The sequence below is a fragment of the Rhodobacter calidifons genome (genome assembly GCF_011174775.1).
In the GTDB taxonomy this organism is placed as follows: Bacteria; Pseudomonadota; Alphaproteobacteria; order Rhodobacterales; family Rhodobacteraceae; genus Tabrizicola; species Tabrizicola calidifons.
Genome location: NZ_JAANHS010000001.1, coordinates 1 through 54,781, shown reverse-complemented (window position 1 = coordinate 54,781; position 54,781 = coordinate 1). Strand labels below are relative to the sequence as shown.

The window sequence follows — 54,781 nt, the reverse complement described above, 5'->3', positions numbered from 1 at the left end:
TTTGCTGCGCCTCTGGGCAGGGAAACGGGTCGGGCAGTCGCCAGGGGTTGGATTCCGTCGCAAATGATGCAGGGGTCCCGGGACCTGTTCCCCGGGAGTGCGTTCGTGGACCTGCAACTGATCAAGACCTTCCTCGAAGTCTCGGCGACCGGATCCTTCGGCGCCGCCGCCGGTCGGCTGTTCGTGACCCAATCCGCCGTCTCGCTGCGGATCCACCGGCTGGAGGACCAGCTGGGCCGCCCGCTGTTCGAACGGACCAAGGCGGGGGTCGTGCTGACGGCGGCCGGGCGCGAGTTCCGCGGCTTTGCCACCATGATCCTGCGCAACTGGGAACAGGCGCGGCAACGGGTCAGCGCGCTGGACGAGCGCGCGCGGACGCTGGTCATCGGGGCGGAAAGCACGCTCTGGCCGCGTTTCGGCTGTCGCTGGATCGACCGCCTGCGCGAATCGCATCCCGAGCTGGAGATCCGCGCGGTGCTGGCCGAGCCCGACGGCCTGGTGCAGATGGCGCTTTCAGGCGAAGTGCAGGCGATGCTGACCCACGGGCCGCTGGACCGGCCGGGCCTGCATTCCGAACGCCTGATCGAAGAGCAGCTGGTCATGGTCTGCCCCTGGGCCGAAGCCACGGTGGAAAGCGTCGCCTCGGCCTATGTGCTGGTGGACTGGGGGCCGGAGTTCCTGCGCTTTCACGAAACCGCACTGCCGGGTCTGACCAACCCGCGCCTGACGCTTGGCGATGGGGCGATGGCGGCCTGGTTCCTGCGCTCGCGTCCCTGTGCGGCCTATATCCCGACCCGGCTGGCCCATGCCTCGCTGGAGACCGGGCAGCTTTTCGCGGTGCAGGACGCGCCCGGATTCTCGCTGGTATCCTGGGCCGTCTGGCGCGATGACACCGACGAAGGCCTGCGCACTGTTGCAGAGAAGGCACTGGCCGAGACGCTGGCGGCCGTGCGCGAGGACGCAAGCGAGGTTCTGGACCAGTCCTGATCCGCCGGGGCCGGGCGGGCATGGCACTGATTTCCGGGCCGTTTTCCGGCATCGCCCCGGTGCTGGGGATCGTGACGCGCCGGATCAAGACCCGGACCCCATGAGAAATACTTGAGACCCCCTCAAGTATTCCAAATTTTTCTTAGCATTATCAGGGCCTTATCTCTGTCTTACCGAAGCGCGGCCATTCCGGCCCCGCTTGCAGAGAATGAGGTTTCACGATGAAAAAGCACCTGTTCCTGACTGTCCCGGCCCTGGCCATCCTTGCCGTGATGCCCGCGCTTGCGCAGGACATCACCGGCATCCAGAACCTGGACGACCGCATCACCGACATCGAGCAGGACGTGGCCGAGGACATGGCGCGGTCGAACGACGCGGCGCGGTTCGGTTCCCCGGACTACAAGCCCGGCTTCAGCGGCAGCGCCGCGCTGGGCTATGTCGCCCGCACCGGCAACACCGAAAGCCAGGAGTTCAACCTGGGCGCCCGGATGCGCTATGCGGAGGGCAACTGGGTGCAGACCTTCGGCGTGGCGGCGGACTTCGCCAAGGATGCGGGCGTCAGGACCAAGGAAGACCTTTTCGCCGTCTATGATGCGAACTATTACCTGAACGACCGCTTCTACCTGTTCGGTCTGGGCCGCGTGCAGCGCGATGGCCTTGCCTCGACCGCCGACGACATCGCCCGCGACGGCTTTGTCGGCTTTGGTCCCGGCTACCGCGTGGTGAACACGCCCGACATGGCCTGGCGCGTGCAGGCCGGTATCGGGGTCAGCTATCTGAAGGACGGCCTGGGCAATTCCGAGACCGAGACCGGCTATCTGGCCGCCTCGCGGTTCTACTACCAGATCTCGGACGCGGTCTTCCTGACCAACGACACCGACATCCTGTCCTCGGACACGGCGCTGCGGGCAAACAACGACTTTGGCGTGAACTTCAAGATGTCGGACACGCTGTCGACCCGGGTCAGCTATCTGACCGACTACAACGATGCGCGCGGGATCAGGACGGACAACCGTCTGGGCGTCTCGCTGGTGATCGGGTTCTGATTTCCCTCGGACCTGGAACCGGCGGGGAACGGGGCAGGGCGACCTGCCCCGTTTTCACTGTTCGCGCAACCTTGGGCGGCGGGCCCGCAGCAACCGTGAGGACCGGGGTTTTCCCGAGAGCCAGAGGTCTCAGGTGGGCGCCAGATACCTGGACCAGGATCCAGGCAGAGCCAGCCCCCGTTCGCTTGCTTATCGGCCACTGGAAAATTGGCCCCGCACGCGAGGAGCAGAACCCGCCAAGGCTCAAGATAGGGCGCGGGGGGCCGGGCCGCAAGGCTGGACAGATGTTCACCTTTGGTTCATATTTCCGCGCATGGACATGCCGGTCGATCTGCCCCAGACCCTGCCCGCCCTGCCGGGCCAGCGCCTGCAACGCGGCGTCTGCCGGGGGTTGCGCGCGCTGGATTTCGTCTGCGTGGAAGAGCTGATCCCGGCTCCGGGGCTGCGTGTGGACGTGATGGCGCTGGGGCCGAAGGGCGAGGTCTGGGTGGTGGAATGCAAGTCGGGCCGGGCGGATTTCCGCGCCGACCGCAAGTGGCAGGGCTATCTGGACTGGTGCGACCGGTTCTTCTGGGCGGTGGATGCCGATTTCCCGGTAGAGCTGCTGCCGGAAGGGACCGGCCTGATCCTGGCCGACGCCTGGGACGCCGAGGTCGTGCGGATGGCGCCCGAGACGCCCCTGTCGGGCGCGCGGCGGAAGGTGGTTCTGCGGACCTTCGCGCGGGCGGCGGCGGGGCGGCTGCAACAACTGCGCGACCCCGGCGCGGGCGTCTAGGCGCAAATCTTTTCGAAAAGATTTGCAAATTCCTTCGAAGGAATTTGTCCCGGCCGCTACTGCGCTGCGGCCACGGCGCCCGGATCGTCATCCCGGACCGGGATCAGCCGCGGCGCATCCTTGGCCGCCGTGCCGCGACCGGAAAGCGAGGGGTTCTCCATGAAGAACTGATGACAGCTGAACAGCTGCCGCTCGCCCGATCCCAGGTCGCGGGCATAGCTGCCATCGGGGGCCAGAAGCCAGCTTTGCGCCTCGTCCTGTAGATTGGCGGCCATGATCTGGCTGAGGATCTGGTTCTTCACCGTGGGGTTCAGCGCCTCGACCAGGGTCTCGACGCGGCGGGTCAGGTTGCGGCCCATCCAGTCGGCGGACGAAAAGAACACGCGGGCCTTCTTCGCCGGCAGGCCGAACCCGTTGCCGAAGCAGACGATGCGCGAATGTTCCAGGAAGCGCCCGACGATGGACTTCACCCGGATGTTTTCCGACAGTCCCTTGATCCCGGGCCGCAGGCCGCAGATGCCGCGGATGACCAGGCTGATCTTCACCCCGGCCTGAGAGGCGGCGTAAAGCGCGTCGATCACGTCGGGTTCGATCAGGCTGTTCATCTTGGCCCAGATTTCCGCCGGGCGCCCGGCGCGGGCATGGTCGGCCTCGGCCGCGATCAGTTCCAGAAGCCGGGGCTTCAGCGTGATGGGCGAGATCGCCAGGTTCTCCAGCCCCTGCGGCTGCACGTAGCCCGACAGATAGTTGAAGACCTTGGTCGCATCGCGCCCCAGCGCCGGGTCGCAGGTGAAGAAGCTGAGGTCGGTGTAGATCCGCGCGGTGATCGGGTGGTAGTTGCCGGTCCCGTAATGGGTGTAGGTGACCAGATGGTCGCCCTCGCGCCGGACCACGGTGCTGATCTTGGCATGGGTCTTGTAGTTGACGAAGCCATAGACGACATGCGCGCCCGCGCGTTCCAGGCGGCGCGACTGGCGGATGTTCGCGGCCTCGTCGAAACGGGCCTTCAACTCCACCAGTGCGGTGACGGATTTCCCGGCTTCGGCTGCCTCGCAGAGGGCCGACACGATCGGGCTGTCCCAGGAGGTGCGGTAGAGCGTCTGCTTGATCGCCAGCACGTTCGGGTCAGTCGCCGCCTGCTGAAGAAAGCGGATCACCATGTCGAAGGTTTCATAGGGATGATGCAGCAGCATGTCCTTCTGCCGGATCGCGGCGAACATGTCGCCGTCGTGATCCAGCACCCGTTCCGGCACGCGGGGGGTGAAGGGCGGCCACATCAGATCCTTGCGCGAGGGGAGGATCAGTTCCTTCAGGTCGGCCACGCCCAGCAGGCCCTTGACCTCGACGACCTCGTCCTCGGTGACGGCCAGTTCCTCCATGATCAGCGCGCGCAACTCCTCGGGCGCGCCGGCCGAGAGTTTCAGGCGGATCACCTCGCCCCGGCGGCGGCGTTTCAACGCTGTCTCGAATTCGCGGACCAGATCCTCGGCCTCGTCCTCGACTTCAAGGTCGCTGTCGCGCAGCACGCGGAAGGTGCAATGCCCGCGGTCGGTATAGCCGGGGAACAGCATGTCCAGATGCAGAAGCAGCAGTTCCTCCAGCGGCAGGAAGCGGTGTTCGCCCTCTTTCCCCGGCAGGGGCACGAAACGGGCGATCTGCTGCGGGATCGGCAGAAGCGCCTTCAGCGGGCGATGATCCGTGGCCCGCTCCAGCTCCAGCGCAAGCGAAAAGCCGGTGTTGGGGATGAAGGGGAAGGGATGCGCCGGGTCGATGGCCAGGGGCGACAGCACCGGAAAGACGTTGTTCAGGAAATGCGTTTCCAGCTGCTTCAGGTCGCGCGCCGTCAGCTTCGATCGGGTGAGGATGCTGATCCCCTCTGTCTCCATCTCCTTGCGCAGGCGGTTGAAGGTGGTCTGCTGGGTCTGCATCAGCCGCCGGGCATCGGCGTTGATCAGCTGCAACTGTTCCGCCGGGCTGCGGCCGTCCTCGGACAGTGTGGCGTTGCCGGTGCGCAGCAGCGCGCGCAGGCCCGCGACCCGGACCGTGTAGAACTCGTCCAGGTTGGTGGCCGAGATCGACAGGAAGCGCAGCCGTTCCAGAAGCGGCACGGCGGGGTTCGCGGCCTCTTCCAGCACGCGCCAGTTGAAGGCCAGCCAGGACAGCTCGCGGTTGAAGAAGCGGCCCGGGCCGGCGGTCTCTGCGAACGGGAGCTCGACAGGGGCGGGGAACGGAGAGTGGAGGAAATCGGCCTGGGTCATGACGGGCTTATGCCGTGCGGTTCGTGAAGCTATCGTGACAGTTAGTCATTCCGGTCCGGCGCTGTCCAGAATTTCGGCGGCCAGCGCCCGGGTGATCGGCCGGCCAAGGGCGAGGGCCCGGGCGTCAAGCGCCGCGACCAGCGACCGCGCGGCCCCGATCGACCGGGGCATCCGGCTGACGAGATAGGAAATCAGGCTGGCGGGAACCGCGATCTGCCGGTCGGCGAACAGCTTGACCAGGACGGCAGACAGCAGCGCATCGTCCGGCGCCTCCAGCCGGGCGATCTGGGTGGCCTGCATCCGGCTGAGAAGATCGGGCAGGCCCAGCCCCCAGTCGCGCGGCGGGGTGCGCGCGGTCAGAAGCAGCGCCGCGCCCGAGGTGGCCAGGTTGTGCAGGTGGAACAGCTGGGCCTCGGCGGGACCGATGCGGTCGGCATCCTCCACCACCAGGTTGTGGCCGGCCAGGGGGGCGAGATCGACCTCGGCCAGCCCGTGTGCGTTCAGGATCGCGGCCCCGGACAGCGCGGCCCAGATCCGCGCGAGATGGGTCTTGCCCGCGCCTTCCGGGCCCAGGATCAGCAGTTTCCGTCCCGGCCAGTCCTGCCAGGCTTCGACCGTCTGCAAGGCTAGCGCGTTCGAAGGCGCAACGAAGAAATCCTCGCGGGTCATCGCCTCGGGGACGGGCAGGTCGAAGGCCAGCTGGCGGATCACGCGTCGGGACCCGATCCGACACCCGTTCCGGCAGGGGCGGGCGCCGCTGCCCCGGAAGCCGCCTTGCGCCGGCGGCGCGGCTTCGGCGCCGCGGCTGCCGAGGTGAAGCTGGGGCCTTGCGCCTGGGCCCCGGTCCGGCCCTGATACAGCAGGCTGGCGCGGTACTGTTCCATTGCAAAGCGGGTCAGCACCCCGATCGAGGCCGCGACCGGCACCGCGACCAGCATGCCCACGAAGCCGAAGACCGAGCCGAAGGCCGACAGCGCAAGCAAAAGCCAGACCGGATGCAGCCCCACCGACTTGCCGACCAGGCGCGGGGTCAGGATGTTGCCCTCGACGAACTGCCCGATGGCGAAGATCGCGGCGACCAGGCCGATCTGAAGCCAGTCGCCCCAGAACTGGAACAGCGCCAGTCCGATGGCCAGCACCCCGCCGACGATCGAGCCGACATAGGGGATAAAGGTGATCGCCCCGGCGATCGCCCCGACGATCACGCCGAACTGCAAGCCCGCCGCCATCAGGGCGACCGCGTAGAACGTGCCCAGCGCCAGGCAGACCGAGACCTGTCCGCGCACGAAGCCCGCCAGCACCGCGTCGATCTCGCGCGCCAGGCGGCGGATGGTGGGCGCATGGTCCAGGGGCAGCATGCTGTCGATCCGCGCCACCATGTCGTCCCAGTCCAGCAGCAGGTAGAAGGCCACGACCGGCACCACGACGATGAACAGGACCACCGAAAGCACCCCCAGCGCCGAGGACAGCAGGCCCTGCGCCAGTTCGGCCCCGCGGGCCTGGATCGCCAGGCCGATCTCGGACAGCGTCTGCCGGATGGTCGAGGTGGAATCGGCCAGGTCCGGGAAGCGTTCCAGCAGGAATCCCTGCAAGCGCCGCGTGATGTCGGGCGCGGCGTTGACCAGCGCCTTCAGCTGGTTCACCAGCGTCGGGATCACCGCCAGCACCAGCAGCACGACCAGAAGCAGCGCGACCAGCGAGATGACCGATGTCGCTGCGGCCCGGCTCATCCCCAGCCGCTCCAGCCGGTCGGCGACGGGGTCAAGGAAATAGGCGATGGCCCCGCCGACGATGAAGGGCAGCAGCACATCGCCCAGCAGCCAGAGCAGCAGCAGGAACACCGCCGCAGCGATGCCCCAGTAGCGGATCTGGTCTTTCACGGGCAGGGCCATGCGGGCGCTTCCTTCGGCGTATCCACTCATATCGCCGCTGGCGGGCCGGCACGCAAGGGGAAGGCCGGCGGAAAGCCGCTCTTAGCGGGCGCTTAGGGGGTAGGGGCTAAGCGGGGCGGCGATGGTCGATGCCCTGCCGTCCGGGGCAGGTGGTGGCATCCGGGGCACGGTGTCCCGGCGCAGACCTGACCGCGACGGACAGGCCCGATCGAAAGGCAAGACCATGAAAACCAGACTTCTTCCGACCCTCGCGCTTGCAATCCTGCCGCTGGCCACCCCGCTTGCGGCGCTGGCGATGCCCGCGGTGGGCGACCTGATCGGCACCGACCCCGAAACCGCCAAGGCCACGCTGGAGAAGGCCGGCTGCCCGGTGGCCGCCTTCGAGGCCGAGGACGGCATGATCGAGGCCAAGTGCACGGATACGGCCACCGGCAAGCTGATGGAAGTCTACATCGACCCGGCCTCGGGCAAGGTCGCCAGGATCAAGGCGGAGGACTGACATGGCCACCCCCCGGACCGAGGCCGGACCGGCCGCCGCCTCTCCGCCCGCGCTGTGGGATCCCGTCGTGCGCCTGACGCATTGGGGGATCGCGGCCGCCGTGCTGCTGAACGCGGCGCTGGATGAAGGCGGCAGCCTTCTGCATGTCGCGGTCGGCTGGATCGTGATGGCGCTTCTGCTTCTGCGGATGGTCTGGGGGGTGCTTGGCCCGGACGAGGCCCGATTCGCGGCCTTCCCGCCGAACCCGCTTGCTGCCCTGCGCCACTTGCGCCAGCTTGTGTCCGGCAGGGTGCGGCACTACTCCTCGCACAATCCGGCCGGCGCGCTGATGGCCTATGCCTTCTGGGCCGCGCTGGCTACAGTTACCGTCAGCGGGCTGGTGATGACCGGCGGTGCGACACCGATGCAGGTGGCAGCGGACAAGGCGGCGGTTGCATCCGGCGACTGGTCTGCTTTGATCCGCGACAGCGAAGGCGAATCCGACCGGGACGACGCTTTCGGCGAGGCAGCCGAGGAGGTGCACGAAGTGGTCGCGAACCTGCTGTTGATCCTGGCGGCGCTGCATGTCGCCGGGGTGGCTCTGGAAAGCCGCGCGATGCGGCGGAACCTGGTGGCGGCGATGCTGACCGGCCCGCGGCAGAAATGACCTCGGCCCGGGACATCCTTCAGTCGGGGCGCCGCCAGATGGCGGCGCTTTCCATCTTCCTGGTGATCCAGACGCTGGGCACGGTGTTCTTCGTGGGCGACGTGATCGCCGACCTGCGCGAAGACCCGGCCTCGGCGCATTTCATCTTCGAGGCCATCGTCACCGCAGCCCTGGTGCTGGGCGTGATCTTCGGCGCCTTCGCGCTGCGCCGGACGATCGAGCTTCTGCGCGCCCAGGACCAGGCGCTTGCCGTGGCGCGCGGCGCGCTGTCGGACGTGATCGAGGCCCAGTTCCAGGCCTGGGCCCTGACCCCGGCCGAGCGCGACGTGGGCCTTCTGGCGCTGAAAGGCCTCGACGTGGCCGAGATCGCCGAGCTGCGGGGCGCCGCGCAGGGCACGGTGCGGGCGCAGCTGACGCGGATCTATTCCAAGGCCGGCGTCTCGGGCCGTGCCCAGTTCGCCGCCTATTTCGTCGAGGACCTTCTGGGCGAGGCGATCCCGTCGGCGAGTCCGGCGGCGAACCCGGCGGCGTGACCCGCCGACCCGGTCCGCGCGCGCTCTTACGACCGCAGCGTGAAGCTGCGGGCCGGATGTTGGCGGACGAACCAGATCATCGCGACCCCAGGCGCCAGCGACAGGCAGGTCATCGCCATCACCATGCCGATGTCGGCCTGAAAGCCGGACATCGCCTGGATCGCCAGGGTGATCGGCTTGCCTCCGGTTATCGCCGTGGTCCACGTTACCACAACCCGAACCGATCAGCAGGTGCAGGCAGCAGCTTGCATCATTCGGACAACTGTCCAGACGTCGGGAAGTCGCTCGACGGCGCGGCAATTCATGAGGCCGCCCGTGCCCTTGCAAAGGGTGGCGCTGGCCAGCGTCGCGGAGAAGGACAAGGGGATCGCCTGCACCGGTGGCAGACGCACGCGGCGCGCCACGGCCAGCAGGCCCGCCGCGCGCATCGTGGCTCGCGCTTGCACATGGCGGCGACGAAGGCCCGGATCACCGCCAGCGCCATGACGAAGCAGAGCATCGCGCGCGCGGCCCACGTCAACCCTGCGCGACAACCCCGCGCGACAACCCCGCGCGACAACCCCGCGCGGCGCGGACCGTTCAGGCAACCGCCAGGGCGATGGCGGCGAAGTGCAGGGCGGCGGCCACGGCGACGAAGAGATGCCAGATCGCATTCTGGAACCGCAGCCGTTCCCAGACATAGAAACCCACGCCCGCGACATAGGTGAGCCCGCCCGCGACCAGAAGCCAGAGCGAGGCAGGCGGCAACGCCTCCATCACCGGCACGGCCGCGACCACGCCCACCCAGCCGAGGAGCACATAGGCCAGGATCGACAGCCGGTCATAGCGGCCGGGCAGCGCCACCTTGACCAGGATGCCCAGGGCCGCACCACACCACACCACAGCGCCCAGCGTCCAGGCCCAGAGACCATCCAGATGCGGGATCACCGCCGTGTAGGTCCCGGCGATCATCACATAGATCATCGAATGGTCGAACCGCCGCAGCAGCCATTTCAGCGCCGAGGGCGGGGTCATGTTGTAGGCCAGCGAAAAGCCCCACATCAGGAAGAACCCGGCGGCATAGACGGCAAGGGCCGCGAAGGTGCCCGGCCCCGCCGTGGTCAGCCCGTGGAACAGCAAGAGCGGAAAGGCGATCAGCCCCGCCAGCAGCGCCAGCGCGTGCACGATACCATCGGCCAGCAACTCCTCTACCGAGAGGTCGCGCTTGAGGGTGCGGTAGTGATCGGCGGGCAGGGTCATGGGCTCAGTCTTGCAGGCAAATGTTGCCAAAGCATGACCGGCGCAAGGCGCGGGGCCAAGTCACCTTCGCGGGATCGGACGCAGCGTCAGCCCCTCCGCGCCGCCCAGAGCAGGCCGCGCCGCATGAGTTCGGCCGCCGGGCCCTGGTCGATGACGGTCTTATGGTGTCCCAGCGCGTTGTAATAGACCCGCCCCGCGCCGTAGCCCTTGGTGAAGACGACCGGCATCGCCACGGGGCCGTTCACGCTGTGCGGCCCCTCGACCACCGGAAAGTCGCAGACCGCATGGACCTTCACCGCCGGATCGACATGCAGGTAATACTGTTCCGTCCTGACGGTGAAATCGCCGAGGCCTGCGACCAGCGGGTCATCCGAGGTGATGCGGACGACATATTCCACCCCGTCATTGCCCGGATGCGCCACCCATTGCGCGCCGGTCAGGAACTGCCAGTCCACATTCTCGCGGAAGGCGTCGCACATCCCGCCATGGCAGCCCGCGATTCCGGTCCCCGCCGCCACCGCCGCGCAGACGTTCAGCGCCTGTTCCTTGCCGATCTTCGACATGGTCCAGACCGGGACGATCAGGTCATAGGCCTTGACCGCCTCGGCCTCGTCGAAACAGGACAGACTGTCGGTCAGCGTGACCTCCATCCCCGCCTCGCGCAGCCAGTCGGCGAACATCGGGCCGACCTTCTCGGGCTCGTGCCCCTCCCATCCGCCCCAGGTGACCAGTGCCTTCGTCATGTTCGACCCTTTCGCTTTGGGCGCAGGCTAAGAGCGCCCGGACCCGCGGTCAATCGACATGCCGAGGTCTGGAATTCCTGACACGGTGTCAAAGATTGTTGACTTCAGGTCCGCTGAACTTTACCCGATCCGCAAGAAGGGAGCCCGACATGTCCTATGGCGAACGCGAGGCGCTGTCCGGCCTGATCACCAGCCTGATCGTGATCGGCCTGTTCCTGTGGCGCCTGTCCGGCCAGCACGCGGCGGGCGTCTTCGAGGGGCCGGAGGCCCTGAAGCTCTGGGCGCGGTCGGTTCTGGTCCTGATCGGCTGGTCCATCGGCATCGCCATCGCGGTGACCGTCGTCTTTGCCATCCTGCACAACATCCTGACCGGCGAGAAACTGGACGACCGCCGCGACGAACGCGACCGCGACATCGACCGCCGTGCGCTGATCTGGGCCTGGTATCTTCTGTCCTTCGGTCTGCTGGGGATCATCATCAGCCTCGCTTTCGGCCAGACCGCCTTCCTTGCGATGAACATGGTGCTTGCGCTGTGCATCCTGTCCGAAACCTTCAAGGACGCGATGAAGCTGGTTCTCTACCGGCGCGGAGCCTGAGGCATGGCCGCCCGATCCGGCCGCATCGAGAACCGCATCCGCCGCCTGCGATTCGAGGCGGGCGAGATGACGCAGAAGGACCTGGCCGACCGGGTCGGCGTGACCCGGCAGACCATCCTTGCGATCGAGAACGGCAAGTATTTCCCGACGCTGGAGCTTGCCTTCCGCATCGCTCGCACCTTCGGTGTCGGCCTCGACGAGGTCTTCACCTGGCACGACGACTGACCCGGCCCGCGCGCCCGCACCCAGGACCTTTCCATGAAAGCAGCGATCTACACGGCCTATGGCCCGCCCGAGACCATCGGCTTCGTCGAATGTCCGATCCCCGCTCCCGCTGCGGGAGAGGTTCTGGTGCGGGTCCGTGCCGCGCCGGTGACGGCAGGGGATGCGCGGCTGCGCTCGGGCCGCGTGCCGCGGGGGCTGGGGCCGATGCTGCGGCTGGCCATCGGCTGGCGCCGCCCGCGCGTGGCGCCGGGCTGGGCCTTTGCGGGCGAGGTGGCGGGGCTTGGTGCGGGGGTGACCGGGTTTGCCACGGGACAGCGGGTCTTTGGCCTGACCGGGTTCAGGGGCGGATCGCACCGGGAGTTTCTGGTGATCCGCGCTGATGGCCCGCTTTTGCCCCTGCCCGAGAGCCTGAGCCCCGAGGAAGGGGCGGCCTTCTTCTTCGGTGGGCTGACGGCGGCGGAATTCCTGATCGACAAGGCCCGGCTGGCCCCCGGTGAGCGGCTTCTGGTCTGCGGTGCCACGGGCGCGGTCGGCGGGGCGGCGGTGCAGATCGGGCGGCATCTGGGCGCGCAGGTCAGCGCCACCGCTTCGCCCGCCAACCATGCGCTGGCCCGTCAGCTTGGGGCGGGGGAGGTCACGGACTACCGCGCCGGGACGCCCCCCGGCCCGTTCGACGTGATCCTTGACGTGATGGGCCGCCTGGGCTGGCCGGGTGCGCGGCCGCTGCTGGCCCCCGCCGGTCGCTACGTCCAGATCACCGCCGATCTGTGGGCGATGCTGGGGGCCGCCCTGCGGCCGCGGCGGCAGGGGCGGCGGATCATCACCGGCACGAACAAGGATGACCTTGCATCGATGCAGCGGCTTGTCGCGCTGCATCAGGCGGGGGGCTATACGCCGGTGGTGGGCCAGGTCCTGCCCTTTGCGCACCTGGCCCGCGCGCACCAGATCGCCGAAAGCTTCCACAAGCCCGGCAATCTGGTGGTGGTGATGCCCGCGTGATCCTGCGGCCGGGGCGGGGACCGTCTAGCGCTGCCCGGCGTAGATCCGGGCGATCCGGTCCACGGCGGCTTCGGGCGAGACCTCCTCTGACGCCCCGGTGCGACGCGAGGTCAGTTCGACCACCCCGTTCGCCAGACCGCGCGGCCCGACGGTGATCCGCCAGGGCAGGCCGATCAGGTCCATCGTGGCGAACTTCGCCCCGGCGCGTTCGTCGCGGTCGTCATAGAGCGCCTCCAAGCCCTTCGCCGCCAGTGCCCGGTAAAGCCCCTCGCAGGCCGCATCCGCCGCGCTGTCGCCCTGCTTGAGGTTCACGATCCCCACCGGGAAGGGCGTGACCCCTTCCGGCCAGATGATCCCCTTGTCGTCGTGGCTGGCCTCGATGATCGCGCCCAAGAGGCGGCTGACGCCGATCCCGTGGCTGCCCATCTCGACCGGGACCTTGGTGCCCTCGGCGGTGGTGACTTCCGCGCCCATTGCGGCGGAATACTTGGTGCCGAAATAGAAGATCTGCCCGACCTCGATGCCTCGGCCGACCTTGCGGTGGGCCTCGGGCACGGTCTCGAACACCGCCGGGTCATGGGTTTCATCGGTGCGGGCGTAAAGCGTGGTGAACTCTTCGCAGACCTTGGCGACCTGTTCGCGGTCGTCATAGTCGATCTCGCGGTTCCCCAGTTTGAGGGCCGTCACGCGGTCGTCGTAGAAGACCTCGGACTCGCCGGTCTGGGCCAGCACAAGGAATTCATGCGTGTTGTCGCCGCCGATGGGGCCCGAGGCCGCGCGCATCGGGATCGCCGTGAGCCCCATGCGTTCGTAGGTCCGCAGATAGCTGACCATGTGGCGGTTGTAGGCGTGCAGCGCGGCGGCCTTGTCCACGTCGAAGTTGTAGCCGTCCTTCATCAGGAACTCTCGCCCCCGCATCACGCCGAACCGGGGCCGCATCTCGTCGCGGAACTTCCACTGGATGTGGTAGAGCGTCAGCGGCAGGTCCTTGTAGCTGGTCACATGGCTGCGGAAGATGTCGGTGATCATCTCCTCGTTGGTGGGACCATAGAGCAGCTCGCGCTTCTGGCGGTCGGTGATCCGCAGCATCTCCTCGCCGTAGTCGCCATAGCGCCCCGACTCGCGCCAGAGGTCGGCGGGCTGGATCGTGGGCATGAGCAGCGGAATGTGCCCGGCGCGGATCTGTTCCTGGTGGACGATTTCCTCGATCCGTTTCAGGACCCGGTAGCCGAGGGGCAGCCAGGAATAGATGCCCGCCGCCTGCTGCTTGATCATGCCCGCGCGCAGCATGTAGCGGTGGCTGACGATCTGCGCCTCGGCGGGGTTTTCCTTGAGGACGGGGAGGAAGTAGCGGGAAAGACGCATGTTGGCCTGCCATGGAAAGGGTCCCGGGTTTCCTAGCGGGTCGGGCCTCGGCAGGCAAGGACAAGGGGCAGCGAAGCGGAGGGTCGCGCCGACAGCGGTCTGCCGCAGGCAGGGATCAGGGCGTGGCAGCGGCCGGGGCGGCGTCACGCAGGCCGATCGGCGAAAGGACGGCGATCCATGGCCCCGATGGCCGGGAAGTGCGGATGGCAGCGCCGGTGCAAGGCCGACCCGGCGGCGCGGGGGGTGTGAAACTCCCGGTCCGCCGCCAGCCTCAGGTCACATACTTCTGCCAGTTGTGCTGTTCCTTGAACCCCAGCACCTCCCGGATCTTCCGGTTGGACAGAAGGCCCTCCCGCTCTCCCACCGGCCGCGACAGGGGCACGTTGGGGAAGAAGCGGGCCAGAAGCTCGGAATTCGGCTGCGGCACCGCGTTCTCGTCGTTGACCGCGTTGAACACCTGGAAGCCCAGCCCGTCCTTCTTGAGACACAGGTCCACGATCTGCCCCAGATCCCGCGCGTCGATGTAGCTGAAGGTGATCCGCCGCCGCAGTCCCGGGTTGTCCTGCAAGGGCGGGAACAGCGTCGCATATTCGTGCGGCTCGATCACGTTGCCGATCCGCAGGGCATAGACATCCGCGCCGAACCGCCGCTGGAAGCTCCGCGCCGTGACCTCGTTCACCTTCTTCGACATGCCGTAGCTGTCCATCGGGTCGATGTCGTAGTCCTCTTCCAGCGGCAGCACCTTCGGGTCCACCACGCCGTCCGAGAAACAGACCCCGTAGGTCGTCTCCGACGAGGCGATGATGACCTTGCGGATCCCCATCTTCAGCGCCGCTTCCAGCACATTGTAGGTCCCCACCGTGTTCACCCGGTAGCATTCGGTATCCGGCACCATCCCGTAGCGGGGCACGGCCGCGAAATGCACCACCGCATCGAACAGCTGCGCCGCGCCGTCCTCCATCTCTTCATAGCCCGCATGGGTCCGCATCGCCGAATAGACCTGCCCCGCGTCGCAGATGTCGCCGATCAGGTCATGCACCCCCGCCAGCCCCAGGGGCACCCGGTCGAAGTTCATCACCCTGTGCCCCGCAGCCACCAGATAGGGCACCACATGCCTGCCTGCCTTGCCCGACCCGCCCGTGAACAACACCCGCATCGCTGAAACCCTCCATTGCTGTCCCTAACCTAGGCCGTCACCCATACGCCGACCACCCCCCACATCTTGCGCCCCAATGCCCATCGATGCTCTAATGCCTGCGCATTTGAACAGGTGATGCCCCATGTCCAACGACCTCCTCTCCGGCGCCTCCACCTATGACGCCTCCTCGATCGAGGTCCTCGAGGGCCTGGAGCCCGTCCGCAAACGCCCCGGCATGTATATCGGCGGCACCGACGAGCGTGCCCTTCACCACATGGTCGCCGAAATCCTCGACAACGCGATGGACGAGGCCGTCGCGGGCCACGCCAACCGGATCGAAGTGGAACTCCACGCCGACGGCTCCGTCACCGTCCGCGACAACGGCCGCGGCATCCCGGTGGACCCACACCCCAAGTTCCCCGGCAAAAGCGCGCTCGAGGTCATCCTCTGCACCCTTCACGCCGGGGGCAAGTTCTCGAACAAGGCCTATTCCACCTCCGGCGGCCTGAACGGCGTCGGCTCTTCGGTGGTGAATGCGCTCTCCGACCTGATGGTGGTCCAGGTCGCCCGCAACAAGGAGCTTTACGAACAAAGCTTCTCGCGCGGCATCCCGCAGGGCCCGGTGCAGAAACTCGGCCCCACCCAGAACCGCCGCGGCACCACCGTCACCTTCCACCCCGACCCGGAAATCTTCGGCCACCAGACCCTGAAACCCGCCCGCCTCTACAAGATGGCGCGGTCCAAGGCCTATCTCTTCTCCGGCGTCGAGATCCGCTGGAAATCCGCCATCCCCGACGGCGACACCCCGCAAGAGGCCACCTTCCACTTCCCCGGCGGCCTCGCCGACTTTCTGAACGACTCGCTCAAGAAGGTCACCACCTACTCCGAACGCCCCTTCGCCGGCCGCGTCAGCTTCGAAGAGAAATACCAGGTCCCCGGCTCGGTCGAATGGGCGATCAACTGGACGCCCGCCCAGGACGGCTATCTGCATTCCTACTGCAACACCGTCCCCACCCCCGAGGGCGGCACGCATGAGGCCGGGTTCTGGGCCGCGATCCTGAAAGGCATCCGCGCCTATGGCGAGCGGGTGAAGAACCGCAAGGCCGAGCAAATCACCCGCGACGACCTTCTGACGGGGGGCTGCGCGCTATTGTCGATCTTCATCCGCGAGCCGCAGTTCGTCGGCCAGACCAAGGACCGGCTGTCCACCGAGGAAGCTGCGAAATGGGTCGAAAACGCCGTCCGCGACCATTTCGACACCTGGCTCGCCGCCGACCCGAAATCCGCGGGCGCCATTCTCGACTTCCTCGTCCTGCGCGCCGAGGAACGCCTGAGACGCCGCGAGGAGAAGGAAACCCAGCGCAAGACCGCGACCAAGAAGCTGCGCCTGCCGGGGAAACTCACCGACTGTTCGGCCAAGTCGCGCGAGGGGACCGAGCTTTTCATCGTCGAAGGCGACAGCGCGGGGGGCAGCGCCAAGGGCGCGCGCGACCGCAATTTCCAGGCGCTTCTGCCGCTGCGCGGCAAGATCCTGAACGTCCTCGGCGCCGCCTCTGCCAAACTGAACGAAAACGCCGAAATCCGCGACCTTTGCGAGGCGCTCGGCACCGGCATGGGCAGCCGCTTCCGCCTCGACGACCTGCGCTATGAGAAGATCATCATCATGACCGACGCGGACGTGGACGGCGCGCACATCGCGTCGCTTTTGATGACCTTCTTCTTCACCCAGATGCGCCCGCTGATCGACAAGGGCCACCTGTATCTGGCCTGCCCGCCGCTGTATCGCCTGACGCAGGGCGCTCGCCGGATGTATGTGGCGGACGATGCCGAGAAGGAGCTGTGGCTGGCGAAGGGTCTGGGCGGAAAGGGCAAGATCGATGTCCAGCGCTTCAAGGGGCTGGGAGAGATGGACGCCAAGGACCTGAAGGACACCACGATGAACCCCGCGACGCGCAAGCTGATCCGGGTGTCGATCGACGAGGACGAACCGGGGGATACGTCTGATCTGGTGGAGCGCCTGATGGGAAAGAAGCCGGAACTGCGCTTCCAGTACATTCAGGAGAATGCGCGGTTCGTGGAGGAGTTGGATGTTTAGGAATGTGCAGGAACAGGTCGGAGACAATCCGGGCGACCCCTGACGGAATTCCTGCAACGGCAGGTCTGTGTCCAGCGCGGGTGGGGCGTCGCGGCGCCTTTGCGTGGCCCCTCTCCCGGCTTGCCGACGCTTTTCCCCGGATGCGGCTCCCATGATGAAGAAACTTTCCGCCGCGTTCTTCGGACCCTTCTGACGGGTGTTCGAAGGCTGTGGCAGTGCCGTGCTTGCCAGGGGCTTCCCGGAGCCTGGCATCGGCTTCGCGCCCATCGCGATCGGCCTCGCGCTGACGCTCGTCCACCTGATCTCGATCCCCGTGACCAACAGCTCGGTGGCCTGCCATTGCGGCCAGACCCGTCATCTTTCGTGAACCCCGTTCGGGCGTTCCCTGCTGATAAAGGAAGCGGGAAGCGGCATTTCAAAACCCGGTAACTCCGAAAAGATCGGTTTTTTTACAATATATTACGACGTTTGACTTCACTCTCGCGCCGCTCTCCCAGCCATTCCCTGCGGCAGGTCAGCCCGCTGCCGGTCCGCCCTTCCCGGCCCCGAACATCTTGTCTTGGGACTCGGGGAGCCAGTCTCTGCTGGCGGCGGCGATGACAGCGATCTTCGTGAACCTTGCCCGGCGGCGCCGGTCGCGCCTGCAAGGCCGTCAGCCATGGCGGATCGCGGGCTTCGTGGGCTGCTCTGCGGCTGGCATCGCCTGCCGCAGCGGCGAGGAGGCCCATGCCCTTGGGAGCAGCTTCCACGCCGGGCCGGTCCCCCGACGGAACCCGGCTTAACGCAGGGCGGCCTCGATGTTGCCCCCGTCCACGGTCATCACATGCCCCGTGGTGCGTTCGGCCCTGGCCAGCATCACGAAAGCCTCGGCGACATGGCGCGCCTCGACCTCGGCGCGTAGCAGGTTGCCGGACATATAGGCGGCCTCGTCCACCCCGCGCGCGGCCGAGCGGGCTGCGATCATCTCGGGCGACAGGAGGCCCGAGCGGATGCGGTCGGCGTTGATGCCGTTGACCCGGATCCCCTCGCCGCCCAGTTCCAGCGCAAGCTGGCGCAGCAGGAAGAAGGTGGTGGCCTTGGGCAGCCCGTAGGCGCCGAAACCGCGACCGGGGTTCACCGCCTGTTTCGAGACATTGAACAGGATCTGCCCCGGTTCCGCCCCGCGCGCCCCGCGCCCGGCCGCCTGTGCGCGGAAGAGGGCGATGGCGGCCTGGGAAAAGGCCAGATGGGCGAAGAAGTTGAGCTCGAAACTGTCGCGCAGGGCCCGGTCGTCCAGCGTGGCGATGTCGCCGGTGACGGCGGCCCCGGCGTTGGAGATCAGGATGTCCAAGCCCCCGAAGCGCGCCGCGCAGGCCGCGACCGCCTCGGCCGCCGCGCCGGGTGCGGTGATGTCGCAGCCGTGGCCGGCGTGGTCGCGGCCAAGCGCGGCCAGCGCGGCCTCCAGCGCCTCGCCGGGGCGATCCACCAGGAACAGGCTGGCCCCCTGCCCGGCAAAGGCGCGGGCCGTGGCCAGGCCGATCGCCCCGGCCCCGCCCGTGACCAGCACGATCCGGCCCTGAAGGGCAGGGGGCTTGCCGCTGCCCAGCTTGGCCTGTTCCAGCGACCAGTATTCCATGTCGAACAGATCCTTCGGCCCGATGGGCCGGAACCCGCCCGCTGCCTCGCCATCCGCGCGCACGCGGGCCGACTGGCAGCCGATATCCGCCGCGATCCGCGCCGCCGCCGCCGTCGCCCCCACGCCCAGGATGCCCGCGCCTTCCAGCCAGACCAGTCCCGGCATCGGGGCCAGCATCGTCTTGGGCTCGGCGGCGCGTGGAGCGTAGGTGTCGAACCAGGCGCGATAGCGGTCGGCCCAGGCGGCCACCGCCGCGCGCATCGCCGCAGGTTCCTGCGCTGCGCGCCGCAGCACCAGGACCTCGCCCCTGGTGCGGATCACATGATCCGGGGTCGCGACCCCGCGGGTGGCCAGATCCTCCAGGTCCGGGCGGGCGCAGAAGGCGCGTTCGCCGTCGCCCGAGCGCAGGTCGAGCACGGGCAGAGGCGCGGTCTCGGGCAGGACCGAGGCCAGCGCCCCGCGCAGGGCCGACAGGACGGGCGCGGCCTTGGCGGCAGGCAGGGCGGCGGCCGGGACCAGCGGGGCAGGGCGGCGGTCGGCCAGCCAGGCCTCGACCAGGTTGGTATGGGCGATGAGGCGGTCGTAGCTGGACCTGGCGTCCGGCCCCCAGGCGAAATGGCCGTGGTTCACAAGCAGAAGGCCCTCGGCTTCGGGGTTGCGGTCGAAGGCTTCGGCCGCGGCCTTGGCCAGGGCAAAGCCGGGCATGACATAGGGCACCAGCGTCAGCCGGTCGCCGAACAGCTCGCGCGTGACGGCGGCGACCTCGGGCAGGTTGGCCAGCACCAGAAAGGCCGTGGCGTGGGTGTGGTCCACCACCTTGTGCGGGATCCAGGCGTGCAGGAGCGTCTCGACCGAAGGGTTCGGGGCGGAGGGGTCCAGCAGGTTCAGCCGCTGGACATTGACCATGGCTTCATCCGACAGGGCCGGCAGGCTGCGCAACTGCATCAGCGGCTGAAGCCGCACCGCCGGCAGGCCGCGTGCCTCGATCGTCTCAAGATCCCAGCCGGAGCCCTTGATGTGCAGCACCGCGACCTCTTCGCCGAAAACGTCCACCGCCGTGGACTTGAGCGAGGTGTTGCCGCCCCCGTGCATCACCAGATCCGGGTCGCGGCCGATCAGGCGCGAGGTATAGACCCGCAGCGCCAGATCGCGCGCACGCGGGTCGGTCCCGGCATCGGACAGGAAGGCGTCAGCCTCGGCGTCGGTCCAGAGATTGGCGATCATCGGAGTCTCCTGCTAAGGCTTGACGGTCGGCGCGGTGTCGGTCTTGTCAGACGGAACAGGCGACCGGCGCTTGGAATTTCTACTTTTGTCAGATACTGTTGTCAAAGATCAAATGAAGGGGCGCGGATGGGCGGTCAGACACGGCGGCGCAACCTGGCGCAGGTGAGCGGCGAGAATGCCGTGATCCAGGTCGCCTGGATGTATTACGAGGACGGGCAGAACCAGCAGGAGATCGCCGCCGCGCTGGGCATTTCGCGCGCGACCGTGGTGAACTACCTTCAGGAAGCGCGCGAGAAGGGGTTGATCCGCATCACGCTGGCCGCCCCGGCCTTCACCACGCATCGGCTTGCGCTGGCGCTGAACCACCGCTTCGGGCTCCAGGGATCCTATGTGATCCCGGACGAGGGGACGGGGACCGAGGAAGGGTTCCTGCGCGTGGTGCGGGGCGCGGCGAACTGGCTGCCCGATCTGATCGCGCCGGGCGACCGGCTGGGGGTGGCCTGGGGGCGCACGGTCTATGAACTGGCCGAGATGGTCGAGCCGGCGCGGATCGAGGATCTGGCCGTGCTGCAACTGGTGGGCTCGATGGCCACGCCCTACGGCTTCACGGCCGAGGCCTGTTCGACGCGCCTTGCCCAGCGTCTGGGGGCGCGCTGTCTGAACCTGCACGCGCCCGCGATCCTGAGCCGGGCGGTGCTGGCGGCGGACCTGCGCGAGGAGCCGATCCTGAAGGCGCAGCTCGACCAGCTGGAAACGGTGAACAAGCTTCTGTTCTCGGTCGGCACCGCCACAGCCGAAAGTCATATCGTGCTGAGCGGCCTGGCCACGCCGGCAGATCTGGACTGGTATGTCGGCCACGGGGCGGTCGGCGTCATCTGCGGCCGCTTCATCGACGCCGAGGGCCGCCAGCTGCCCGGCCCCATGGAGGACCGGATGATCGGCGTGCCCCTGCCGCGGCTGGTGGGGCTCGAGATGGGCATCCTGGTCACTCCCGGCCTCGACAAGGTGGAAGCGACGCGCGCGGCGATCCGGGGCGGCTATGTCACGCATCTGGTCACCGCCACCTCGGTGGCCGAGGCGCTGCTGGCCGCCCCCTGACCGGCCCCTTCAGGTGGCAGCCGCCTTCAGGTCGCCGAACATCGCGGCGAGGCCCGCTTCGGTCGCGGGGCACAGGCCGCGTTCGGTCAGCAGGCCCGTCACCAGTTCGGCCGGCGTCACGTCGAAGGCGGGGTTGCGCGCGCCGGTGCCGTCGGGCGAGATCCGGACATGCACGATCCGACCGTCCGGGCCGCGGCCTTGGACCATGGTCACTTCACCCGCGCCGCGTTCCTCGATCGGGATTTCCCGCACCCCGTCGCGCACGCGCCAGTCGATGGTGGGCGAGGGCAGGGCCACATAGAAGGGCACCCCGTTCGCCCGCGCCGCCAGAGCCTTGAGATAGGTGCCGATCTTGTTGCAGACATCGCCGCGCGCGGTGGTGCGGTCGGTGCCGACGATCACCATGTCCACCTCGCCGTGCTGCATCAGATGGCCGCCGGCATTGTCCACGATCAGGTCGTGGCTGATGCCGTGGCTGTTCAGCTCCCAGGCCGTCAGTTGCGCGCCCTGGTTGCGGGGGCGGGTTTCGTCCACGAAGACGTGCACGGGGATGCCCTCGGCATCGGCGTGGTAGATCGGGCTGGTGGCAGTGCCCCAGTCCACCGTCGCCAGCCAGCCTGCGTTGCAATGGGTCAGGATGTTCACCGGGCCGCCGCCCTTGCGTGCGGCGATCTCGCGGATGATCTGCAACCCGTGCAGGCCGATGCGGCGGTTGATTTCCACATCCTCGTCGCAGATCTGCGCCGCGCGGTGGGCTGCGGCGCGGGCGCGCTCGGCAGGCGGCAGGGGGGCAAGCAGGCGGCGCATCTCGTCCAGGGCCCAACGCAGGTTGATCGCGGTGGGGCGCGTCTCGTGCAGCACCGCCCAGGTTTCGTCCAGCGCGGCGTCCGAGGGATCATCTGCCATCTGCACCGCCATGCCCCAGGCCGCCGTCGCCCCGATCAGCGGCGCACCGCGCACCCACATGTCGCGGATCGCGGTGGCGAATTCGGCCCTGTCGCGCAGGGGCACGATGCGCAGCTCGTGCGGCAGCCAGCGCTGGTCGATGATGTTCACCGTGCCATCCGCATCCTGCCAGATGGTGCGATAGGGCGTGCCGTCGATCTTCACAGGTGATCCTCCTTGTCCATCCGCCGCGCCATGGCCGTCACGGCGTCGATCCCGCGGATCGCACAGGCCCCCAGCATCAGCTGCCGCCCCATGGCCAGGGCGCGTGCCTCGCAGGCGGCGCGGCGGCCTTCGTCGGCGATGCGCTCGAAATCGGCGTTGTGCGCAAGGCCCAGGATGCGGCGGTGCATCTCGATCCCGCAGAAGCCGAGCGCGTCGGTCCAGATCCGGCCCAGCAGATCGGCCAGCGCCTGTTCGGAGGCCAGGCCATGGCCCTGATCCTCGTAAAGACTGGCCTGATACAGGATGCCGCGCCGTTCGGTGCGCCACAGATGGCCGAACTCGGCCGCGAAGCTGCGCCAGAGGGTCTCGAGCACCGACAAGAGCCAGCCCTGATGCTCTGCCCTGTCCCCCGGCGCCGATTCGTGCCCCGGCTGGCTGAAATGCGCCATCAGGAAATTGGCGATCAGCATGCCGACGTCGAAACCCATTGGCCCGTAGGTGGCGAATTCCGGGTCGATCACCCGGGTCTCGGTGTCGGTCACCATGATGGAGCCGGTATGCAGGTCGCCGTGCAGCAGCGTCTCGCCGCGCGAGGTGAAGGCCATCTTCAGATGCTGCGCCGCCACCTTCAGCGAAAGGTCCCCCCTCAGCCGCGCCACGATGCCGTCCAGCCCCGGCGTGTGCCGGTTCATCGGCGCGGCGAAGTAGGGGTCCGAGAACACGAGGTTCTCGGTGATGTCGCAAAGCTCGACATTGCCCGCAAACAGCGCCAGATCCGCCTTCTTCGCCGCGGCGGGCATCGAGAGGTCGGACCCGCGGAACAGGGTGCGTGCGCAGAATTCGCCCAGCCTTTCGCCAAGGCCCGCCACCCGCCGCCCCTCGATCAGCGCATGGCGCAGGATCACATGGGGGGTCAGATATTCCATCACCACGATCGCTTGCGCCTCGTCGAAATGCCAGACCGCCGGGACCGAGCCGGGATCGCGCGCCGCCTGCCGGATCAGCGCGTTGTATTCGAAGAACGACCGTTTCAAGGGCAGCGGCCAGCTTTCACCCACCAGCCGCACATAGGGCAGCGCCTGCTTGACCACCGCCTGACCTGCGGCGCCCGTGACGATGAACACGAGGTTCAGGTTGCCGTCGCCCACCTCGCGCACCTGCCAGCCCTCTGGTGGCCCGACCCTCTCGCGCAGGACCGCCAGGTCCCCGAGCCGGGCCGACAGGCTTGCCGGCGTCAAGGCGACATAGGTTTCGGCGCTCATCCCGCATCCTCCCTTGCTGCTCCTCCGCCGTCAGAATTTCCAAGATTGCATCATATGTCAAATAGTATTGACAAATGATGATCCGGGCGTAGCGTATCGGTCGGGAGCGAGGAAGGGCATGGCGGCGCAGTCGATCACCGTTCGCGGACTGAGCAAGGCTTTCGGCCGCAACACCGTGCTGCGCGGGGTGGATCTGGACCTGCCGGCGGGGCAGGTCACGGCGCTTATGGGGGCGAACGGGGCGGGCAAGTCCACGCTGGTCAAGATCCTCTGCGGGGTCCATGCCGCCGATGCGGGCGAGGTGCGGCTGGACGGGCGGCCCTTTTCCCCGTCCGGTCCGGCGGCGGCGCTGCGTCAGGGCGTGGTCACGGTGCACCAGAACATCAACGATGGCGTGGTGCCGGATCTGGACGTGGCCTCGAACCTCCTTCTGGACAACCTTGCCGAAGGGGGCGGGCTGTTCCTGAACCGCCGCCGGATGCGCGCCGAGGCGGAGCGGATCGCCGATGCCGTGGGGCTGAAGATCGACGTGACCCGCCCCGTGGCGGGGCTGCCGCTGGCCGACCGGCAGCTTGTCGCCATCGCCCGCGCCATGGCGCACCGCCCGCGGCTTCTGATCCTGGACGAGCCGACCTCGTCCCTGTCGCTGGCCGAGGCGCAGCGGCTGTTCGCGCTGATCGACCGGTTGCGGCAGGAGGGGGTGGCGATCCTCTACATCTCGCACCGCATGTCCGACATCCGCCGGCTGGCCGACCGCATCGTCTCGATGCGCGACGGCCAGGTCTCGGGCCTGTTCGAGGGCAAGCCGCTGGACTATTCCGGCGCCGTGCGGGCGATGCTGGGCCACGAGATCACCGAGGTGGACATCACCATTCCCCCGCCCGGCGCGCCCATGTTCGAGGCGCGGGGGCTGCGGCTGAAACCCGAAGCGCAGCCCTTCGATCTGGTGCTGCGGCGCAACGAGGTGGTGGCGCTGACCGGGCTTGTCGGTTCGGGCAAGTCGGCGCTGGCCGAGGTGCTGTATGGCATCGCGGCGCCCGAAGCGGGCGACATGCGGCTGGACGGCGCGCCCTACCGGCCGCAGCGGCCGGCGCAGGCCGTGGCGGCGGGGGTGTTCCTTGCCGCGAAGGACCGGCTGATCAACTCGGTCATCCCGCAGTTCGACATCCAGCAGAACCTGACCCTTCCCTTCACGGCGCGCCATTCCGGCCCGCTGGGCCTGATCCGTCGCGCCGCGGAACGGGCGGCGGCCGAACGCACGATCGCCGCGATGGGCGTGGTCTGCCAGGGTCCGCGCGACGGCATCCTGACGCTGTCGGGCGGCAACCAGCAGAAGGTCGTGGTCGGCCGCTGGATGGCCGAAGCCAGCCGCCTGCTGATCCTGGACGAACCGTTTCAGGGCGTGGACATCCAGGCCCGGCGCGACATCGGCCGCCGCATCCGCGAAAGTGCCTTCGACCGTGCGACCCTGGTCCTCTGCGCCGAGATCGACGAGGCGCTGGAAGTGGCCGACCGCATCCTGGTGATGAGCGAACATACCATCGTCGGCGCGCACCGGAACGAGAGCATCGACCTGGCCCGGCTGATGGCCGAGGTCGCGGGCGCCGCCGACAGGACGAAGGAACCGGCATGACATCCCTGTCCCCCACCGATCTTGCGATCCGCTACGGCTTTCTTCTGCTGATGGCCGGAATGATCGTGGTCTTTTCGGTGCTGAAACCCGCGTTCCTGTCGCCGCAGAGCGCGGTCTTCATCCTGCAATCGGTGGCGATCACCGGCATTCTGGCGCTGGGCGTCACCGCGACCCTGGTGGTGGACGGCTTCGACCTGTCGATCGGGGCGGTCGCGACATCGGCCATGATGCTGTCGGCCTATGTGATGGTGATCTGGGAGATGGGGGCGCTGACGGCGGTCGTCCTGTGCCTGCTGATGGGGGCGGCGGTCGGGCTGATCAACGGCCTCCTGATCGTGAAGATGCGCGTGCCCGATCTTCTGGCGACCCTTGGCATGATGTTCCTGCTGGTCGGGCTTCAGCGCATTCCCACCGCGGGCAATTCGATCTCTACCGGCATGGTGTTGGCTGACGGGCGCACCGCCACCGGCACCTTCGCCCCCGAGTTCCTGATGCTGGGGCGCCACCGGATCGACTTCATCCTGCCCGACCTCGTGCCGCTTTCGGTCGTGGTTCTGGTGGTCATCGCGGTGCTGACCTGGGTCTTTCTGGAGCTGACGCGCCACGGGCGGGTGATGTATGCGATCGGCTCGAACGCGCAGGCGGCGGCGCTGGCAGGCATCAACGTCGCGGGCTATCGCGTGCTGGCCTATGTGATCTCGGGCGTCATGGCCTCGCTCGGGGGGATCCTGCTGGCGGCCCGGCTGGGCAGGGGCGATGTGGCCTCGGGCAACAACCTGCTGCTCGATGCGGTGGCCGCCGCGCTGATCGGCTTTGCCGTGCTGGGGGCGGCCAAGCCGAACGCCTTCGGAACGGCGGTGGGCGCGCTGTTCGTGGGCATCCTGCTTCAGGGCCTGACCATGCTGAATGCCCCCTATTACACCCAGGATTTCATCAAGGGCGCCGTGCTTGTCGTCGCCCTTGTCTTCACCTTCGCGTTGTCCGGCCGCTCTGGCCGGGCGCGCCGATGAGACAGCCGGCGCACAGCGACAGAAGAAGCGCCCGCCGGTGCCTGACACAACGGAGAAATGGGAGGAACCGATGATCTCCAGACGGACTTTCGCAGCCCTTGCCGCCAGCGTGGCGCTTGCGCCCTCGCTCGCCCTTGCCCAGGATGCGCCTGCGCCTTTCGACAATCCGGGCCAGGTGAACATCGCGCTGGTGCGCTATCTGTCCACCGGCGACTTCTTCCAGGCGTATCTTTCGGGCGTGGAGAAGCAGGCCGCCGCGCTGGGCGTGAACCTTCAGGTCTTCGACAGCCGCCAGGATGCCGCGCTTCAGGCGGACATGGTGGATCAGGCCATCGCGCTGGGCGTGGACGGCATCATCATCCAGCACGGCCTGACCGAGTCGATGAAGGAGGCCGCCCAGCGCGCGGTGGATGCGGGCATCAAGGTCGTGGCCTTCGACGTCAATGTGGAGAACCCGAAGATCCCGCAGATCGAACAGTCCGACCGCGACCTGGCGCGGCTGGCTCTGGAGGCGGCGCTGGCCGACAACGGCAACAGTTTCGTGGCGGGTTACGTCTATGTTCCGGGCATCGCGCCGCTCGACCGCCGCGACGAGACCTGGAAGAAGGTCAAGGCCGACAATCCCGGCATCAACGAGGTCGCCATGTTCGGCACGCTGGACAACCCGATCGCGAATTCGGTGGCCAACCAGGCCCGTTCGGTCCTGTCGGCCAATCCGAACATCCAGGTGATGTTCGCGCCCTATGACGAATTCGCCAAGGGCGTGAAGATCGCGGTGGACGAAGCCGGCATGTCCGGCCAGGTCTCGATCTATTCGGCCGACATCTCGACAGCCGACATCCAGCTGATGCGCGAGCCCGGCTCGGCCTGGAAGGCGACGGCCGCCACGAACCCGGCGGTGGTGGGCGAGGTCTCGGTCCGCGCGCTGGCCATGCTGCTGGCGGGCGAGGATCCGGGGCCGCAGGTCATCGTGCCGCCGACGCTGATCACCCAGGCGATGCTGAACGAGCTGGACATCAAGAACATGGAGGAGCTGGGCGCGAAGCTTCCCGCCTTCGCCCATGCCGATGTGGCGATGACGCCCTGGATGAAGCTGCCGCCGCGCTGAGACCCGAACGGGGCGGGCCGCATCGGCCCGCCCTGACCCTGCCGACCGGAGAAGCCCTTGCGCAACGAGAAGTCCACCGAAGAGGTCGCCCGCGGCATCCGCGCCCGCGTCTTCGAACACACGATCCGCAACAACGGCGGCTATCTGAGCCAGGCCTGTTCCGCGGCGGAACAGCTTGCCTTCCTGTACAACGAGGCGCTGAACCTCGGCCCCTCGACCATGCCCCTGGTGCCGCCGCCCTTCGCCGGCGTGCCCTCGGCTGCCAATCCCGGCTATCGCACCGGGGCGGGCTACAACGGCCCCTTCGACGCGGTGCACGACCGGCTGTTCATCGCCCCCGCCCATTACGCCCTTGTCGCCTACGCCTGCCTGATCGAGGTCGGCCGCATGGCGCCCGAGGGGCTGGAGATGTTCAATCGCGACGGTTCCTCGGTCGAGATGATCGGGGCCGAACACAGCCCCGGCATGGAGGTGCACAACGGTACGCTCGGGATCGGGCTTTCCACCGCGGCGGGCCTGGCCTGGGGGCGAAGGCGGCTGGGCCATACGGGCCGCGTCTGCGTGTTCATGTCGGACGGCGAGGTGCAGGAAGGCCAGACCTGGGAGGCCGTGCAGGCCGCCGCCCATCATGGCATCGACAATCTCTGGGCGCTGATGGACGTCAACCGCCAGCAATGCGACGGCGCCATGGATGATGTGATGACGGTGGGCGACGTCGCCACCAAGTTCCGCGATTTCGGCGCTGTGGTCGCCGAATGCGACGCCCACGACCTTCCGGCGCTGCGGGCGGCGGCAGCCACGCCGCACCCCGGCCGCCCCCTGATCGTGCTGGCCCATTCGCGCCCCACGCAGGGCATGGAAAGCCTGATGAGCCGTTTCCCCCGCCTGCACTACGTCCGCTTCAAGTCGGAAGAGGAACGCGCCCGGATGAATGCCGAGATCGCGGCCGAACTGGGCGTTGCCCCCGTGCCGCTGGAGACGCAGTGATGGAAATGGTCAACCGCCCCTATGCCGCGGCCTTCGAGGCCCATGCCGTGCAGCACCCCGAGGTGCTCTGTCTCTCGGCCGACCTGACCTCGAGCTGCGAGATCGACGGTTTCCGCGACCGCCACCCCGGGCAGTTCCTGAGCCTCGGCATGGCCGAACAGAACATGCTGTCCTTTGCCGGGGGGCTTGGCCTCGCTGGGTTCCGACCCTTCCTGCATTCCTTCGGCGTGTTCCTCTACCGGCGTCCCTATGACCAGCTGGTGGCCTCCATCGCCTATCCGCGCCGGAAGGTGCGGTTGATGGGCTTCCTGCCCGGCGTGACCACGCCCGGCGGCATGACCCATCAGGCGATCGAGGACATCGCGGTGATGCGGACCCTCCCGAACATGACCGTGCTCGAGGCCGGCGACGCGACCGAGGTCGAAAGCATCGTGGCCGAGGCCGATACCGTGGATGGCCCGGTCTATTGCCGCATCCTGCGCGGCGCGGTGCCGCGACTGTTCGATACGCCGCTGCGGATCGGGCAGATGCGGGTTCTGTCCGAGGGCGACGATGTGCTGGTCGTCACCGCCGGCGTCACCACCGAAGAGGCGATCCGCGCCCGAAGTGCCCTGGCAGGGGCGGGGGTTTCGGTCCGCCATCTGCATCTGAACACGCTGAAGCCCTTCGATGCCGCGCAGATCGTGGATCATGCGGCCAGCGTGCGCCATGGCGTGGTCACGCTGGAAAACCACCTCGTCAACGGCGGGATCGGCAGCATGGTGGCCGAGGCCCTGGCCGAGGCGGGCCTCGCCCGGCGGCTGGTCCGCCTTGGGCTTCAGGATACCTATGCCCACGGCGGCTCGCGCCCCTATCTCATGCGCCATTATGGCATGGATGCGCTGGCGCTTGTCCGCGCGATCGAGCGGCTGACAGGCCAGAGCACCGGGATCGACGAGGGCGCGCTTGAAGCCGTCCGGGTCGAGGCGGTGCATTCCGCGGTCAAGGCCGAGGCGCTGTGATGTCCCGATTTACCGTCACCTACCGTCTGCGCGCCGCCAGTCGGGCCGAGGCGCAGGCTCGCGCCGAGGGTATCGCGCTGGAACAGACGGTCGAGATCCCGCGCAACGTGGTGCCCGCCGGCTATGTCGCGGACGAGATCCTCGGCCGGGTCGAGGAGATCGGGAGCCTGGGCGAGGATCTCTGGCAGGCGAGCGTCAGCTATTCCCCCGACAGCGCGGGCGACGAATTCACCCAGTTCCTGAACGTGGTATTCGGCAATTCCTCGATCCAGCAGGGGATCCGCGTCACCGGAATTGATCTCGGGCCGGAGATGGCCGCGCGGCTGCCGGGCCCGCGTTTCGGCATTGCGGGGATCCGGGCCCTGTGTGGCCGCGCGACGGGGGGGATGATCGCCCCGGTGCTGAAGCCCATGGGTCTGACACCGGCCGAGCTTGCCCGCCTTGCCGAGGGCTGCGTGCGCGGCGGTGCCGACATCGTCAAGGAGGATCACGGTCTTGCCGGTCAGCCCTCGGCCCCATTCCGTGCCCGGGTCGAGGCGGTTTGCGCGGCGATGCGCAAGGTGCGGGCGCAAACCGGGCAGAGGACGCTCTATTTCCCCAATCTCTCGGGCCGGGCCGATGAGATCGAGCGGAACCTGCGCTTCCTCAGGGATGCGGGGGCCGATGGCGTGCTGGTCATGCCGGGTCTCTTCGGCTTCGGCCTGGTGCATCGCATCGCGACGGATGCGGGCCTGAACCTGCCGGTGATGACGCATCCGTCCTTTCTCGGCCCCTTCGTCCTGGCGCCCGACAACGGCATCGACCACGGCGTCCTCTTCGGCACGATCCAGCGGCTGGCGGGGGCCGATATCTCGGTCTTCCCGAACGTGGGCGGTCGGTTCGGCTTCAGCGCCGAGGAGTGCCGGGCCATCGCCCGGGCCTGCCGTGACCCCTCCGGCCCCGGCCGCGCAATGCTGCCCAGCCCCGGCGGCGGAATGAGCGTCGCGCGCGCTGCGGACATGCAGGCGATGTATGGTCAGGATGTGGTCTATCTGCTGGGCGGCAGCCTGCTTCGGGATCCCGGCAGAATCGATGAGGCTGTGGCAGAGATGCGCCGGGCCCTGCCCACCGGCGCGTAATCGCGATCTGCGGCGCCGACACGCACTGCACGCTGGTGCCCGCGACCGGATCAGGCCGGCGTGGTGATCCTGCAAATGTTTCAGGGAATGCGGACGTAGTTTCACGGCAGGATGAACGATGAAGTGATGAAGAAAAGCCGTTTCATCGCAGCCCTGGTCATGGGCGTGCTGCGCCCGGCTGAGGGCGGGCCTGATGGTGTCCCACGGCGTGGTGCAGGAGCGCCGAGCCTCGGAGAGCTCAGGGCTTGATCAGGCGGTCGGGACGGGCAGCTTGACGGTTGGATCGTCGGTGACCCGGGCGAGGGTTTCAAGCAACATGCAGCGCCTTGCGACCGCCCGTCCGTCGTTGATTTCCAGCATTACGGCTCTGACGAGGCGGATGATCGCGTCGTCGTTCGCGAAGATGCCGATGACGTCGGCGCGGCGCTGCACTTCGCGGTTCAACCGCTCCAGCGGGTTGGTCGAGGCTATCCGGGTCCTGCGCCCGCGCGGGAAGGAATTTCAGGCCGGTCCGGCTCCAAACAGAGACCGGCACAGTCATGGGCGATGGGGGCAGCCGTCGCCCCGTTATGTACGCACAGCGTGGGCGACAGGAATTGCTTTTCAGCAAGCAGGTCGGCGGTGTTTTCCGGCGCGAAAACCGCGCCCGGCGCGCTTTCTCACTGGAAAGCGACCACGATCAACCCCAAGGACTAGCGTGATCAAGGAGGGACGACCGCGGGCAGGTCTCACCCGTTCGAGGGTTGCGCATTCGACAGCCTCGTCGCTGCGCCACGAGCTGCGGCGGTGGATGACCTTGGCCTTGAACAGTTCTTTGATCGTCTCCGCCGGCGCGTTGTCGTGGCTGGCTTCATCGCTGTGGAACTGCGAAAGGAACTGGCGAAACTCGATCGTTTCATGGTGGCGTCTGCCATGCGGTAAACCTTGGAGACGCGGTACCGCATGGCACCGGGATACTCCCCAACCGTAAACGCCAAAACCCAACCAACTTGCGTTTTTCACCCCATAACTCTGCCTACGCCCAGGTGCCTGCCCGTGCGTGCCCTCAGGCCGGTTCGGCCATCCGGGCGGCCCACATCCTCTGGAAGGCGGGGCGGGCCTGACAGCGCTCCAGCCAGGAATTCACCGCCGGAAACTCGCCCAGGAGCGTCGGGTGACCCTGGGCATAGCGCAGGCACTCGGCCAGGTTCAGGTCCGCCACGGTGAAGCGGTCCCCGACGAGGTAGGGATGCGCCGCCAGATGCGCCTCCAGCCGCCGCAGCGGGCGGCGCAGCTTCTCGGCATTGATCGCGATGGCGGCCTGGCCCTCGGGGGTCTTGTCGCCCCCCGCGCCCTGGATGGTCTGGATTTCCAGCGCCGGGGTCTCGACGGCGGTGACGGCCAGCAGGGTCCACTGGTCGATCAGCGCCTGTTCGGCTGGGCTCTGCGGGCCGAGCGCGCCGCCACGGGTGCGGGCGATGTGGTTGGTGATCGAGAGCGACTCGGTCAGCACGAGGTCGCCCTCGACCCAGGCCGGGATCTGGCCCTGCGGGTTCACCTTCAGGAATGCGGGCGAGGCGGTGTTCAGGGGCGCATCCGGCGCGCTGGCCTGGGGCAGGCGGTAGGCCTGGATGACGGGCACATGGTCGAAGGCTTCGCCAAGTTCGTACAGCAGCCAGATCGGCCGCGACGCCCGGCTGCGGAAGACGCCGTAAAGGGTGGCCATGGGGAACTCCATCGTGTCTTGCGCCAGCCTAGGCCCTGTGACCGGCAAGCAAAAGGGGCGAACGAACTTCCGCCGGGTTGATCCGGGTCAAGGCGAATTGTCGCAGCCCGTGCATGGGTTGGCGGATCATGTTTCCCGGGAGGTGACCGTATGGAAGACAGTGCGACGATCCTGAAGACGACCGAAGCCGCCGAGGCCGTTCCCGGCCCGCAGGCGTCTCGGGCCCCGGCAAGTCCGTTGCATCAGGCCTTTGAATCGGGTCGCTACCCCTATGCCCGCCTGATGGGCCGCGCGACCTATGAGGCCGAGAAGGCCCGCCTTCAGGCCGAGCTTCTGAAGGTGCAGATCTGGGCGCAGGACAGCGGGCAGAAGTTCGTCATCCTGATGGAAGAGCGTGACGCGGCCGGCAAGGGCGGCACGATCAAGCGGTTCATGGAGCATCTGAACCCCCGCTATGCAAGGGTCTGCGCGCTGACCAAGCCAAGCGAGGTCGAGAAGGGCCAGTGGTTCTTTCAGCGCTACATCGCGCATCTGCCGACGGCGGGGGAAATGGTGTTCTACGACCGCTCCTGGTACAACCGCGCGGGGGTGGAACGGGTGATGGGGTTCTGCACACCCAGCGAATACCTGGAATTCATGCGCCAGGCGCCAGAGTTCGAGCGGATGCTCGTCCGGTCGGGGATCCGGCTGTACAAGTACTGGTTCAGCGTCACGCGCGAGGAAGAGCGGGCGCGGTTCCGTGCGTGGGAGACCGATCCGTTGAAGATGTGGAAGCTGTCGCCGATCGACAAGGCGTCCCTCGACCGCTGGGATGACTACACCGAGGCGAAGGAGGCGATGTTCTTCTACACCGACACCGCCGATGCCCCCTGGGTGATCGTGAAGTCGAACGACAAGAAGCGGGCGCAGCTGGCCTGCATGCGGCATTTCCTGTCCACCCTCGATTATCCGAACAAGGACGCCGAGGTGGTGGGAACGCCGGACCCGCTGATCGTCGGGCGGGCAACGCAGGTTCTGGGGATGGGGCCGGCGATCCATGACGTGGCGACCCATCCTGCGATGCTGAAGGCCTGAGTCGCGAAAGCATGCCGGGGCGGGAAGCCGCCTCTTGGACTTGGCCGCGCGGGCGCTTACCTTGCGCCCCATGCTGCGCTGCGCCCTTCCCGCCCTGGTCCTGGCCGCCGGTCTGCCTGCCGGTCCGGCGCTGGCGCATCCGCATGTCTGGATCGACACCGGGATCGAGGTGATCCTGAACGACCGCAACGAGGCCACCGCGATCCGGATCAGCTGGACCTATGACGAGCTTTATTCGCTGTATGTCGTCGGCGACATGGGGCTGGACGCGGACTGGGACGGCAAGCTGTCGCCAGAGGAAGAGGCGCGGCTGTCCGGGTTCGACATGAAATGGGACGAGGGCTTTGCCGGCGACACCTTCGCGCTGCTGGGCGAGACGCCGCTGGATCTGTCGCGGCCCGAGGAGTTCGGTGCCCGCTACGACGGCAAGCGGATCACCTCGACCCATCTGCGGCGGCTGGCGGCTCCGGTGCCGGTGGGCGCGGTGCCGCTGATCGTCCAGGCCTACGACCCGGGCTATTACGTGGCCTATTCCATCCCGGAGCCGGCGGTGGTGACGGGCGGGACGGGCTGTGTTGCGCGGACCTTTGTCCCGGACCTGACGGAGGCCGAGCAGGCGCTGCTGGAGGCGCTGAAGGAATACACCCCGGATGTCGATGTCGAGGACGCGTTTCCGGCCGTGGGCGCCCAGTTCGCCGAGGAAGTGCGGGTGACATGCGCCGCGCCCTGATGCTGTCCGGCCTGGTCCTGGTGCTGATCCTGGCCGGACTTTGGCTCTCTGGGGCGCTGGACTCGCTGGCTGCCTGGTTGGGCAGCGCGCAGCGGGCCGCGCAAGAGCAGCTGGCCGGCGCGATCCGCGCCTTGCGGGCCGGCGAGGCCGGGGCGCTGGCGGCCTTCTGGGGCCTGTGCATCGGCTATGGGGTGCTGCATGCGGCGGGGCCGGGACATGGCAAGCTGGTGCTGGGCGGCTACGGGCTGGCGCGGCGGGTGCCGGTGGCGCGGCTGGCGGGGCTGGCGCTGGCCTCCAGCCTGGCGCAGGCGGCGGTGGCCGTGATCCTGGTCTATGCGGCCATTGGCGTTCTGGGGCTGGGCCGGCAGGCCGTCGAAGGCGCGGCAGAGCGCTGGGTGACGCCCGCAGGCCATGCGATGATCGCGGGCCTCGGCCTGTGGCTGGTCTGGCGCGGCGCGCAGGGGCTGCGCCGGCAGATCGCTGCCGTCCCCGCGCAGGGCCACCACCACCACCATGACCGACACCACCACCACGGCCACGACCACGGGCCGGGCTGCACCCATGCGCATGGGCCGACGGTCGAGGAGGTGGCGCAGGTCGCCAGCTTCCGCGACGGTCTGGCGCTGGTCGCGGGGATTGCGCTTCGGCCCTGTTCGGGGGCGCTGTTCGTGCTGGTGCTGACCTGGCAACTGGGCATCGCGCTGGCCGGGATCGTGGGCGCCCTGGTGATGGGGCTGGGAACGGCGCTGGTCACGGTCGGGGCGGCGGCCCTGTCGGTCTGGGCGCGCGAGGGTGCCTGGGAGGGTCTGGGCCAGGGCCGCCTGGCACGCGCGCTGCCGGTGGTGGAACTGGCGGTGGGCGTGGCGATCGCCGCGGCGGCGCTGGGGCTTCTGGCCGGCAGTCTCTGACGCCGCGCCGCGGCGGAAAGCCCGCCTTGTGCCCGCCCGGGCGCGGCGATAAGTCTCCGCCATGACCCACAGGATGACCACCTCCACCCATGCGCGGGAGACGCTTGCGCTGGGCCTGCCGCTGATCGGCTCGCATCTGGCGCAGATGGCGCTGCATGTGACCGATACGGTCATGGTCGGCTGGTATGGCGTGGTGGCGCTGGCCTCGGTGGTGCTGGGGGCCTCGTCCTTCTTCATCGTCTTCGTCGTGGGGTCGGGCTTTGCCAAGGCGGTGATGCCGATGGTCGCGGCCGCGCTGGGGCGGGGCGACGAGACGCAGGTGCGCCGCGACACGCGGATGGGGATCTGGCTGTCCATCGCCTTCGGCCTGGCGGTCTATCCGGTCTTCTGGTGGAGCGAGCCGATCCTGCTGGCCCTGGGCCAGAACGCCGAGGTTTCGGCCATCGCGCAGGACTACATGCGCATCGCGGGTCTCGGCATGGTGCCGGCGCTGATCGTGACCGTGCTGCAAAGCTATCTTTCGGCCCTGCACCGGACGCAGGTCGTGCTTTGGGTCACGCTGGTGGCGGTGGCGGTGAACATCGCGGTGAACTGGGCGCTGATCTTCGGCAACTGGGGCTTTCCCGAGATGGGCGCGCGCGGGGCGGCGGTGGCGACGGTGGTGGTGCAGGTCGTCTCGCTGGCGGGCCTGGGCCTTTACGCCCATTTCCTGCCCGCGCTGCGCCGGTTCCACCTGTTCCAGCGCTTCTGGCGGCCGGACTGGCCGGCGATGGGCCAGGTCTGGCGGCTGGGCCTGCCGATCGGCCTGACCGGGCTGGCCGAGGGCGGGCTGTTCCAGGCCTCGGCGCTGATGATGGGCTGGATCGGCACGGTGGAACTGGCCGCGCATGGCATCGCGCTGGAAGTGGCGGCGCTGACCTTCATGCTGCATGTCGGCCTGTCGAGTGCCGCCACGATCCGCGTCGCGCGGTTCGACGGGCAGGGGGACCGCCCGGCGCTGCGGCAGGCGGCGAAGGTGGCGGTGGTGATCTCGCTTGGGGTGGCGGTGGCCTCTGTCACCCTGTTCTTGTCGCTGCCCGAACCCATCGTGGCCTTGTTCCTGGACCTGGAGAAGCCGGAAAGCGCCGCGATCCTGGCCTATGGCGTCACGCTCCTGATGCTGGCGGCGCTGTTCCAGCTGGCCGACGGAATGCAGGTCATGGCGCTGGGCCTGTTGCGCGGGGTGCAGGATACACGGGTGCCGCTGGGCCTGGCGGCGGTCAGCTACTGGCTGATCGGCATCCCGTGCAGCTATGTCCTGGCCTTTCCGCTGGGATACGGCGGCGAGGGGCTGTGGCTGGGTCTGGTCGTGGGCCTGGTCTGCGCGGCGGCCAGCCTGATGTGGCGGTTCTGGCGGTTGGCGCGGTAGGGCGCGTCGTTCGACTGCGTCTCCTCCTCGCTTGTCCGGCGACGAGACGGCATTGCCGCACGAGGAGCCTGCTAGCGCCAGAGCGGTGCGAGGCTGGCGAAACGCCCTTGCAGTTTCGACACAAGCCGGTTGAGCCGACCCGGATGCGGGATCCCGCCTTCGGCCAGCCGTTGCAGCGCCACTTCGGGCGGGCAGGGGCGGCGGCTGACCGGGTCCCAGTAGCGCGGATAGGTGATCAGCGCGGCATGGGCGAGTTGCAAGAGATCCGGTCGCGCCACCCGCCGCGCCGGGACCGGCCCGAGGTCGCGCGTCAGGCCCCAGCCGGCATAGAACGGTGCGCCCAGGCAGGTGACGGGCAGACCGCGCAGCAGCGCCTCGAAGCCCAGAAGCGAAGTCATCGTCCAGACCTCCTGCACCGCGCCCAGCAGCGGCACGGGATCGCTGGCCTGCGCCACGACATCGGCCAGCCCGCGCAGATCGGCGGGGGCGATCGCCCCGGCGCGCAGGCCCGCCTCGACATCCGGATGCGGCTTGTAGATCAGCACCGCGCCGGGGTTCGCCGCGCGCACCGCGCGAAGCAGCGCAAGGTTCGTCCGCACCGCGCCCGCGCCCCTGCGGATCGAGGCGTCGTCCTCGACCTGGCCGGGCACGAGGATCCGGTGGCCCTCCGGCAAGGGCGGGGCCGCGCCGCCGAGGTTGTATTTGGTCACCCCCGCCGCCCGCAGCCGGTCGAGGAAGGCCTCGATCCTGCGGCGTTGCGCGGGGGTCAGGGGCGTGGCGATCAGCGCTTCCAGCCGCGAGGGGCGCGTCGGGTCGTAATAGATGCCCAGATCGTCCGTCACCAGCGACAAGGGCGGCACCAGTTCCGCCCCAAGACCGCGCGAGCGCAGGAAGCCGTCCTCGACGCGCAGGCACGGGGCCTGTGGCGCAAAGCCTTCAGGTTCCTTGCCCGCCCAGATCAGAAGGCCGCGCCCGCTGGCCCGGGCCAGCCGGTCGGCCGCTGCGGGATCGTCGCGGAAGCGCAGCGCGCGCGTGCCGCCGAAGACGGCCTGCAGGCGCGGGCGCTTCCACAGCCGCATGCCGGCGGCGACATGGCCCCGGCGATCCTCGCGGAAGGCGCGGGCCTCGGCGGCAAGCTGCCGGATCACCTCTTCCAGGCCGCACAGCCGGTCGCGGCAGGGGTCGTACCACAGCGGCGCGAGAAGCATCGCCCCGGCGAAAAGCTCGTTTCGGGTCAGACGGCGCGTGCGGCGGGGGATCGGCTGTTCGTCGCGGCTGAGGCCCCAGCCGGCATAGAAGGGCTGGCCGAAGATCCGGGGGCGGTGGCCGTGCAGGATCGCCTCGAACCCCATCTGCGAGGTGACGGCATAGACCTCGGCCGCCCCCGCCAGAAGCCGGTGCGGCGAGACCGGCGCGGACAGGAGACTGACGCGGCCCCCGGCATCGGCGGGGCCGAAATGGCCGGGACGGAGGCCGGCGGCGGTCTCGGGATGGGTGCGGATCACGATGTGCCGGTCGGGATGGTCGCGCCGTGCACTGTCCAGCATCGCCCGGAAGGTCGCCGCCGAAGCCCCGCCAAGGCGGATGGCCGCATCGTCCCGGGTCTGGTCCACGACCAGCACGTAACCGGGGTCCGGACTCGGAAGCGCAAGATCGCTGTTGTTGTATTTTGATAAATGCTCTTCGATCAAACAACTGATTAGGCGATCTACCTCGATCAGAATGTTCGAATTATGAAAATCTGTGGTTGCAAGGATCTGCTCGATCCGCGACGGTCGGCGGCTGTCGAAATGCAGGCCCTGAGCGTCGATCAGGTAGCCGATCGGCGCCTCGCCCCGGGCCCGGCCGGGATGGATGGATCGCAGGAAGGCATCTTCCACCCGGACCAGCGGCACCCCGCGGCGGGCCGCCACCGCCGCGCCCCGCCAGGCGGTCGGACGATGGCCCCAGACCAGGACGCCATCCTCCGGGCCGGGCAGTCCGGGGCGCAGCTCATGCCCGGCCAGTTGCAACACCCGCGCCAGCCGCCGGTCGCGCCAGAGCGACAGGTTCTGGTGGAAAAGGCGTCGGGGAACGCCGGGCAGAGCGTCAGGCCATCCCGTGCCGCAGTCGCTTCCCGACAGGGGCGCCGTCATTCCCCCCCGTTGGCGGTGTTGGCAAGGCCGGTGGCGGCAGAGGTCGTGCCGGTGATCGCGCCAAGGGTCTTTTGCCACTGCACGAACGGGGCCTCGGTGACATAAAGCGTGTCGCCGTCGCGGATCTGGAAATCGCGCGCCTCGAACAGGCCGGTCGGCTGGGTCAGGTCCAGCACATAGACGATGCGCTGGTCGCCGATCAGGTCGTTGCGGCCCAGGACCGCGCGGGCGATCGCCTCGGTCTCGTCGCGCAGCACGAAGACCCCGGTCGGATCGGCCGCCATGGTGGACAGGCCGCCCACGGTTGCGATCGCCTCGAGCGCGGACATGGATTCGGTCTCGAAGGGCACCAGGGTCTGCGCCCCGGTCGCGCCAAGCGCGATGAACTTGCGGCTGTCCTTCTCGATGTTGATCTTGTCGCCCGCGCGCAGGGCGATGTCGAGACTCGGGTTCTCGTACAGGTCGTTCAGCCGGATCCTGCCGGTATGGCTGCCGCGTGTTACCCGCACGATGGCGATGGCGGGATCGACGGTCACACCGCCGGCCTTGGCCAGCATGGTGGCCAGCGTCCGGGTCGAGGCCTCGATCGGATAGACGCCGTTCAAGCCGGCCTGGCCCGAGATGGACACCGTGGCCCCTTCGCCCGCCCGGCGCGAGACGCTGACCTGGGGATCGGGGGTCTGTGTTTCCAGCTTGCGGGTGATCGCCTGGCGCAGGCCCTCGGGCGTCTGGCCGGCGGCCTTGATGCGGCCGGCATAGGGGATGTAGATGAACCCCTGTCCGTCCACCTGGACCTCGGACAGGATCGAGACGCGCTGGCCGGAGTTCCCAAGCAGCGGGTCGTCCTTCACGTTCTCGTAGACCGTCACGTCGATCGTGTCGCCCGGCGAGATCATGTCCGACGCGATGACGCCGGCATTGCGGAAGCTTTGGCTGAAGCCGAAGACCGGCTGGGCCGCTGTGGCCCGCGTCACCTCGGGCGTCACGGTGACGATATGGGCGTTGCCCTTCTTCTCGACCGAGCCGGCGAAGATCTCGCGCTTGTTGGGGCCCGAGCGCGGCAGGCCGCAGGAGGCAACCATGGCGAGCGATGCCAGAACCGCAATCGCCATAGCCGTGCGAGACACGCTGACCGTCACTTCGATTGTCCCCTGCCGTTGCCCAGGCTTTTTCTTGGCGCGACCTTAGCGAAAGCCGGTCTGCATGGCCAGTCCGCCGCGCGCAAATCAGCGGACAAGCCGCAACTGTTGCCGCGGCGCCGCTGTGCCGCTGAGCAGCGCGCTGTAGGGATCTTCCGGCGCCAGCATCAGGTCGACGACCTGCCGCAACAGCCGCCGACGCCCGCGGGCCGAGTAGAAGCCGCCGACGATCTGCGAGGTTTCAAGCAGGAAATGCCGGTAGTCGCGGTAGGCGCGGGTATCGGGCCGTTCGGGCGCGGCAAAGAAGGCGTCAAGCGGCTGCGAGGAGACGAATTCGGGCTTGGCATAGACCGCTGCCCCGAAGGTGCGAATCGGCAGGCCCCGCCAGAGCGCCTGCTGCCCGGCGGTCGAGTTCACCGTGACGGCCGAGCGGGCGTCGTTCAGGAGCTCGGCCAGCTTGCCGCCGCGCACGAAATGCACCCGTCCGGCCACCCCGTGCAGGCGGGCGAGCCTGCGGATCTCGGGCAGCAGGGGCACGCGCCCGTCCTCCAGCGGATGCGCCTTGAAGACCAGATGGTGATGTCCGGGGGCGCCTTCGGCAAAGCCCTTGACCACCTCGGCCAGGAAATCGGTCATGCTGGCAAAGGGGGAATGGGCGCGGAAGCTGGCGTCGTGTTCCAGTTGCAGGATCGCGAGGTGATAGGGAAAGCCGCCGTTGCGGATGCGCCGGGTGGCCAGGCGCCGCTCGATCCGGTGGACGGGCATCATGAGAAAGCGGCGCAGGTACAGCAGGAACTCCTGTCCGACGGTCAGCGCCCGGTGCGGGCGGAAGTTGCGATAGGCGCGCCGCCCCGCCGCGACGCAGCCGTGATAGAGCGCGCCCCAGAACATGTGCTGGCGCATGTCGCCCCAGGTCGCCGGCACCTCGGGCAGGTCGAGATCGACCCGGGCGAGCGCCTGGCGCATTTCGGCCACCGTCAGCTCCATCAGGCGCGAATGGCCGTTCGAGCCGCCGCGTTCGTAGGTGATCCAGTAGGGGCGCAGATAGCCTTCCTCGAACACATGCACGGTGATCCCGCGGGCGCGGGCCAGACGGATCGCCTGGGCATGGATCGGCCGGGTATCGCCGTAAAGCACCAGGTCGGTGACCGCGAGATCGGCCATCAGGCGATCGCAGGTCTCGGGCCAGCGGTCCTGCGGGTCCTGGAAGGCGATGTAGCCGGGGCCGGGCCAGAACACCCGGTCGCCCAGGTTGAAGCCCACCCGCGTGACCCGCGCCCCGGTCTGGCGCAGATGCTGGCCCAGCCTGTGGAACCAGGGCCCGTGCGGGCCTTGCAGAAACAGGAAGTGGCGGTTGGTTTCGGTCAAGTTGGGTCCTGCGCTGGCGGGCGATCCGACACAGACTGCCCGAGAAACGGTAAACAGAGCATGGCCTCAACTGCCCAAGGCTTGCAAGCCGTGGAGGCGGGCTTTACCTCGGACAGGTAGGCATTGAAACGGGCGAGGCGGGCATGTTCACCGGAATTGTCACCGATGTGGGGCGGATCATCGACACCAGGGTCACCGGCGACCTGCGTGCGCGGATCGCCACGCGCTACGATGTCGGCGGGATCGACATCGGCGCCTCCATCGCCTGCGACGGGGTCTGTCTGACGGTGGTGGCGCTGGGGGATCGGCCCGAGAACTGGTTCGACGTCGAGATTTCCGCCGAAACGGTGTCGAAGACCAACCTCGGCGGCTGGGCGCCCGGCAAGCGGGTGAACCTGGAACGCGCGCTGAAGGTGGGGGATGAGCTTGGGGGACACATCGTCTCGGGCCATGTCGACGGGCTGGCCGAGGTGGTGGGCGTGCGCCATGAGGGCGGCTCGGTCCGGGTGACCTTCCGCGCGCCGGAAGCTTTGGCGAAGTTCATCGCGCCGAAGGGGTCGGTGGCGCTGAACGGAACCTCGCTGACGGTGAACGAGGTGAACGGGGCGGAGTTCGGGGTGAACCTGATCCCGCATACCCAGGAAGTGACCACCTGGGGCGAGGTGGCCGTGGGGGACCGGGTGAACCTGGAGGTCGATACGATGGCGCGCTATGTGGCGCGACTGCGGGAGTATGACTGAGGGCTGCGCTTGGGGTTGGCCCCGGGGGATTTCACATCCCCCGGACCCCCTGTGGAGTATTTGGGACATGGGCAAGCGCAAATTTTAGTCGAATTGTTCGGAGTTTCGGATGAGCCAGATCGGGCATAACGGCGGGCCGTCGATGGAGGGCGGGGCCAGTTGGCGGAAGCACTGCTGGTCCGCGGCGCGAGAGCGGTTGTTGCCGGTGTTGCCGGTGGAAGTGGTGCGGACGCGGGTCAAGCGGGCCAAGGCGCTGGGGCTGGATTACCGGACCTATGCCGGGGTGCGGGCGGCCACGGGGCATGATGTGGTGGCGTTCCTGTTCTCCTCGAATGCCCTGAGGGTGTCGTTGGTGCGGCCTGCGATGCCTGCGGAGCGGTCGGAGAAGCTGGCGGAGGTGCAGTGCGGGCGGTTGGCGCTGGCGGTGGAGCCCTTGACTCCGGGAATGGTGGAGGCGGCCAATCCGGTGCTGGATGGGGTCTGGCCTGCGCCTTATGCGCTGGCGGGGTTCGGCGAGATGCGGGAGCGGATGCGGGCGGCCCTGGGGCGTGTGCCATCGGATCAGGTGATCCTGGTGGGCGACCTGGGGCTGGAGCGCGAGTGGTGCGCGGCGGGGCGGCTTGCGGGGTATCTGCCGGCGGAGCGGTATTTCGGACGATGACAAACGGCGGCCCGCCGGACCGCCGTTTGTCATGCGTTGAACCGGAAGATCAGGCCGCGCGACCGAGGAGGACCGAGTCGACCTGCTTGGCCGCACCCGCCTCGTCCACGCCGGACACCGCCGCGACTTCGCGCGTCAGGCGTTCCAGGGCGGCTTCGTAAAGCTGACGTTCGGAATAGGACTGTTCGCGCTGGTCGTCGGCGCGGTGCAGGTCGCGGACGACCTCGGCGATCGACAGAAGGTCGCCGGAGTTGATCTTCTGCTCATATTCCTGCGCGCGGCGCGACCACATGGCGCGCTTGACCTTGGCCTTGCCCTTCAGCGTGTCCAGCGCCTTGCTCACCACGTCGGGAGCGGACAGGGCGCGCATGCCGATTTCCACCGCCTTGTGGGTGGGCACGCGCAGGGTCATCTTGTCCTTCTCGAAGGAGATGACGAAAAGTTCCAGCTGAATTCCGGCGATCTGCTGTTCCTCGATCGAGATGATCTTGCCGACGCCATGCGCGGGATAGACCACGAAATCGTTCGGACGGAATTCAGGCTTCTTCGACTTGGTCATTCACGGTTCCCCAGAAAGGAAGCCCCTTCCGCGACAAAGACCCCGCGCGCTGAACCCCCTGGTTCAGGCGTGTGGAGTCGATTGTCACAAAAGAATTCGGCCCAGGCGGACTGCTCCAAGCCGATGTCAGGCTTCCATGCTTGCTTTGTAAAGAAAAGATAACACAAAAACGCGCTGATTCCAACTGCCGCGAAACCGGGCAGTTCAGATGTAAAGCTTTGAATTTCCAATGTTTGTCTGGATGCCGCCGATTCGGTGCCTTCCTTCTGCCCGAATCGGTCCCGCGTTCAGCCGCCGGTGCCGGGGGCCTCGGAGAAGTATTTTTCAAGCTTGCCGGGTTCGCCGTCGCGTTCTTCGTAGCCGGGCAGCGGGTCCTTCTTGGTCACGATCACCGGCCACTGGACGGCATATTTCCGGTTGAAGGCGACCCATTCCTCCATGTCCGGTTCGGTATCGGGACGGATCGCGTCGGCGGGGCACTCGGGCTCGCAGACGCCGCAGTCGATGCATTCATCCGGGTGGATGACCAGCATGTTCTCGCCTTCGTAGAAGCAGTCGACCGGACAGACCTCGACGCAGTCGGTGTATTTGCAGGCGATGCAGTTCTCGATGACGACGTAGGTCATGGTCGTGGCCTTGGTGCGAAGCGATGGCGTTTAGCTAGAGCAGGTGGCAGGATCATTCAAGCGGGTCCGGCGCATTGACCGGGTCGAGGTCGAGATAGAGCGTCTGCGCCTCGCGCGCCGGTCCCCGCCGCAGGCCGATCGCCAGGACGCGGACCAGGCGGATGCGCGCGCCCTGGGGGAAGGTGAGGGTGTCGCCAGCCGCGATGTCGCGGCCTGGACGGGTGACGCGCGTGCCGTTCACCCGGACAGAGCCGGCGGCGATGGCCTCGGCGGCGAGGCTGCGGGACTTGAAGAACCGGGCCTGCCAGAGCCACTTGTCCAGCCGCAGCCTGAGAGCGGCGGCCGGATCAGGCTTTCCGGAAGGCCCGGCCAATCAGACCTTGCCCTTGAGCGCAAGCAGCGCGGCAAACGGGTTGTCGGGGTCGATGGGCTTTTCCTGCCGGGGCGGGCGGGCCTCGTAGGATTTCTGCCGGTCGTCGCGGTTTGGCTTGCCGCCTTTGCCATGGGGCCGTTCGCCCTTGGGGCGGTCCTGCTTCGGGCCGTCGTGGCGGGGCCGGTCGCCCTTTGGACGGTCGCCCTGTGAACGGTCGCTGCGGGGGGCGCCTTCTTTCCGCTCGGGACGGGGGCCGCGTTCGGGACGGGGCCGGGGCTTCGGGGCCCAGGTGAAGGTGTAGAAGGCCTCCATCTCCGGGGCCGCAGCTTCGGGGGCGGGTTCCGGCGTCGGAGCCAGGATCGAGACCTCTTCCGGGATCGGCACGCCCGCAGCGATTGCGGCGGCGGCTTCGGCGGAGATTTCGGGGGCTTTCGGGGCCTCGGCGGCCTTCACCTTCGGACGTTCGCCCTTTTCGCCCTTGTAGCCCAGGCCGCCCATCAGGTCGGCGAACTGGTCAAGGGTCATGCCGGTGATCGACAGCATGTCGGGTGTCGCCTCGAAGCCGGCGCGGCTGTCCTTCTGGCGCAGGATGTCGGCCAGGCGTTCCAGCATGTCGATGCGGATCGCGCGGGCGCCCGCGGGGTGATACCCGGCGAGCGTGTAGTGCATCTTGGGCACTTCCGGCACGTTCGGGATCGTCACCAGCCCCGGAGGTGGCGATTCGGGGAATTCCTGCAACCCGTTCCACAGCGACCAGAGCACCAGCCGCAGGCGCGTCGGCGCGGGTTTCAGAAGGGCGGGCAGGAAGATGGTGAACTGGCCGAAGCGGACGCCGTGCTTGCGGAGTGCTCCGCGCGCTTCCTGGTCCAGCTCCTTGACTTCGGCGGCGACGGTCTCACGCGGGAGGACGCCCAGAGCCTCGGACAGCCGGAAGGCGAAACCGCGGGCGAGGCCGGTCAGGGTCTCGTCGCGGGCCATGTTCAGAAGCGGCTCGAACAGGGCGGCGACCTTGCGGTCGATGAAATGTTGCAGGCGACGGCGGACCTTTTCGGCAACCTCGGGGCCGGCCTCGTCGTCCACGAAGGCCTCGACGGCGGGTTTCGCCGGTTCGGCGCCCTTGACCAGCTTGCCCACCGCATGGGTGCCCCACATCAGGCCGCCCTGTTCGGTGAAATCCAGCTCGGTGTCCGGCGCATTGTAGAACCGGTCGGCGCGCAGGTGGAATTCCGGCTTCAGCGCCTGAAGCGCGGCCTGCGCCAGGGTGCGGGCGGCATCGGGCGTGGCGCTGGCATCCTGCCTGAAGCGGAAGCCTTCCAGTTTCCCGGCATATTCGCCTTCGACCGTCACTTCGCCCTTGTCGTTCACTTCGGCCACCAGAGCCTCCTTCTGCTTCAACCGGCGGAGCAGAACCGAGGTCCGCCGGTCGACAAATCGTTGCGTCAGCGCCGCATGCAGGGCATCCGACAGGCGGTCTTCTACCGCGCGGGTTTCCTCGCGCCAATGGGTTTCGTCTTCGACCCAGTTTTTCCGCTGGGTGACGTAGGTCCAGGTGCGGATATAGGCGAGGCGGCGCGACAGGGTGTCGATGTCGCCTTCGGTCCTGTCGATGCGCCTGATCGCGGTTGCCAGCCAGTCCGAGGGGATGCGCCCGCCGCCCAGACCCCGACCGACGAGGAATTCGAAGATGCGGGTCAGGAGGGTCGTGTGTTCCGGCCCGGAGGAGGAGCGGAAGTCGGGGATGCGGCAGACGTCCCAGAGGAGTTGCACGCGTTTGGGTTCGGTCAGCCTGTCCTGCACTTCGGGGAGCGCAGAGAGCGCCTTCAGTGCCAGAAGGTCGTCGGCATCCCGCGCGCGGGTCAGCCAGTCGTTGTGGGTGGGTTCCTCGAGGCTGCGGATCAGCCGGTCGGCGCTGCCGAAGTCGAGCGATTCGTTGCGCCAGTGCAGCTTGCGGACGGGCTGGAAGCGGTGGGTCTCGATCGCCTCCACCGTTTCCTCGTCGAAAGGGCGGACCTCGCCGGTGACGCCGAAGGTGCCGTCCTCGGTATGCCGTCCGGCGCGGCCGGCGATCTGGGCCAGTTCCTGCGGGAAAAGGCTGCGCATCCGGCGGCCGTCGAATTTCGCCGTGGCCGAGAAGGCGACATGCTTGATGTCGAGGTTCAACCCCATGCCGATGGCGTCGGTGGCCACCAGATAGTCCACGTCGCCGTTCTGGTAGAGCGCCACCTGCGCGTTGCGGGTGCGGGGCGACAGCGCGCCCATCACCACCGCGCAGCCGCCCTTCTGGCGGCGGATCAGCTCGGCGATGGCATAGACGTTTTCCACCGAGAAGCCGACGATGGCCGACCGCGGCGGCATCCGGCTGATCTTCTTCGACCCGGCATAGGACAGCGTGGACATCCGGTCGCGTTTCAGGAAGGTCACATGCGGCACCAGCCCCGCGATGGCCCCGCGCATGGTGTCGGACCCCAGAAACAGCGTCTCGTTCAACCCGCGTGCCCGCAGCAGGCGGTCGGTGAAGACGTGCCCCCGGTCGGCATCGGCGCAAAGCTGGATCTCGTCCACCGCGACGAAATCGGCCCCGATCTCCAGGGGCATCGCCTCGGTGGTGCAGACCCAGTACTGGGTGCGGTCGGGGACGATGCGTTCCTCTCCCGTGACCAGCGCCACGACCGAGGGGCCGACCCTGGCGACGATGCGGTCATAGACTTCGCGCGCCAGAAGCCGCAGGGGCAGACCGATGACGCCCGTCCGGTGCGATAGCATGCGTTCTATCGCGTGATGGGTCTTGCCGGTGTTCGTCGGCCCAAGGACCGCCGTCACCCGCCGGGTGGCGTCCATGGCTCAGATCTCCTGACCCTCGGCTGCCTTTTCCAGCCGCTTCACCGCTTCGAGAGCGTCCTGAAGATGGGGATGGATGGCAAGGGCCGCGCGGTAGGCGGCAAGCGCCTTCTGCGGGTTGCCGGATCCCTCCAGGATCATCCCCAGCCCCGACAAAGCCCCGAAATGCCGCGGGTTCAGCGCCAGCACCTGGGCGATGTCGCCAAGCGAGGGACCGAAGGCCCCCGACAGGTAAAGCGCGGTGGCGCGCGCGTTCCAGGCCTCGGCGAAGGTCGGGTCGTGGTCGATGATGGCGGTGAAATGTTCGATGGCGGCCGAGTAGTCCCCCAGCGTCATCGCGTCCCGGCCGCGTTGCAGCAGCAGGTCCAGCGCCGGCGAGCCCGATTTCGACCATTCCAGCCAGATCTCGCGCTCGATCCTGCTGGCCTCGCCCGCCTGGGCTGTCTTGAGCCTGTCGAACAGGCCGTCCAGTTTCGCCCCGTCCTCGGCCTGGGCCGCCGCCAATGACAGCAAAAGCGGCAGAAGTGCCGCAACGATACGATTGAGAATGGCGGCGCGGAGACCCATAAGAGGAAAGTAACCGATCCGCGCCGGATTGCCAGTGGCGCCGGGGTCACGAAGGAGAGACTTATGAGCGAAATGATCGATGCGGCCGTCAAGGCGCTTTCTGCCAAGGTTTCGGGCGGTTTCGACGGGGTGGCGAAGTTCGTGATCCCCGGCGAGGGCGCGATCATGCTGGACGCCTCGGGCGTGCGGCCGGGCGACGAGGAGGCCGACGTGACGCTGACGGCGGATGCCGACGTGTTCCGGGCGATCCTGGACGGCGAGATGAACCCGACCATGGCCTTCATGACCGGCAAGCTGAAGGTCGATGGCAGCATGGGTCTGGCGATGAAGCTGGGCTCGGTCCTGGGTTGAGACAGGAGGCCGCCCGGCCTGCGCCCTTTCACGCCGGGGTGGCCGACGCGCCGCCTGGCGTGGTTGCCGTCTGGGCGCAGGCGGGCGCGGTGCGGATCCGGCTGGCCTCGTGGCGGGCAGGGGACAGGGGCACCGTGTTTCTTCTGCCCGGCCGGACGGAATGCATCGAGAAATACGGCCGCGCCGCCGGCGATCTGGTGGCGCGGGGCTTTTCGGTCATCACCATCGACTGGCGCGGGCAGGGGCTGGCCGACCGCGCGCTGCCCGATCGGCTGATGGGCCATGTCGGCGATTTCGACGAATATCAGCGGGATCTGGACGCGATGCTGGCCGAGGCCGAACGGCTGGACCTGCCGCGCCCCTGGTTCATGCTGGCCCATTCCATGGGCGGCTGCATCGGGCTGCGCGGGTTGATGCGCGGTCTGCCGATCCGGGCGGCGGTCTTTTCGGCGCCGATGTGGGGCATCGCCATGGCCCCCTGGCAAAAGCCCCTTGCGGCCCTGGTCTCGGCGCTTGCCGCGCCCTTGCGTCTGACCGGCCGCTATGCGCCCTCGACCGGACCTGCGGTCTACCTTGCGACGGCGCCCTTTGCAGGCAATGTCCTGACCACCGACCGCGAGATGTGGGACTACATGCGTCGTCAGGTGGTCGAGGTGCCGGACCTTGCGCTGGCCGGACCTTCGGTCGGCTGGGTCTCGGCGGCCTTGCGGGAATGTGCGGAACTCGCGGCCCTGCCCGCACCCCGGGTGCCGACCATCTGCGCGCTGGGGACGGCCGAAAAGGTGGTGGCCGTGGCGCCGATTCATCTGCGCATGGCCGGCTGGGCCCAGGGCCAGCTGGACCTCTACCCCGGCGCCGAACACGAGATCATGATGGAAGGCCCCGCGACCCGCGCCCGGTTCTTCGACCGTGCCGCGGCCCTCTTCGCGGCGCAGGGGCGCTGACGGCAATCGGCGCGCCGGGGGCGGCTCATCCCTCCCTTCGCTCGGTCCTCGCAGGCACGCAGCGCAGAGCGACCGCAGCAGAGCGATGAGCGATCCGCCGGGCGCTACCTGGCGTCCAGCTTGCGCTCGATCTCGGCCAGCCGGGCCAGCACCTTTTCCTCGAAGGCATGGGTTTCCTCCCGGGTTTCCTCGCTAGCCGCCTCTTGCATCGAATTCACGATCAGACCGACGATCAGGTTCATCACCGCGAAGGTGGTCATCAGGATGAAGGGCACGAAGAAGGCCCAGGCGTAGGGATAGACCTCCATCACCGGGCGGACGATGCCCATCGACCAGCTTTCCAGCGTCATGATCTGGAACAGCGAATAGGCGCTGGCGCCAAGGCTGCCGAACCAGTCAGGGAAGCTGGCCGCGAAAAGCTTGGTCGCGATCACCGCGGCGATATAGTAGATCAGCAGGATCAGCAGGAACACCGACCCCATCCCCGGCAGCGCACGCCCCAGGCCATTCACCACGCGTCGCAGGCTCGGTACCGCCGAGACCACGCGCAGCACCCGCAGGATGCGCAACGCCCGCATGACCGAGAAGCCCGCCCCCGCCGGCACCAGCGAGATGCCCACGATCACGAAATCGAAGAGGTTCCAGCCGGACCGGAAGAAGCGCAGGCCCTGCGCATAAAGCCGGGCGGCGAGTTCGGCGACGAAGATCGTCAGGCAGGCCCGGTCTACGGCCACCAGCGCGCCACCTGCGCGCTGCATCACCGCGGGAAAGGTCTCCAGCCCCAGGGTGACGGCGTTGACCAGGATGACGGCGATCAGGAAGCGCGAGACCGTGGGACGGTCGAGGAAGGCTGAGACGGTTTCGCGGCTGGACATGGGTTCCCTGTCGGATCTGGCATCGCCGCCGATATGTGGCGTCCCGCGCGCGGCGTCCAGTCCCGGCCGTATGGAAAGCCAGGGATCGGGCCTGCAATCGCCACGGCGGGGCGGGCCGCTATCTGCCGCGCGTGAATTCCATGCTGCGGCCGTCCGGGCCGGTCAGGACCAGCGTGTCATCGCCGCGCATGTCCAGCCGGGTCATGACAGAGAGCGCAGTGAAGAACGCCTGCTCGTCATCCAGCCGGTCGCAGGCCATCCGGGTCGCGGCGACCCCGCCCAGTTTCAGGTCCGGCAGGCTTGCCTGATTGCGCCCCATGTAGCGGTTGCAGGGCGCCTTGCCCGAGAGGGTGCCCTCGGCGTTCACCGACAGCGTGGCGGGGATGTCGACGACCAAGCCGTCGATGGCCAGAAGCTCCCATTCGATCCCGGTCGCGTCCTGGGCATCGGCGGTGGTGCAGGCGGTCATGGCGATGGCCGCAAGAAGGGGAAAAAGGCGCATGGGGGTGGGGCTCCGTCATCGGGTCAGACATCCCTTTGACGCGTCAGAAAGCCTCGGGCCTGGCCTCGCGCGCCATGTGGTCGAGAACGGCGTTGACGAATTTTGCCTCCTTTCCGTCGGGAAAGAAGGCCTTGGCCACGTCGACATATTCGGTGATCGCCACCTTGGGCGGAGTGGGCAGGTCCACCAGCTCCGCCCCTGCCGCGCGGAAGAGGGCGCGCAGCACCGGGTCGATCCGGTCGATGGGCCAGGCCGCGACAAGGGCGCGGTCGGTCATCTGGTCGATCTTGGCCTGCCAGTTGACCGCCCCACCCACCACGGCGCGGAAATGGTCCACGTCGCCCTCGGCGAATTCGCCCTCGTCATAGACAGCACCAAAGCGGTGCGTCTCGAACTCGCGCGTGACCGCCTCGACCGTCTGGCCCGAGACTTCCATCTGGAACAGCGCCTGCACGGCATAAAGCCGTGCCGCCGATTTCATCTGGCGCTTTTCCTGTCGCCTGTCCGTCATGCCCGGAAGCCGATCCCCTTGGTCTTGCCGGCCCATTTGCGCGAAAGCGCGATCAGGTGCAAGGCCGCCGCAGCGGCACCGCCGCCCTTGTTCTGCCCCCTGGGGTCGGCGCGCACCTCGGCCTGGGCGCGGTTTTCCACCGTGAGGATGCCGTTGCCGATGCAGGCGCCCTGGAGGCCCAGCAGGCTGAGCGCGCGGCTGGAGTCGTTGCACACCGTATCGTAATGCGTCGTCTCGCCCCGGATCACGCAGCCAAGCGCGACATAGCCGTCATAGTCGGCCAGCCGCTCGGCCATGGCGATGGCCGAGGGCACCTCCAGCGCGCCCGGGACCTCGACCAGATCGACCTCGGCCCCGCAGGCCTCGCCCACGGCGCGCGCGCCGGCAACCAGGTTGTCGGTGATGTCCTTGTAATAGGGCGCGACGACGATGAGGAGCTTGACCGGCTTGTCGAAGCCGGGCAGCGGCAGGGTGTAATGGGTCTCGGCGGTGGCCATGGCCTACTCCTTGATCGGGCGGGTGCCCGCGATGGTCAGCCCATAGGCATCCAGACCCACAAAGCGCGGTGCGGCGGAATTGGTCAGCAGCGTGATCGCCGACAGGCCCAGCGAGGACAGGATCTGCGCGCCAAGGCCATACTGGCGCAGGGTCTGCGGCGAATGTTCCCCGGGCGTGACCATCTTCATCGTCGTGTCGCGCAGAAGGACCACGGCGCCCCGGCCTTCGGCGGCGATGATGCGCATGGCGGCCGGAAGCTCGCCCCCGCCGCCGATGCCCAGCACATCCTCAAGCGGGTTCAGCGCATGGACCCGCACCAGAACCGGGCCGGGCGCGGCAAGGTCGCCCTTGGACAGGACGATATGTTCGTCGCCATGGGCTTCGTCGGCAAAGATCCGCATCAGCCAGTCGCCGCCGTGGACGGAACGGACCGAGCTGACCGCCTTTTCGGTGATCAGGTTGTCGTGCCGCCGCCGATAGGCGATCAGGTCGCTGATCGTGCCGATCTTCAGCCCGTGCTTCTGTGCAAAGGTGATCAGATCGGGCAGGCGGGCCATGGTGCCGTCGTCGTTCATGATCTCGCAGATCACGCCCGAGGGGTTGAGCCCCGCCAGACGCGCCACGTCCACCGCGGCCTCGGTATGCCCGGCGCGGACCAGCACGCCGCCGTCGCGCGCGCGCAGCGGGAAGATGTGGCCCGGTGTGGCGATATCGGCCGGACCCTTGGTCGGGTCGATCGCCACGCTGACCGTCCGCGCCCGGTCGGCGGCCGAAATGCCGGTGGTCACGCCTTCGCGCGCCTCGATCGACAGGGTGAAGGCGGTCTCGTGCCGGCTGGAGTTCTTCGGGCTCATCAGGGGCAGGCCCAGGGCCTCCACCCGGGCGGCGGGAAGCGCCAGGCAGATAAGCCCGCGACCATGCGTCGCCATGAAGTTGATCGCCGAGGGCGTGCACATCTGCGCCGGGATCACGAGGTCGCCCTCGTTCTCGCGGTCCTCGTGATCGACAAGGATGAACATGCGCCCGTTGCGGGCGTCTTCGATGATCTCCTCGGTCGAGGAGATGGCGTCGGCATAGTCGGACATGGGTCGTGGGCCTCACAAGCTCTCAGACGCCGATGTATCGCGGGGCGGATGCAAAGGCCAGAGGCTGTGCCTCGGGCGGTGAGCAGATCCGCTGTGCAGGGCCACACCCCGGGCACCGGAGTTCGTGACGAACTCCGGACCGATTTCCGGACGGAAATCGGCCCCGCCGCCGAGGTCGCGCATCAGGCCCGGACCGAGAGCACGGTAAGACAGGCCAGTTCGGCCAGTTGCTGGGTTGCGCCCAGGATGTCGCCGGTCTGCCCCCCGATGCGCCGCAGGGCCGAAAGGGCCAGCCAGAGCGTCACCGCCAGCGCGGCGAAGGTCATCGGGACGACGCTCCAGCCGGTCAGGACCGCCGCGATCGCCAGGGCCAGCACCAAGCCCGTCAGCGCCGTGGCCGGGCCGGGCCGCCCCGTGGCATGGCTCAGGCCCTCGGTGCGGGCATTGGGCAGAAGCGACATCACCAGGGCCATCGGCGCGCGGGACATAGCCCCGGCGGCGATCAGCGCAGGCCCGTAGGCGCCATGGACCAGGAGCGCCGTCAGCGCGGACCAGCGCGCCAGGGTGACAAGGACCAGCGCCAGGACGCCGTAACTGCCGACGCGGCTGTCCTTCATGATCGCCAGCCGCCGCTCGCGGGTCCAGCCGCCGTAAAGCCCGTCGGCGCTGTCCGAAAGCCCGTCCTCGTGCAGCCCCCCGGTCAGCATCGCGGCAAGGCCAAGGACCAGCGCCGCCGTCACCCCCGGGGTCACGCCCAGCCACTGGGCCGAGGCCGCGAGCGCCGCCCCCAGCGCGCCGAGCACCGCCCCGACCAGCGGCCAGGCCCAGGCCGAGGCGGCGCCCGTGCCCCGGTGGTCGGGCAGCGGCAGGCGGGACAGAAGGGCAAAGGCCGACAGAAGGTCGGCGGGCAGCCTGTGGGCGATGTCGCGAAGCAAGGTCAAAGCGGCTGTTCCCGGCTGGCATTCGATGGGCCTCTGGGGTAGCCCCATCCCGACGCAGGATCAATCCGGAGAAACCGATGCCCTTTCAGTCCCTCGCCGATGTCCGCGCCATGCTTGCCGCGCTGCCCGCCCCCGATGCGGCGGCCATCGCGGCTGCCGAGGCGCGCAATGGTCAGCTGACCAAGCCGCCGGGCGCCCTGGGGCGGCTGGAGAAGCTGGCGATCTGGATGGGCGGCTGGCAGGGCACCGACAAGCCGACCGCCGACAAGCCGCAGATTGCGATCTTTGCGGGCAATCACGGGGTCACGGCCAAGGGTGTGTCGGCCTTTCCGGCGGAAGTGACCGCGCAGATGGTGGCCAACTTTGCCCATGGCGGGGCGGCGATCAACCAGCTGGCCCGGACCTTCGGGGCCAGACTGGACGTCCATGCGCTGGAGCTTGACCGTCCGACGGCGGATTTCACCGAAGGGCCGGCGATGACCGAGGCCGAGGTCGTCGAGGCCCTGCGTCGCGGCCATGAGGCGGTGAGCCCGGACGCCGACCTGTTCGTTGCGGGCGAGATGGGGATCGGGAACACCACCTCGGCGGCGGCGATTGCGACGGCGCTGTATGGCGGGTTTGGCTGGGCGGGGCGCGGCACGGGCGTGGATGACGCCGGGCTGCGGCGCAAGGAGGCGGCGGTGGCGGCGGGGATCGAGAAGAATGCCGCGCTCATGGGCGATCCGCTGGAGGTGCTGCGCTGTCTGGGCGGGCGCGAGATCGCGGCGATGGCGGGGGCGATCCTGGGGGCGCGGATGGCGCGGGTGCCGGTGATCCTGGACGGGTTCATCGCCTGTGCTGCGGCGGCGGTGCTGGAGAAGGCCGCGCCGGGGGCGCTGGATCATTGCGTCGCGGGCCATCAGAGCGCCGAGGGGGCACATGCGCGGCTGCTGGAGAAGCTGGGCAAGGAGCCCTTGCTGAACCTGGGCCTGCGGCTGGGCGAGGGGTCCGGCGCGGCGCTGGCGATCGGGGTGGTGCAGGGGGCGGTGGCCTGCCATTCCGGGATGCTGACCTTCGCCGAGGCGGGGGTCGCGGCGGGGGCCTGACCCCGCCTGTCCACGCGCGGGCAGGGTTTCCATCCCTGCAAAGTCAAACACTTGCTCGTGGGCGTTCACGATTTGTCAAGGATTGCTCGTCGGGGGCCTCGTTCCGCCTTGCGGGTGGTCGGCGACGAGGAGACGAAGGCGAACGAGGAGCCGTTCCGTCAGGCCTTCGGCATCTTCAGGCTGATCAGCCTGCCGCCCTTCTGGTAGCGGACCTCGGTCTCGGTGATCGCCTGCACCGTCCCGCCGTCGATCTTGTCGCCGACCTTCACCTTCTTGTACTTGCCGTTCGACTGGCGGATCAGCGCGTAGCGGCGCGAATCGGTGCCGTAGGTGCCGATCAGGTTGATCTTGGACAGGTTGATCGCGTTCACGAAGGTCGCTTGCTTGGCAACACTGGCCTTGGTCGGGATCGAGGGCGCCGCCTTCGTGACCTCGGGCTCGTCAAGCTCGTCGATTTCCTCGGGCTTGGGCGCAGCGGCGGCAGGTGCGGCGGCGGCCACTTGCACCGCCTCTTGCTTGGGGGCCGGTTCGCGCACTGCGGCGGCCACGGCGGCCTCGACGGCGCGGCTCATGTCCTGCGGACGAGCCGCAGGCCGCATCGAGATGGCGACGATCGAGGGATTCTTCGCCTCGAGTGCGGCAGCCTCGGCCAGCCTGGCCTCGGCCTGCGCGGTCAGCGAGGCACCTTGGGCGCCCAGGTCCGCCGGGGCGGCGCTGGCCGGCAGGACGGCAGCCGCGGCGGTGGCTACGCTGGCCGGGCGCGGCAGCGGGCGCAGGGTCGCGAACCGGGTGACATCCACCGTGCCAAGCGAGGCGTCGTCATCCGCGGCCGAGGGTGCCGGGGACAGGCCCTCGGGGCGCGGGCGGGGCCGGAACCCCGCCATCGCCGGATCGGCCGGGGCGGCAGGCCCGGGTTCGGCGGTGGCGGATGCCGCCTCGCCCGCGGTGACCAGCGA

General features: G+C 68.3%; 53 protein-coding genes and 3 pseudogenes. 28 read left to right on the top strand and 28 right to left on the bottom strand.

Annotation, left to right across the window (positions count from 1 at the left end):
• The first annotated feature begins 105 nt into the window (after positions 1-105).
• From G8O29_RS00280 to G8O29_RS00270, 3 genes are all read left to right on the top strand, one after another.
• Positions 106-987, top strand: coding sequence for a LysR family transcriptional regulator (locus tag G8O29_RS00280; protein WP_166401234.1), 882 nt, complete (start codon positions 106-108; stop codon positions 985-987).
• 221 nt (positions 988-1,208) lie between these two features.
• The gene (locus G8O29_RS00275; protein WP_166401233.1) at positions 1,209-2,033 is read left to right on the top strand and encodes a DUF481 domain-containing protein; all 825 of its coding nucleotides are present in this window, start codon (positions 1,209-1,211) and stop codon (positions 2,031-2,033) included.
• 319 nt (positions 2,034-2,352) lie between these two features.
• Positions 2,353-2,808, top strand: coding sequence for an MmcB family DNA repair protein (locus G8O29_RS00270; protein WP_128514289.1), 456 nt, complete (start codon positions 2,353-2,355; stop codon positions 2,806-2,808).
• A 56-nt stretch (positions 2,809-2,864) separates the two neighbouring features.
• Here the strand turns inward: G8O29_RS00270 and G8O29_RS00265 are convergent, their stop codons facing one another.
• The 3 genes from G8O29_RS00265 to G8O29_RS00255 are packed head-to-tail and all read right to left on the bottom strand — an operon-like array spanning position 2,865 to position 6,958.
• Positions 2,865-5,066: an RNA degradosome polyphosphate kinase gene (locus G8O29_RS00265; protein ID WP_166401232.1), complete on the bottom strand. Its 2,202-nt coding sequence runs from the start codon at positions 5,064-5,066 to the stop codon at positions 2,865-2,867.
• 45 nt (positions 5,067-5,111) lie between these two features.
• Positions 5,112-5,777 (bottom strand): P-loop NTPase family protein, encoded by a 666-nt coding sequence (locus tag G8O29_RS00260; RefSeq protein ID WP_166401231.1) that lies wholly within the window; start codon positions 5,775-5,777, stop codon positions 5,112-5,114.
• The gene (locus G8O29_RS00255) at positions 5,774-6,958 is read right to left on the bottom strand and encodes an AI-2E family transporter (protein ID WP_166401230.1); all 1,185 of its coding nucleotides are present in this window, start codon (positions 6,956-6,958) and stop codon (positions 5,774-5,776) included. Before G8O29_RS00255 ends, G8O29_RS00260 begins: the two co-directional genes overlap by 4 nt.
• A 223-nt stretch (positions 6,959-7,181) precedes the next feature.
• Between G8O29_RS00255 and G8O29_RS00250 the strand changes: the two genes are divergently transcribed.
• Genes G8O29_RS00250 through G8O29_RS00240 form a run of 3 tightly spaced genes read left to right on the top strand, consistent with a single transcriptional unit; the run spans position 7,182 to position 8,636 of the window.
• Positions 7,182-7,457: a PepSY domain-containing protein gene (locus G8O29_RS00250; protein WP_166401229.1), complete on the top strand. Its 276-nt coding sequence runs from the start codon at positions 7,182-7,184 to the stop codon at positions 7,455-7,457.
• 1 nt (position 7,458) lies between these two features.
• Positions 7,459-8,103: a cytochrome b/b6 domain-containing protein gene (locus G8O29_RS00245; protein ID WP_166401228.1), complete on the top strand. Its 645-nt coding sequence runs from the start codon at positions 7,459-7,461 to the stop codon at positions 8,101-8,103.
• Positions 8,100-8,636, top strand: a complete 537-nt coding sequence (locus G8O29_RS00240; RefSeq protein ID WP_166401227.1) for a helix-turn-helix transcriptional regulator — start codon at positions 8,100-8,102, stop codon at positions 8,634-8,636. The genes G8O29_RS00245 and G8O29_RS00240 overlap by 4 nt, the downstream gene beginning before the upstream one ends.
• Positions 8,637-8,662: 26 nt before the next feature.
• Here the strand turns inward: G8O29_RS00240 and G8O29_RS00235 are convergent, their stop codons facing one another.
• The 3 genes from G8O29_RS00235 to G8O29_RS00225 form a co-directional block, all read right to left on the bottom strand.
• Entirely contained in the window at positions 8,663-8,848 is a 186-nt protein-coding gene (locus G8O29_RS00235) for a hypothetical protein (protein WP_166401226.1), read from the bottom strand.
• Between the two features lie 367 nt (positions 8,849-9,215).
• Positions 9,216-9,875 carry a PAQR family membrane homeostasis protein TrhA gene (gene trhA, locus G8O29_RS00230; protein ID WP_166401225.1) on the bottom strand — a complete coding sequence of 220 codons (660 nt, stop codon included), beginning with the start codon at positions 9,873-9,875 and terminating at the stop codon, positions 9,216-9,218.
• An 86-nt stretch (positions 9,876-9,961) separates the two neighbouring features.
• On the bottom strand, positions 9,962-10,618 hold the full coding sequence (locus tag G8O29_RS00225) for a ThuA domain-containing protein (protein WP_166401224.1): 657 nt from the start codon (positions 10,616-10,618) through the stop codon (positions 9,962-9,964).
• A 149-nt stretch (positions 10,619-10,767) separates the two neighbouring features.
• Here G8O29_RS00225 and G8O29_RS00220 point away from each other — a divergent pair, with 149 nt between their 5' ends.
• Genes G8O29_RS00220 through G8O29_RS00210 form a run of 3 tightly spaced genes read left to right on the top strand, consistent with a single transcriptional unit; the run spans position 10,768 to position 12,438 of the window.
• Positions 10,768-11,214, top strand: coding sequence for a hypothetical protein (locus tag G8O29_RS00220; RefSeq protein WP_166401223.1), 447 nt, complete (start codon positions 10,768-10,770; stop codon positions 11,212-11,214).
• Between the two features lie 3 nt (positions 11,215-11,217).
• On the top strand, positions 11,218-11,439 hold the full coding sequence (locus tag G8O29_RS00215; RefSeq protein ID WP_166401222.1) for a helix-turn-helix transcriptional regulator: 222 nt from the start codon (positions 11,218-11,220) through the stop codon (positions 11,437-11,439).
• A 33-nt stretch (positions 11,440-11,472) separates the two neighbouring features.
• Entirely contained in the window at positions 11,473-12,438 is a 966-nt protein-coding gene (locus tag G8O29_RS00210; RefSeq protein WP_166401221.1) for a quinone oxidoreductase family protein, read from the top strand.
• 24 nt (positions 12,439-12,462) lie between these two features.
• On the opposite strand, the gene proS is transcribed toward G8O29_RS00210, so the two are convergent.
• Positions 12,463-13,803, bottom strand: a complete 1,341-nt coding sequence (gene proS / locus G8O29_RS00205) for a proline--tRNA ligase (protein ID WP_166401220.1) — start codon at positions 13,801-13,803, stop codon at positions 12,463-12,465.
• 271 nt (positions 13,804-14,074) lie between these two features.
• On the bottom strand, positions 14,075-14,959 hold the full coding sequence (locus G8O29_RS00200; RefSeq protein WP_166401219.1) for an NAD-dependent epimerase/dehydratase family protein: 885 nt from the start codon (positions 14,957-14,959) through the stop codon (positions 14,075-14,077).
• A 124-nt stretch (positions 14,960-15,083) separates the two neighbouring features.
• Here G8O29_RS00200 and parE point away from each other — a divergent pair, with 124 nt between their 5' ends.
• From parE to G8O29_RS00185, 3 genes and pseudogenes are all read left to right on the top strand, one after another.
• Positions 15,084-17,036: a DNA topoisomerase IV subunit B gene (gene parE, locus G8O29_RS00195; RefSeq protein WP_166401218.1), complete on the top strand. Its 1,953-nt coding sequence runs from the start codon at positions 15,084-15,086 to the stop codon at positions 17,034-17,036.
• A gap of 253 nt (positions 17,037-17,289) precedes the next feature.
• Positions 17,290-17,367: pseudogene (locus G8O29_RS18860) on the top strand (aquaporin); the annotation flags it as partial.
• Positions 17,368-17,632: 265 nt separating this feature from the next.
• The gene (locus G8O29_RS00185; RefSeq protein WP_166401217.1) at positions 17,633-17,818 is read left to right on the top strand and encodes a hypothetical protein; all 186 of its coding nucleotides are present in this window, start codon (positions 17,633-17,635) and stop codon (positions 17,816-17,818) included.
• On the opposite strand, the gene G8O29_RS00180 is transcribed toward G8O29_RS00185, so the two are convergent.
• Positions 17,815-19,875 (bottom strand): bifunctional aldolase/short-chain dehydrogenase, encoded by a 2,061-nt coding sequence (locus G8O29_RS00180; protein WP_207623594.1) that lies wholly within the window; start codon positions 19,873-19,875, stop codon positions 17,815-17,817. The two genes, G8O29_RS00185 and G8O29_RS00180, sit on opposite strands and share 4 nt — an antisense overlap.
• A gap of 126 nt (positions 19,876-20,001) precedes the next feature.
• Between G8O29_RS00180 and G8O29_RS00175 the strand changes: the two genes are divergently transcribed.
• On the top strand, positions 20,002-20,973 hold the full coding sequence (locus G8O29_RS00175) for a sugar-binding transcriptional regulator (protein WP_166401216.1): 972 nt from the start codon (positions 20,002-20,004) through the stop codon (positions 20,971-20,973).
• Positions 20,974-20,982: 9 nt separating this feature from the next.
• On the opposite strand, the gene mtnA is transcribed toward G8O29_RS00175, so the two are convergent.
• Positions 20,983-22,083, bottom strand: coding sequence for an S-methyl-5-thioribose-1-phosphate isomerase (gene mtnA / locus G8O29_RS00170; RefSeq protein ID WP_166401215.1), 1,101 nt, complete (start codon positions 22,081-22,083; stop codon positions 20,983-20,985).
• Entirely contained in the window at positions 22,080-23,345 is a 1,266-nt protein-coding gene (gene mtnK / locus G8O29_RS00165) for an S-methyl-5-thioribose kinase (protein WP_166401214.1), read from the bottom strand. The genes mtnA and mtnK overlap by 4 nt, the downstream gene beginning before the upstream one ends.
• Before the next feature lie 118 nt (positions 23,346-23,463).
• On the opposite strand from mtnK, the gene G8O29_RS00160 reads away from it, so the two are divergent.
• From G8O29_RS00160 to G8O29_RS00135, 6 genes are read left to right on the top strand one after another with little or no spacing between them, the layout of a single operon-like run.
• Positions 23,464-24,978: a sugar ABC transporter ATP-binding protein gene (locus G8O29_RS00160; protein WP_166401213.1), complete on the top strand. Its 1,515-nt coding sequence runs from the start codon at positions 23,464-23,466 to the stop codon at positions 24,976-24,978.
• Positions 24,975-25,988 (top strand): ABC transporter permease, encoded by a 1,014-nt coding sequence (locus tag G8O29_RS00155; RefSeq protein ID WP_207623593.1) that lies wholly within the window; start codon positions 24,975-24,977, stop codon positions 25,986-25,988. Before G8O29_RS00160 ends, G8O29_RS00155 begins: the two co-directional genes overlap by 4 nt.
• A 37-nt stretch (positions 25,989-26,025) precedes the next feature.
• Complete coding sequence (locus tag G8O29_RS00150) at positions 26,026-27,096, top strand: substrate-binding domain-containing protein (protein WP_367890106.1); 1,071 nt, start codon at positions 26,026-26,028, stop codon at positions 27,094-27,096.
• A 57-nt stretch (positions 27,097-27,153) separates the two neighbouring features.
• On the top strand, positions 27,154-28,083 hold the full coding sequence (locus G8O29_RS00145; protein ID WP_166401211.1) for a transketolase: 930 nt from the start codon (positions 27,154-27,156) through the stop codon (positions 28,081-28,083).
• On the top strand, positions 28,083-29,084 hold the full coding sequence (locus G8O29_RS00140; protein ID WP_207623592.1) for a transketolase family protein: 1,002 nt from the start codon (positions 28,083-28,085) through the stop codon (positions 29,082-29,084). The genes G8O29_RS00145 and G8O29_RS00140 overlap by 1 nt, the downstream gene beginning before the upstream one ends.
• Positions 29,084-30,202, top strand: a complete 1,119-nt coding sequence (locus tag G8O29_RS00135) for a RuBisCO large subunit C-terminal-like domain-containing protein (RefSeq protein WP_166401209.1) — start codon at positions 29,084-29,086, stop codon at positions 30,200-30,202. The genes G8O29_RS00140 and G8O29_RS00135 overlap by 1 nt, the downstream gene beginning before the upstream one ends.
• A 249-nt stretch (positions 30,203-30,451) precedes the next feature.
• Here G8O29_RS00135 and G8O29_RS00130 read toward each other — a convergent pair.
• A pseudogene (locus G8O29_RS00130) lies at positions 30,452-30,700 on the bottom strand (transposase); the annotation flags it as partial.
• A 547-nt stretch (positions 30,701-31,247) separates the two neighbouring features.
• Positions 31,248-31,907, bottom strand: a complete 660-nt coding sequence (locus G8O29_RS00125) for a glutathione S-transferase family protein (protein WP_166401208.1) — start codon at positions 31,905-31,907, stop codon at positions 31,248-31,250.
• A 150-nt stretch (positions 31,908-32,057) separates the two neighbouring features.
• On the opposite strand from G8O29_RS00125, the gene ppk2 reads away from it, so the two are divergent.
• From ppk2 to G8O29_RS00105, 4 genes are all read left to right on the top strand, one after another.
• Entirely contained in the window at positions 32,058-32,981 is a 924-nt protein-coding gene (ppk2, locus tag G8O29_RS00120; protein WP_166401207.1) for a polyphosphate kinase 2, read from the top strand.
• Between the two features lie 70 nt (positions 32,982-33,051).
• Positions 33,052-33,711, top strand: a complete 660-nt coding sequence (locus G8O29_RS00115; RefSeq protein WP_166401206.1) for a DUF1007 family protein — start codon at positions 33,052-33,054, stop codon at positions 33,709-33,711.
• A complete protein-coding gene (locus tag G8O29_RS00110) occupies positions 33,696-34,619 on the top strand; it encodes a nickel/cobalt transporter (RefSeq protein WP_166401205.1) in 924 nt (307 codons plus the stop codon). The genes G8O29_RS00115 and G8O29_RS00110 overlap by 16 nt, the downstream gene beginning before the upstream one ends.
• Positions 34,620-34,692: 73 nt before the next feature.
• Positions 34,693-36,027, top strand: coding sequence for an MATE family efflux transporter (locus G8O29_RS00105; protein WP_166401204.1), 1,335 nt, complete (start codon positions 34,693-34,695; stop codon positions 36,025-36,027).
• A gap of 71 nt (positions 36,028-36,098) precedes the next feature.
• On the opposite strand, the gene G8O29_RS00100 is transcribed toward G8O29_RS00105, so the two are convergent.
• The 3 genes from G8O29_RS00100 to G8O29_RS00090 all read right to left on the bottom strand — a co-directional run bounded on the left by G8O29_RS00100 (position 36,099) and on the right by G8O29_RS00090 (position 40,669).
• Positions 36,099-38,162, bottom strand: coding sequence for a capsule polysaccharide biogenesis protein (locus G8O29_RS00100; protein ID WP_166401203.1), 2,064 nt, complete (start codon positions 38,160-38,162; stop codon positions 36,099-36,101).
• Positions 38,159-39,274 carry a polysaccharide biosynthesis/export family protein gene (locus G8O29_RS00095; protein ID WP_166401625.1) on the bottom strand — a complete coding sequence of 372 codons (1,116 nt, stop codon included), beginning with the start codon at positions 39,272-39,274 and terminating at the stop codon, positions 38,159-38,161. The genes G8O29_RS00100 and G8O29_RS00095 overlap by 4 nt, the downstream gene beginning before the upstream one ends.
• A gap of 114 nt (positions 39,275-39,388) precedes the next feature.
• A complete protein-coding gene (locus G8O29_RS00090; protein WP_166401202.1) occupies positions 39,389-40,669 on the bottom strand; it encodes a capsule polysaccharide biogenesis protein in 1,281 nt (426 codons plus the stop codon).
• 143 nt (positions 40,670-40,812) lie between these two features.
• Here G8O29_RS00090 and G8O29_RS00085 point away from each other — a divergent pair, with 143 nt between their 5' ends.
• Positions 40,813-41,409, top strand: a complete 597-nt coding sequence (locus tag G8O29_RS00085) for a riboflavin synthase (protein WP_166401201.1) — start codon at positions 40,813-40,815, stop codon at positions 41,407-41,409.
• A 109-nt stretch (positions 41,410-41,518) separates the two neighbouring features.
• Complete coding sequence (locus G8O29_RS00080; RefSeq protein WP_166401200.1) at positions 41,519-42,070, top strand: hypothetical protein; 552 nt, start codon at positions 41,519-41,521, stop codon at positions 42,068-42,070.
• A 49-nt stretch (positions 42,071-42,119) separates the two neighbouring features.
• Here the strand turns inward: G8O29_RS00080 and G8O29_RS00075 are convergent, their stop codons facing one another.
• From G8O29_RS00075 to G8O29_RS00055, 5 genes are all read right to left on the bottom strand, one after another.
• On the bottom strand, positions 42,120-42,629 hold the full coding sequence (locus G8O29_RS00075) for a CarD family transcriptional regulator (RefSeq protein ID WP_166401199.1): 510 nt from the start codon (positions 42,627-42,629) through the stop codon (positions 42,120-42,122).
• Positions 42,630-42,916: 287 nt separating this feature from the next.
• Positions 42,917-43,255, bottom strand: coding sequence for a ferredoxin FdxA (fdxA, locus tag G8O29_RS00070; protein WP_166401198.1), 339 nt, complete (start codon positions 43,253-43,255; stop codon positions 42,917-42,919).
• A 52-nt stretch (positions 43,256-43,307) separates the two neighbouring features.
• A complete protein-coding gene (locus G8O29_RS00065; protein WP_242678825.1) occupies positions 43,308-43,628 on the bottom strand; it encodes an RNA-binding S4 domain-containing protein in 321 nt (106 codons plus the stop codon).
• Positions 43,629-46,466 carry a helicase-related protein gene (locus G8O29_RS00060; protein ID WP_166401197.1) on the bottom strand — a complete coding sequence of 946 codons (2,838 nt, stop codon included), beginning with the start codon at positions 46,464-46,466 and terminating at the stop codon, positions 43,629-43,631. It lies immediately after the preceding gene.
• Positions 46,467-46,469: 3 nt separating this feature from the next.
• Entirely contained in the window at positions 46,470-47,033 is a 564-nt protein-coding gene (locus G8O29_RS00055; protein ID WP_166401196.1) for a tetratricopeptide repeat protein, read from the bottom strand.
• Between the two features lie 63 nt (positions 47,034-47,096).
• Between G8O29_RS00055 and G8O29_RS00050 the strand changes: the two genes are divergently transcribed.
• Together G8O29_RS00050 and G8O29_RS00045 are read left to right on the top strand one after the other, a co-directional pair.
• Positions 47,097-47,384: an SCP2 sterol-binding domain-containing protein gene (locus tag G8O29_RS00050; RefSeq protein ID WP_166401195.1), complete on the top strand. Its 288-nt coding sequence runs from the start codon at positions 47,097-47,099 to the stop codon at positions 47,382-47,384.
• A gap of 38 nt (positions 47,385-47,422) precedes the next feature.
• On the top strand, positions 47,423-48,328 hold the full coding sequence (locus G8O29_RS00045; protein ID WP_367890105.1) for an alpha/beta fold hydrolase: 906 nt from the start codon (positions 47,423-47,425) through the stop codon (positions 48,326-48,328).
• 104 nt (positions 48,329-48,432) lie between these two features.
• On the opposite strand, the gene G8O29_RS00040 is transcribed toward G8O29_RS00045, so the two are convergent.
• From G8O29_RS00040 to G8O29_RS00015, 6 genes are all read right to left on the bottom strand, one after another.
• Entirely contained in the window at positions 48,433-49,203 is a 771-nt protein-coding gene (locus tag G8O29_RS00040; protein ID WP_166401193.1) for an ion transporter, read from the bottom strand.
• A 118-nt stretch (positions 49,204-49,321) separates the two neighbouring features.
• Positions 49,322-49,705, bottom strand: coding sequence for an META domain-containing protein (locus tag G8O29_RS00035; RefSeq protein ID WP_166401192.1), 384 nt, complete (start codon positions 49,703-49,705; stop codon positions 49,322-49,324).
• A gap of 43 nt (positions 49,706-49,748) precedes the next feature.
• Positions 49,749-50,216 (bottom strand): transcription antitermination factor NusB, encoded by a 468-nt coding sequence (gene nusB / locus G8O29_RS00030; protein WP_242678824.1) that lies wholly within the window; start codon positions 50,214-50,216, stop codon positions 49,749-49,751.
• The gene (locus G8O29_RS00025; protein ID WP_166401190.1) at positions 50,213-50,713 is read right to left on the bottom strand and encodes a 6,7-dimethyl-8-ribityllumazine synthase; all 501 of its coding nucleotides are present in this window, start codon (positions 50,711-50,713) and stop codon (positions 50,213-50,215) included. The genes nusB and G8O29_RS00025 overlap by 4 nt, the downstream gene beginning before the upstream one ends.
• Before the next feature lie 3 nt (positions 50,714-50,716).
• Positions 50,717-51,799 (bottom strand): 3,4-dihydroxy-2-butanone-4-phosphate synthase, encoded by a 1,083-nt coding sequence (gene ribB, locus G8O29_RS00020; protein WP_166401189.1) that lies wholly within the window; start codon positions 51,797-51,799, stop codon positions 50,717-50,719.
• 182 nt (positions 51,800-51,981) lie between these two features.
• Complete coding sequence (locus G8O29_RS00015; protein ID WP_242678823.1) at positions 51,982-52,740, bottom strand: adenosylcobinamide-GDP ribazoletransferase; 759 nt, start codon at positions 52,738-52,740, stop codon at positions 51,982-51,984.
• A gap of 77 nt (positions 52,741-52,817) precedes the next feature.
• Here G8O29_RS00015 and cobT point away from each other — a divergent pair, with 77 nt between their 5' ends.
• Positions 52,818-53,825, top strand: a complete 1,008-nt coding sequence (gene cobT / locus G8O29_RS00010) for a nicotinate-nucleotide--dimethylbenzimidazole phosphoribosyltransferase (protein ID WP_166401187.1) — start codon at positions 52,818-52,820, stop codon at positions 53,823-53,825.
• A 158-nt stretch (positions 53,826-53,983) separates the two neighbouring features.
• On the opposite strand, the pseudogene G8O29_RS00005 reads toward cobT, so the two are convergent.
• Positions 53,984-54,781, bottom strand: a pseudogene (locus G8O29_RS00005) (pilus assembly protein PilP); the annotation flags it as partial.

What these genes read in the sequence shown, in the direction of transcription:
- fdxA (WP_166401198.1), bottom strand. Translation starts at nt 43,255, where the DNA reads ATGACCTACGTCGTCATCGAGAACTGCATCGCCTGCAAATACACCGAC.
- ribB (WP_166401189.1), bottom strand. Translation starts at nt 51,799, where the DNA reads ATGTCCGACTATGCCGACGCCATCTCCTCGACCGAGGAGATCATCGAA.
- proS (WP_166401220.1), bottom strand. Translation starts at nt 13,803, where the DNA reads ATGCGTCTTTCCCGCTACTTCCTCCCCGTCCTCAAGGAAAACCCCGCC.
- G8O29_RS00215 (WP_166401222.1), top strand. Translation starts at nt 11,218, where the DNA reads ATGGCCGCCCGATCCGGCCGCATCGAGAACCGCATCCGCCGCCTGCGA.
- G8O29_RS00275 (WP_166401233.1), top strand. Translation starts at nt 1,209, where the DNA reads ATGAAAAAGCACCTGTTCCTGACTGTCCCGGCCCTGGCCATCCTTGCC.
- G8O29_RS00210 (WP_166401221.1), top strand. Translation starts at nt 11,473, where the DNA reads ATGAAAGCAGCGATCTACACGGCCTATGGCCCGCCCGAGACCATCGGC.
- G8O29_RS00265 (WP_166401232.1), bottom strand. Translation starts at nt 5,066, where the DNA reads ATGACCCAGGCCGATTTCCTCCACTCTCCGTTCCCCGCCCCTGTCGAG.
- G8O29_RS00250 (WP_166401229.1), top strand. Translation starts at nt 7,182, where the DNA reads ATGAAAACCAGACTTCTTCCGACCCTCGCGCTTGCAATCCTGCCGCTG.
- trhA (WP_166401225.1), bottom strand. Translation starts at nt 9,875, where the DNA reads ATGACCCTGCCCGCCGATCACTACCGCACCCTCAAGCGCGACCTCTCG.
- G8O29_RS00200 (WP_166401219.1), bottom strand. Translation starts at nt 14,959, where the DNA reads ATGCGGGTGTTGTTCACGGGCGGGTCGGGCAAGGCAGGCAGGCATGTG.
- G8O29_RS00140 (WP_207623592.1), top strand. Translation starts at nt 28,083, where the DNA reads ATGGAAATGGTCAACCGCCCCTATGCCGCGGCCTTCGAGGCCCATGCC.
- G8O29_RS00085 (WP_166401201.1), top strand. Translation starts at nt 40,813, where the DNA reads ATGTTCACCGGAATTGTCACCGATGTGGGGCGGATCATCGACACCAGG.
- G8O29_RS00040 (WP_166401193.1), bottom strand. Translation starts at nt 49,203, where the DNA reads ATGTCCAGCCGCGAAACCGTCTCAGCCTTCCTCGACCGTCCCACGGTC.
- G8O29_RS00100 (WP_166401203.1), bottom strand. Translation starts at nt 38,162, where the DNA reads ATGACGGCGCCCCTGTCGGGAAGCGACTGCGGCACGGGATGGCCTGAC.
- G8O29_RS00075 (WP_166401199.1), bottom strand. Translation starts at nt 42,629, where the DNA reads ATGACCAAGTCGAAGAAGCCTGAATTCCGTCCGAACGATTTCGTGGTC.
- G8O29_RS00225 (WP_166401224.1), bottom strand. Translation starts at nt 10,618, where the DNA reads ATGACGAAGGCACTGGTCACCTGGGGCGGATGGGAGGGGCACGAGCCC.
- G8O29_RS00025 (WP_166401190.1), bottom strand. Translation starts at nt 50,713, where the DNA reads ATGGCCACCGCCGAGACCCATTACACCCTGCCGCTGCCCGGCTTCGAC.
- G8O29_RS00135 (WP_166401209.1), top strand. Translation starts at nt 29,084, where the DNA reads ATGTCCCGATTTACCGTCACCTACCGTCTGCGCGCCGCCAGTCGGGCC.
- G8O29_RS00115 (WP_166401206.1), top strand. Translation starts at nt 33,052, where the DNA reads ATGCTGCGCTGCGCCCTTCCCGCCCTGGTCCTGGCCGCCGGTCTGCCT.
- G8O29_RS00175 (WP_166401216.1), top strand. Translation starts at nt 20,002, where the DNA reads ATGGGCGGTCAGACACGGCGGCGCAACCTGGCGCAGGTGAGCGGCGAG.
- nusB (WP_242678824.1), bottom strand. Translation starts at nt 50,216, where the DNA reads ATGACGGACAGGCGACAGGAAAAGCGCCAGATGAAATCGGCGGCACGG.
- cobT (WP_166401187.1), top strand. Translation starts at nt 52,818, where the DNA reads ATGCCCTTTCAGTCCCTCGCCGATGTCCGCGCCATGCTTGCCGCGCTG.
- G8O29_RS00185 (WP_166401217.1), top strand. Translation starts at nt 17,633, where the DNA reads ATGACAGCGATCTTCGTGAACCTTGCCCGGCGGCGCCGGTCGCGCCTG.
- G8O29_RS00080 (WP_166401200.1), top strand. Translation starts at nt 41,519, where the DNA reads ATGAGCCAGATCGGGCATAACGGCGGGCCGTCGATGGAGGGCGGGGCC.
- G8O29_RS00035 (WP_166401192.1), bottom strand. Translation starts at nt 49,705, where the DNA reads ATGCGCCTTTTTCCCCTTCTTGCGGCCATCGCCATGACCGCCTGCACC.
- G8O29_RS00155 (WP_207623593.1), top strand. Translation starts at nt 24,975, where the DNA reads ATGACATCCCTGTCCCCCACCGATCTTGCGATCCGCTACGGCTTTCTT.
- G8O29_RS00245 (WP_166401228.1), top strand. Translation starts at nt 7,459, where the DNA reads ATGGCCACCCCCCGGACCGAGGCCGGACCGGCCGCCGCCTCTCCGCCC.
- G8O29_RS00160 (WP_166401213.1), top strand. Translation starts at nt 23,464, where the DNA reads ATGGCGGCGCAGTCGATCACCGTTCGCGGACTGAGCAAGGCTTTCGGC.
- G8O29_RS00055 (WP_166401196.1), bottom strand. Translation starts at nt 47,033, where the DNA reads ATGGGTCTCCGCGCCGCCATTCTCAATCGTATCGTTGCGGCACTTCTG.
- G8O29_RS00270 (WP_128514289.1), top strand. Translation starts at nt 2,353, where the DNA reads ATGCCGGTCGATCTGCCCCAGACCCTGCCCGCCCTGCCGGGCCAGCGC.
- G8O29_RS00050 (WP_166401195.1), top strand. Translation starts at nt 47,097, where the DNA reads ATGAGCGAAATGATCGATGCGGCCGTCAAGGCGCTTTCTGCCAAGGTT.
- parE (WP_166401218.1), top strand. Translation starts at nt 15,084, where the DNA reads ATGTCCAACGACCTCCTCTCCGGCGCCTCCACCTATGACGCCTCCTCG.
- G8O29_RS00105 (WP_166401204.1), top strand. Translation starts at nt 34,693, where the DNA reads ATGACCACCTCCACCCATGCGCGGGAGACGCTTGCGCTGGGCCTGCCG.
- G8O29_RS00240 (WP_166401227.1), top strand. Translation starts at nt 8,100, where the DNA reads ATGACCTCGGCCCGGGACATCCTTCAGTCGGGGCGCCGCCAGATGGCG.
- ppk2 (WP_166401207.1), top strand. Translation starts at nt 32,058, where the DNA reads ATGGAAGACAGTGCGACGATCCTGAAGACGACCGAAGCCGCCGAGGCC.
- G8O29_RS00125 (WP_166401208.1), bottom strand. Translation starts at nt 31,907, where the DNA reads ATGGCCACCCTTTACGGCGTCTTCCGCAGCCGGGCGTCGCGGCCGATC.
- G8O29_RS00255 (WP_166401230.1), bottom strand. Translation starts at nt 6,958, where the DNA reads ATGGCCCTGCCCGTGAAAGACCAGATCCGCTACTGGGGCATCGCTGCG.
- G8O29_RS00060 (WP_166401197.1), bottom strand. Translation starts at nt 46,466, where the DNA reads ATGGACGCCACCCGGCGGGTGACGGCGGTCCTTGGGCCGACGAACACC.
- mtnK (WP_166401214.1), bottom strand. Translation starts at nt 23,345, where the DNA reads ATGAGCGCCGAAACCTATGTCGCCTTGACGCCGGCAAGCCTGTCGGCC.
- G8O29_RS00095 (WP_166401625.1), bottom strand. Translation starts at nt 39,274, where the DNA reads ATGGCGATTGCGGTTCTGGCATCGCTCGCCATGGTTGCCTCCTGCGGC.
- G8O29_RS00110 (WP_166401205.1), top strand. Translation starts at nt 33,696, where the DNA reads ATGCGCCGCGCCCTGATGCTGTCCGGCCTGGTCCTGGTGCTGATCCTG.
- G8O29_RS00180 (WP_207623594.1), bottom strand. Translation starts at nt 19,875, where the DNA reads ATGATCGCCAATCTCTGGACCGACGCCGAGGCTGACGCCTTCCTGTCC.
- G8O29_RS00220 (WP_166401223.1), top strand. Translation starts at nt 10,768, where the DNA reads ATGTCCTATGGCGAACGCGAGGCGCTGTCCGGCCTGATCACCAGCCTG.